Consider the following 56,063-nt stretch of genomic DNA (forward strand, 5'->3'; position numbering starts at 1 on the left):
CCCCAAGCACGTCGAAGGTGCCCGGGCACGACTCAAACGCATGGTCAGCCGCGGAATCCTGATCGAGAACGAACCCGGAATATTCACTCTCGCCACGAAACGGACCTAATCTTTCCTACCGCCCTCTCAGGTGCTCAGGTGCTCAGGTGCTCAGGTGCTCAGGTGCTCAGGTGCTCAGGTGCTCAGGTGCTCAGGTATTCAGGCGCCGGGCCGCAAAAGAGACGGGCCCGGTGCCGAACCCGCGCGGGACACGTCAGGCGGGGGTGAGGAAGTCGAGCAGGATCTGGCGGCTGGTCTGGGCCACGACACTGCCGTAGGCGTCGTCGAAGGCGTGGACACCGAACGCGAGGGTCTGGACCTCGACGGCGACGCCGTCTCGGGCCAGGGCGGCGCCGAAATCGGTGATGGTCGACGTGGCGATGCCGCGGTCCCGGTCGCCGACGACGAGCAGGGTGGGCATGAGGCCGGGCTGCACATGGGCCGAGGGCGACACCTCGCGGTAGCGGCCGGGCTGTTGGGAAGGCGTGCCGCCGGTGAACCAGGTGGCCGCTTCACGGCTGCCGTCGACGTCGGAGGCCCACATCTGGGTGACGTCGACGCCGGGGTAGAAGCCGACCACCGAGGCCGGCGGCGCGGGCGCCGGCCCGCACGATGACGTGATCGTCCGGTCGAAGAGGCGGTAGGCGGCGTTCAAGGCCAGCGCTCCACCGGCCGACATGCCGCCGAGCGAGATCCGGTCCGGGTCGACGTGATGGCGGGCGGCGTTGTCGTGCGCCCAGCCGAGCGCGCACACCAGATCCTGAGGGGCCTTGTCCCAGGTCGGCGTGGTGGCGGTGGCCAGCCGGTAGTCGACGGCGTATGCCGCGACGCCGTGATCGGCCAGCCAGCGTGCCGTACCCCGCAGGTCGCTCTTGTCGAAGGTGCGGAAACCGCCGGCGTGGGCGAGCACGATGGCGGGCGTCGTGACGCCGGGCGCGGCCTTCGGAAGGTAGGCGTCGACCGTCAGCGGCTGCCCGGCCGGGCTGGCATAGACCGTGGACTCGTCCGGGGTGGCACCGGGATAGCCCAGCTCGGTGAACACCTCCGTGACGGAGATGTCGGCGCCGGCGCGGGCGGCGTCGCGGATCTGGAGCCCGGCGACGGCCAGTGCGGCCGCCGCGCAGGCCGCGGTGATCGCGGTCAGGGCGCGTCCCCACCGCACCAGTCCGGCACGCCAGGCGAGCAGTGCCAGCGCCGTTGCGGCGAGGGCGAGAAGGGCGACGTGGAACGGGAACTGCCCGGCGAGAACGGGGCCGATGACTCCGGCTTTGGGCACCGCCGGGAACCAGGCGCCGACCATGATCGCGGTGACCAGGAAGGTCAGGAACGAGGCGATGACGGCGACGATCGCCCGAGCCGCCCGCAGTGGCCATCTGACCGGCCTGCCGGGGCTTGCGGACGCGGTGGCGGGCGTGTGGACGTCGGTGCTCATGGATGGCTCTCCTAGCGAAGGCCGCGAGGCCGAAGGCGGCGAGGGATGAGCCCGACGCTAGGGGCGGAGTCTGCTGGTCGGCATCGTGCCGCGGAGCCACGTGGGAAAGTAGCTCTCAGGTATCACCCGGATGCGGCGGCGCTGCGAAGCCGCCGCAGGCGTCACAGGTCGATGCGGCCGGGGGTGACGAGTCCCGTCTCGTAGGCGAAGACGGCCGCCTGGGTGCGGTCACGGAGCTGGAGCTTGGTCAGGATGCGGCCGACGTGGGTCTTGACGGTCTGCTCGGCCAGGACGAGGTGTTCGGCGATCTCGGCGTTGGACAGGCCCTGGGCGATCAGGGTGAGGACCTCGTTCTCCCGGTCGGTGAGCCGGTCGGCGCGAACCGGCGCGGGCGCTCGCCGGGGACCGGCGAGGCGGGCGAACTCGGCGATCAGGCGCCTGGTCACGCCGGGGGAGAGCAGGGCGTCACCGGCGTACGCGACCCGGATCGCCTCGGCGAGCTGGACTCCGGAGGCGTCCTTGAGCAGGAATCCGCTGGCCCCGGCGCGCAGCGCCTCGTAGACGTACTCGTCGAGGTCGAATGTCGTCAGCACCAGGACGCGGGTGGCGAGGCCGGGGTCGGCGGTGATCCGGCGAGTGGCCTCGATGCCGTTGAGCCGGGGCATCCGGATGTCCATCACGATCACGTCGGGGCGCAGCTCGGCGGCGCGGGCGACCGCGTCGAGCCCGTCGACGGCGGTGCCGACCACGTCGATGTCGGGCTGGGCGTTGAGCAGGATCGAGAAGGCCTCACGGATCATGGCCTGGTCGTCGGCGATCATCACGCGGACGGTCACTTCGGGTCCTCCTGGTCGGGTAACAGGGCGGCGACCTCGTATCCGCCGGCCTGGGTGGGACCGGCCGACAGTTCCCCTCCCAGCATCGCGGCGCGTTCCCGCATGCCGAGCACGCCGTGACCGGCTCCGTCGGTGTGCCGGACCGGGTGCGGCGAGGGGCCGTTGACGACGCGGATCCGCAGCGCGGCAGCAGAGTAGACGATCTCGACGGCCACACGGGAACCCGGGGCGTGGCGCAGCGCGTTGCTCAACGCCTCCTGCACGATCCGGAAGGCCGACAACTCCACGCTCGGCGACAGCCGGCGGCGTGGCCCGTTGACGGTCGCGGTCACGTCCAGCCCGGCCGCGCGGACCTGGGTGAACACGTCGTCGAGCTGGTCCAGGCCGGGTTGCGGGCGGTCCGGAGCCGGGCCGCCGTCGCGCAGCACCCCCAGTACCCGCCGCAACTCGGTCAGGGCCTCGAGGGCGCTGCCCCGGATGCTGCCGAACGCGGCGACCAGTTCCTCCGGCGGCGACGTGACCCGGTGCGGGGCGGCGTCGGCCTGGATCGCGACGAGGGACATGTGATGGGCGACGACGTCATGCAGTTCCCGCGCGATCCGGGCGCGTTCCTCCAGCAGCATCCGTTGGGACCGTTCCCGGGCCGTCAGCTCCTGCTGTCCGGCCAGGCGCTCCCGGGCCCGGCGCCGGCTCCTCAGGGCGCCGCCGACGACCGCCGCCAGCGCGAACATGACGAGGGCGGTCTCGACGACCTCCCATGACCCGATCCGGCTGCCGGCCAGTTTCAGCCCCACGGCCGCGAGGCCACTGACCACCGCGGCGACGGCCGCGACCGCCGGCGGATTGCGCAGGGCGACGAGCAGGAGCACCCCGGCGTGTACGACCCACGCCCACGACTGGTTGGACGGGGTGGGCGGATGGAGCGCCGGAATGGCGGCGAGTATGACCGTCGACAGCCACCACGCGGCCACCGGCCATCGCAACGCCACCACCAGCGTGACCGCGTGAAGGCCGGCGAGCAGCGTCGCCTGCTGGTCGGCGCCGGTCAGGCCGAGCAGGCCCGCGGACAGCACGACGAGCAGGTGCGGCAGCCACCGTGCCGGCCGTGGTCCGGTCATCGGCGGCAGCGGCTGCGGTGCGGCCGAGACGAGGCCGCGAACCTGATCGATGGGGAGCACGGGCCCATCCTGACAGGCGGCGGCTCCTTGACGACGCCGGAGATAACCGTTATCCATATAGCTAACGGTTAGGGGGTGCTATGCGGCAGGAAGTGGTGCTGGCGCTGTTGGCCAAGGAGCCTTCGCACGGTTACGAGTTGCGCGCCCGCCTGCGTGAGGCGCTCGGGCCGCTGGGCGAGGCGATGAACGCCGGCCAGATCTACGTGACGCTGACCCGGCTGGAGAAGGCCGGCCTGCTGGCGGTGGAGACCTCGGCCGATGGCGGTGACCGGCCGGATCGCAAGGTCTACGCGCTGACCGCCGACGGCCAGCAGCGGGTGGCCGAGTGGATCGCCGAGGTGGCCTGGCCACGGCCCGACCTGGCCGAGTTCCACCTCAAGCTGGTCGCGGCCGCCTCGGCCGGGCTGGCCGACCCGCTCACCGTCGTCGACACCCAGCGCCGCGAGCTGCTGCGTCGGCTGCACGACGCCCAGCGGGCCGCTATCGCCGCGACGGCACAGGAGGGTGCCGCCCTGCTGCTGGAAGGCGTCGTGCTCCGGCTCCAGGCCGACCTGCGATGGCTGGAGGCGTGCGAAAGACATTGGACCCGTCGAAGGAGTGGATCGTGAGCGACACCGCTGGCATGCCCGTGCTCCGAGCGCGTGACCTGCGCAAGGAGTACGGCAGGGGAGAGGGCCGGCTGTTCGCCGTCGACGGCGTCGATCTCGACGTGGCCGCGGGCGAGACGGTCGCGGTGATGGGTCCGAGCGGCTGCGGGAAGTCCACGCTGCTGCACCTGCTCGGTGGCCTCGACCGGCCCTCCGGCGGTGAGGTGTGGCTGGCCGGCGACCGCATCGACGACCTCAGCGAGCGGGCTCTGGCCCGGCTGCGGCGAACCGCCATCGGCTTCGTCTTCCAGTCCTTCCACCTGATGGAGGAACTGACCGCCGTCGAGAACGTCGAACTCTCCGCCCTTCTGGCCGGGCGTTCCCCGCGGACGGCCCGGCGCAAGGCGGAGGAGTTGCTGGAGCGGGTGGGGCTCGCCGACCGGGCCCGGTTCCTGCCCTCGGCGCTCTCCGGCGGCCAGCGGCAGCGGGTCGCGGTGGCGCGGGCCCTCATCAACGAGCCGGCGGTCGTGCTGGCCGACGAGCCGACCGGAAACCTGGACAGCGCCGCCACCCTGGACGTGCTCCGGCTCTTCGAAGACCTGCACGCGGCCGGCCAGACGTTGATGATCGTCACGCACGACGCGCGGATCGCGGCCACCGCCGACCGGCTGATGACCATGCGTGACGGTGTGCTCGTGGACGAGACCAGGCTGACCGGCGGGACCACCGGCCGGCTCGGCGCGCTCGTCGGGCTGGAGGACTGAGCACGATGGGACGCGTCCTTCTCATCGGCCGGCTCGCCGTGCGTGATCTGCGGCGGCGCCCGGTCGAGGCGGCACTGCTGCTGCTCGCGGTCCTGGCCGCGACGACCACCCTGACACTCGGGCTGGTGCTGCGCAACGCGGCCGGAGACCCGTACCAGAACACTCGCGAAGCGACGAGCGGACCGGATGTCGTCGTGAGCGCCGGCACCGCCGCGGGTCTGCCGGATCTGGAACGGATCGCCGGCGCGGCCGGCGTGAGCGGGCACAGCGGACCGTTCCCGGTCGCCGCCGCGAAGATCGAGGCCGGTGGCCGCGTGTCGGACGTGCAGGCGGTCGGCCGCGACACCGGCGCCGCGGCGATCGACCAGCCCGCCCTGGTGAGCGGCGGCTGGGTCCGTGACGGCGGCGTGGTTCTGGAGGCCGCCTTCGCCGCGGCCTTCGGCGTCACGGTGGGTGACCGGGTGACGGTGAACGGCCGGTCGTTCGACGTCGCCGGGGTGGCGGTGACGGCGTCGATGGCGCCCTATCCGGGATCGTCGTGTCTGGTCGCCACCGGCTGCGCGAGCGGCCCGGTCACCGACGACGACCTGCCGCCGGGCGTGCTGCGCACCCCCGGCCTGGTCTGGCTCACCGGGGCGGACGTGCGGAGCCTGGCGCCGGACACCCTCGCGTACCTGATGAGTTTGAAGCTCGCCGCGCCCGGTGAGGCCGCCGCGTTCGTGGCGGCGAACGACGAGGGATCAACGATCGCCCCGGGAGGCCCGCTCCCGCCCCGCATCCAGCCGTGGCAGGAGATCCAGGCCGACGCGACCGAGGTGGCCGGCGACTCCCAGATCCTTCTCATGATCGGAGCCTGGCTGCTCGGCCTGCTCGCCGTCGCCAGCCTGTCGGTGCTGGTCGGCGGCCGGATGGCCGATCAGACCCGGCGCGTCGGGCTGCTCAAGGCGGTCGGCGGCACCCCGGGCCTGGTCGCCGTGGTGCTGCTCGCCGAATACCTTCTGGTGGCCGTCGTCGCGGCGGCCGCGGGCCTGGCCATCGGGGCGCTGTCCGCCCCGCTGCTCACCGACGCCGGGGCCGGGCTGCTCGGCAGCGCCGGCACGCCGGGCTTGACCTTCACCACCATCGGTACGGTGACAGCCGCCGCCCTCGCCGTCGCGGCGCTCGCGACCACGGCGCCGGCGCTGCGGGCCGCCCGGTCGAGCACCGTCGGCGCGCTGTCCGACCCGGCCCGCCCGCCCCGGCGCTCCGGCTGGCTGATCGCGGTGTCGGCGCGTCTGCCCGTACCCCTGCTGCTGGCCTTGAGGGTCGCGGCCCGCCGCCCGCGGCGATTCGTGCTGGCGGTGACCGGTGTCGCGGTGACGGTGAGCGGCGTCTACGTCGTCATGATCCTGGACGCCTTCCTCAGCGGGCCGTCCTCCACCGGTTACGGAGCCGCCCAGAACGACCTGCTGCGCCGGGTGCTGCTCACCTGGACGGTCATCCTGCTCCTCCTGGCGGCGGTCAACGCGGTGGTGATCACCTGGGCGACGGTGCTCGACAACCGGCACACGTCGGCGCTGGCCCGGGCGCTGGGGGCGACGCCGCGGGAGATGACCGTGGCGCTGGCCGCCGCGCAGGCGATCCCCGCTCTGCTCGGCGCCGTCCTCGGCGTCTTCCCGGCCGGGTTCGCGCTGTTCGAGACGATCATGGCGGTCACCGGCGGCGACGGCGACCGTGCGACCGTACCGCCGCTGTGGCAACTGTCCGCCGTGGTCCTGGCGACCGTGCTGGTGGTGTCCGCCCTGACCGCGATCCCCGCCCACTTCGGCACCCGCCGCCCGGTCACCGAAGCGCTCCGCGCCGTCTGACAGCGCTGTCCGATTCGTGCGGGATGGAGCGGGAACTCCCGCTCCATCGTCGTGGCCACCAACGTGAGCGGCGGGTTCTTCAACCTTTCGCTCCTCGATTACGTCTAACGATCATGAAGATCAGACGGCGTCGCCACACCGACGAGACGTTCATCGAGTTCGTGGCGGCGCGCTCAGGCCGGCTGATCGCACACGCGGAGCTTCTTTGCGGCCACCATGAGCAGGCGCGTGACATCGTGCAGACCGTGCTGATCCGCGCCTACCAGCGCTGGCGGCACATCGAGCAGGACGACCCGTACGGCTACCTGCACCGGGCGGTGACCAACGCGGTCACCGACTGGTGGCGAACCGCGCACCAGCGTCACGAACAACCGGTCGACGTGGTGCCCGACCAGCCGGCCACCTCCGAGAACACCTTCGAGGACCGCGGTGCGCTGCTCGCCGCCCTCGAACACCTCACCAGACGGGAACGCACCATCGTCGTGTTGCGCTACCTGGACGAACGCTCCGAGCGGGAGACGGCCGAAGCGCTCGGCGTCAGTCTCGGCACGGTCAAGTCCACCTGTTCGCGAGCGTTGCGCAAGCTGCGAGTCACCCTCGGCGACGAGACGTCGCACCAGCATCACACCGCCGCCAGCCAGACCACCTCCCGACGGAGCAACTGATGCCGACCCAGGAACATCTGAGGACCGCTATGAACGAGATGGCTCGTTCGACCGATGCGTTGTCGCCCACAGTGGTGCTGCACGCCGCCCGGCGCCGTCAGACCCACCGCCGCCTCCTGGCCGCCGTGGTGACCGCGGCAGCGGTCACGGCGGTGTCGATCGGGGTCGCCGTGGCCACTCCGAGCCGCCCGCCCGACGGGCCGGCCCCCGCGGACACCGGTGATGCCGGGCAGGCGCTGCGAGATTCGGTGGCCGCGCTGCGCGGCGGCAACTACACCTTCACCCGCACCGGCACCTCCTCGATCGCCGACATCCAGCGTGCCGCGGTTCACCTGCCGGACAGCGTGCTGCTGCAACACGCCAGCAGCTTCGTGATGGTGCGCGCCGGCTCCGACACCTATCTGCGCTACCTGCTCAACGGGGGACCCGAGTTGCGCGCGCAATACCGGCAGTACTACAAGGAGAACCTCAAAGCCGCCGACGTACGGAAGATCGACGAGGTCTACAGCCATCTCGACGGCGAACACTGGGTGCGCGCCGACGAGAAGAAGCTGACGGAGGCCGCCGCCGTCGACGAGCAGAGCGGGCTGGACTACATGGCGCAGATGCCCACGACCGAGCAGCCCGACGCCACCGGGGCCGGCTCCCTGATCGCCGCGGTGACGAGCGCCGAGCGTGCCGGCAATGTGATCACGGGCACGCTGGACGCCACCAAGCCGGATCCGCTGCTGGAACTGATGTTCAGTGACCCGACCTATCTGTACGGTGTCGGCGCCAAGTCGATGCCGTACCGGGCGACCCTCGACGATCAGGGCCGGCTCACCGAGTTCACCGTCACGATGCCCGATCATCGGATGGCCTCGCAGCCGGCGGACCCGGTCCAGCCGGAGCCGCCGCTGGTCATCCGGATCTCCGAGTACGGCCGGACCGAAGCGCAGAGTCCTCCGGCGCAGATCAGCGGGGAGCTCTCCTCCCTCGCCTACGAGCTGCTCGCCAGGGACACCGACTGAGCTTGTCCGCCTCCGGCGCCGGTGGGCAGAGGCCGCGCAGGGCCCGGAGCGGGTGGCTCCGGGCCTTGCGGTGTCTCCGTGCGAACGACTGCTCAGCATGCCCGGCCGCCGCCGTTGACCAGCTCGTGAAAGCTCTCCTCGCGCTCGGATCTCGCCGAGCTTCTGTCGTGTCGCCACGGTATTGGTGTGGGACGGCGGGTTTTCAAGAACGGGCATTGCGGACGCGTTGGCCGGACAGGCGTCCGATAGCCGGGGGTGGCGGGGTGGCCTGGCAGGATGTCCGGTGTGACGTACCAGGTGCGGCCGCTCGGGCCGGCTGATCAGCAACTCGCGTGGGACCTCGGAAGCCTCACGTTCGGGTACCACGAGCAGCCCATGCCGGAGGGTTGGGCCTCCGATTCCCCCGGCCGGCGCACGCTCGGTGTCTTCGACTCGGCCGGGCGGATGGTCGCCAAGGCGGTGGACCGTGAGCAGGGCCAGTGGTTCGGCGGCCGGGTCGTGCCGGCCAGCGGTGTCGCCGGCGTGGCGACCGCGGCCGAGCTGCGCGGTCGTGGCCTGGGCCGGCTCGTGCTGACGCGGCTGCTGCAGGGCGCCCGGGAACGAGGGGCGGTGATCAGCACGCTGTTCGACACCGCCCCGGCACCGTACCGGGCACTGGGCTGGGAAGAGGTCGGCGAGCTGATCTACTACACGGCGCAGACCCGGGTGCTGGCCGAGATCCGTCCCGATCTCAAGATCATGCTGCGGCCGGCGACAGAGGCAGACATCCGCGCGGCCGGCGAGATCTACCGCGAGGTGGCGCGGACCGGCACAGGCATGATGGAGCGCTCCGGGCCGGCCTTCGAGGCGACCCCAGCGCAGCTGCTGGCCGACTGCCACGGGTTCACCGTCGCCGTTGACGACACCGGCAGCATCGTCGGGTACGCCAGGTGGGACCGCGGCCCCGGCTACGACGCGAGCGGCAAGCTCACCGTGGACGATCTGATCGGGCTGACGCCTGAGGCGACGCGTACGTTGCTGGCGATGCTCGGCGGCTGGGCCAGCGTCGCGCCGACCGTCCTGATCCGGCTGGGCACCGCCGACCCGGTCTGGTCGCTGCTGGCACGGGGCGACGCCAAGCCCGAGTCCACGCAGCCGTGGATGCTGCGCGTCATCGACGCGTCCGGTGCGGTCGCTGCGCGCGGCTGGCCGCGGCACCTGACCGGCGAGGTCGACCTGGAGCTGACCGACGACGTTTGCCCGTGGCACCAGGGTCGCCACCGGCTGGTGCTCTCCGGCGGGAACGGCCGGCTGGAGCCGGGCGGCGCGGGCACTGTCCGGCTGACACCGCGCGGTCTGGCCTCCTGGTACGCGGGCGCGGCGACACCGCAGCAGCTGCGCCGCAGCGGTTTCCTGACCGGTGGGGATACCGACACCGACGAGTTGCTGCGCACCGCGACCGCCGGTCCGGCGCCGACACTGCACGACTACTTCTGAGGATTGACCTTCGCATACGGACGGCCACCGCATCCCGTCACCGCGGCCGTCCGTGGCAGGCGCGGCGATCGTGCAGAATGCCCGGGTGATCATCGATGTGCGCGCCGGGAGAGAAGGCGATCTGCCGGCTTTGCTGGAGATCTACAACCATCACGTCCGAACCGGTCATGCCACTTTCGATGAAGTTGAGGTGAGCCTCGACGACCGGCAGGCCTGGTGGGCGACGTATGCGCCGGTCGGCTCACATCGACTTATCGTGGCTGCCGGAGACGAACGGGTGGCCGGGTACGCCACGAGCAGCCCGTACCGGGCGCATCCTGCGTTCCAGCACACAGTGGAAACCAGCGTCTACCTCGCTCCCGATGCGATCGGCCAAGGGATTGGCGGGCGGCTCTACGACACGCTGCTGGCCGAACTGGTCGACACCGACGCTCACCATGTCGTGGCTGCCGTGGCGCTGCCCAATGACGCGTCCGTGGCACTGCATCTCTCCCGGAGGTTCACTGTTGTGGGCACTTTCACCGACTACGCGATCAAGCGCGGTAGGCGCATCAGTTCCACCTGGTTTGAGCGCCCGGTGCGCATGCGGGACGAATGCCCATAGTTCTCGTCCTACCCGGCTCTTGCCTGGTTTCACTTCATGCCGCAGACAACGCTCGGTCTCCTCGCCAGCCGCCCGGGCTCGCCACCGACACTCACCGCAGTCACCCCGGGTGATGCCCTGAGCTGTTCCGCAGGGATGCCAGTCGGGCTGCGAGGGGGGTAACGGCAAGCTGAGCCGCGCGTGCGGCGGTGCGGGTCCGTGTGCGATGCTCTCGCTCCACCGATGAAAGGGGCATCGCACCGTGCAGTTCGCCGAGGCCGTGGACCGCCATCTCGCCGCCGTCACCGGGCGCGATCTGGCGGGCTATCAGGCCACACTCCACCCGGACGTGTCTTTGATCATGCTGGACGGCCGACTCCTCACCGGCCGCGACGCCGTACTCGATCTGCACCGCGCCTGGTTCGGCGATCCTGACTGGAGCTGGAGCCTGACGCCACTGTGGAGCACCGTCGCCGGGGACACCGGAGTCGCCGTGTTCGCGGTGGAGTACCGGGACCTCGATGCTGACGGGCGCCCGTACGAGCTGGCGTACTCGCTCGGTCTGACCTTCGTCCGGGTGGATGCCGCCTGGCTGCTTTTGCACGACCAGAACACCCGGACCAGCTGAAGCTCCCCCCGCAGGCCTCAGCTTGCGGGAGGGGCCGGCTTCAGACGCTTCCGCTCGACGATGCTCGTCGCCGTCACCACGCTCAGCGGCGGCACGTCCTTCGCGACGACGGCGCCCGCCCCGACGACCGACCCGTGGCCGATCGTCACTCCAGGGGTGACCGTGACCGCCGCGCCGATCCACACGTCATCCTCGATGACGATGGGCGCGTGCGTGATGAAGTCGTACCGTTCGTCGAGCTCGACGGGGTGCCCGGCGGTGCTCAGCGTCACCCGGGGGCCGATCAGGACGCGGTCACCGATGGTGATGCCCCCGTAGTCGAGGAAGAAGCATCCCTGATTGATGAACACCCGCTCTCCGAACGACGCTCCCAGCCCGTAGTCGCAGTGGAACGGCGGCAGGATGGAGAGGGAATCCGGGACCGGCCCACCGAAGATCTCGGTGAGCATCGTCCTGCGGGCGTCGAGGTCGTCGAACGGCAGCATGTTGAGGCGCGAGGTCAAACCCATCACGATGGGTACGCGCTCCGCGAAGGCACGTGACTCGGGTGTCCGCGTTCGCAGGCGTTGCTCGTGGCGCACGAGCCGATGCTGGCACGGTGACGCGGTGACTCGTGACGACCCCCTCCCGCGGTGACATGGGGCGGCGTCACATCGACGGGCCGGCCTGGAGTCGGGTGCGCAGCCACCCGGGGCTGAGGATCGTGTCGAAGGCGATCTCGGCCGCGCCGCGCAGCGGGCCGATCTCACCGACCGTCCCGGCCAGGATGCGGGGCGGGTCGGCGCGCCTGAACCGCATGAGGGCCTCGGCGCAGGCCTGTTCGATCAGGCCGCGCCGCAGGCGGATCAGGTCGATCCCCAGTCCGGAGAGGGTGACCGCCTCGGGGTCGAGGGCGTTGGCCAGCGCGCCGAGTCCTCGCCCGAGGGCGGTGGCGTTGTCGTCGACGGCCCGGCACGCCTCGGGCTCGCCGGCCTCGGCGCGGGCCAGGATCTCGCGCCCCCGAGCCCGCCCGGCCCCGTAACCGGGGTTCTGCCCGAAGCGCCGCAGCAGCGCGTTGGCGCCGACGTCCAGGCTCCAGCAACCCTGGACGCCGCACATGCACCGCAGGCTTGAGCCGGTGAGCGGCATGTGCCCGAACTCGCCGGCGATGTTGTTGGCGCCGCGCTGGGAGTCCCCGCCCAGCAGCAGGGTGCCGCCGATGTCGAAGTCGATGTGGAAGTGCAGGGCGGTCCCGGTCCCGCGTAGGGCGCCGCGGCGGGCCTCGGCGAGGCCGGCGAGCCTGCCGTCGTTGTCGACCACGGTCGGCCACTCGTCGCCGATGTGCTCGCCGAGGTCCACATCGTCCCATCCCAGGTGCGAGATGTGCAGGCGGCGGCCGTCCCGGACCGGCCCGGCGATGGCGATGCCGAGCGAGGCGAGCCGGTCGGTGGCGTGCCGCCGGGTGGCTCCGCGGATCTCGTCGAACACCATCGGCGTCCGGTCGTGCTCGCCGGTCTCCAACTCGGTCAGCCGCCCGCCCAGCTCGATTCTCGCCAGGGTCCAGGAGTCCTCGCGGATGTCGGCGGCGAAGGCGACCGGCCCGTCGGGGTGCGCGAGCAGCAGGGTCGTGGGTCGGCCGCGGCCCGTGGTCTCGGCGGGCACCTCGTGCAGCAGCCCGGCCGCCTCCAGTTCGCCGACGAGCGCGGCGGCGGTGTTGCGGCCGATGCCCAGCAGCCGGGCCGCGCCGGCGCGGGTGAGCGGCTCGTCGGCGTCGTGGACGAGCCGCAGGAGCCGGGTCTGGTTGTGGACCCGGAGGTCGGCGCTGGTCTTCATCTGCTGCGGCATGGCAGGCATTATTCCGTCGCCGTCGCGCCCCGGCCCGTTTATGTCTTCGGCGAGGACAAAATTTGACGGTCAGCTCGCGGCGCTTTAAGTTCGAGGCGAGAACAAAATGCCGTACCGAGGAGGGGCATGTATCCCGACACCACCACCCTGCGCCGCGCCCGCGTCGGGGTCTTCGGCACTTTCGCGACCTCAGGTTTCGTCATGGGCGCCTGGGCGGCCGCTCTGCCCTCCGTCGGCAACCGGCTCGACCTCGGCGAGGCCCGCCTCGGCACGCTGCTCCTGCTGATCCAGATCGTCGGGCTGGCCACCATGCTCGTCGCGGGGAGAATCGCCGACCGGATCACCAGCCGCGCCCTGCTGCGCTGGACCGGCCCGGCCACCCAACTGGTCCTCGTCGCCCCCGCACTCGCGCCGGACTATGAGGCCCTCCTGCTCTGCGGCGCGCTCTACGGCGTCGGTGTCGGCTTCGTCGAGGTGGGCCTCAACGCCCACTCCGTCGAGCTCGAGCGCTACTACCGGCGGCCCATCATCTCGTCCTTCCACGGTTTCTGGAGCCTCGGCGGCGCCGCCGCGGGCGCGCTCACCTCGCTCGGCCTCACTCTCGGGCTGGGGAACCAGGCCATGCTGGTGATCGCCGCGCTGGCCTGTGCCGTGGTGTTCGCCGCCTTCACCCGTCCGCTACTACCGCCACCAGGCCGGACGCGCGGTGGCGACGCCGCCACGCCGGCCGGCACGGCCCGCATCGGCGTGATCGTGCTCGGCGCGATGTTCGTCCTCGGCCTCGGTGGCCACCTCATCGAGTCCGGCGCGGTCGACTGGGCCAATCTGCACGCCGCCCGCGTCCTGAAGGCCGACGAGGCGCTCGCGCCGCTGTCGTACACGGTGTTCGCCTGCGCGATGACGGTCTTCCGCCTGCTGGGCGACCCGATCCGCGCCAGGCTCGGCCCCGGCCGCACACTGCTGAGCGCGGGTGCCCTGGCCGCCGCCGGCTACGGCCTCATCCTCGTCTCGGCGGCGGCCGGCGGGCTTCCCCTCGCGTGGGCCGGCTGGATCCTCGCCGGCTCCGGGATCGCGGTGATCGTCCCCGTGCTGTTCAGCGCCATCGGGGAGGCCGGCGGCCCGCCCTCCACCATCGCCCTGATCTCGATCTCCGGCTCCGCCGGCCTGCTGCTCGGCCCGGCCGCGATCGGCTACCTCGCCGAAGCCACCAACCTGACGATCGGCCTGCTGGTCCCGGTCGCCCTGGCGGTCTTCATCGCCCTGGCCGGACCGGCCACCATGCGCCGCCTCCTCGCCAGCCGGGCGCCCGAGAAGGCCGAGCCCGGCGCGCCGGTCCTGAACAGGCGCTAGCCGCGTATGAACGCCCAGACCCGGCCGAACCGGTGCCGGCGCAGATCGCTCTCCCTGATCCAGAACTGCAGATGCCCCTCGTCGCCGATCCAGCCGTCGAGCGGGCCCACGCCAGGAACGTCGATCAGCAGGCGGTAGCCGTCGTCGTGGTCCTTGCACGGCAGCAGCGTGCGCAGCGGCTCCGGCTCGGTGGCGATGCCGAACATCGTGGGCAGGTCGTGCACCGGCCCGTAGTCCTCGATCACGCCCCAGTTCGAGAACACCGTCTCCAGGACCCGGCGGCGCGCCGTCTCCAGGTCGCCGGGGAAGGTCCACTGCACCTCGGCGTCGACCGGGACCGCGTCCCGGAAATACTCGTCGCCCAGATCCTCGGGCCGTGCCAGCCGCTTCCGGCCGGGCCTCCTGATGTGGCGGACCTGCCAGGCGTTGCGTTCCCCGTCCGCCCGATCGTCGCCGCCGGTCTCCAGGTCGTGGAAGAACTGCAGCACTCCGGGGACCTTCACGTCCAGGCCGCAGACGTCGGGCACTGCGGCCTGGACCAGATGGGCGAGCGGGATGTCGTCGTCGCGCCGGGGCCACCCGGTGTGCCGGCCCTTCGACGGTTCCCCGGCGATCCAGGTGTCCGGGTGCGCGTCGGGGCCGGGGACCGGCCGCAGCAGGACCCCCGGTTCGGCGGTGACCGGCTCGCCGGCCAGGTCGACCAACGGGTGCCGCAGCCAGCGGTCCAGATCCTTGCGCTCGGGCGGCCGCGGCATCCACGGGTGGATCCAGTAGCGAGCGTCCCGGCGAACGAACGGGTCCTCGTCGCGCTCGGCGATCGCCCGGATCCGGGCCACGTCCGCCGGATCCGCGACGGCCGCCTCGGCGCTCCGGTTGAGCCGGTCCACCAGGGCGTTCCACTTCCGGTGGCCGGGGCTGGTGGTCCAGTCCCGGCGCCATCCGGCGAGCGTGCGCCAGCCGTCGAGCAACTCCGCTACCCGGTCCACCCCGGGTATTTTACGGCTTATGTACGGAACGGGCCGGTGATGCAGTAGGTGATGCCGCCCGAGGCCGACCCGGTGGTGCCCCGCTGGGAGGAGAAGTAGAGACGGTCGCCGGCCGGGGTGAACGCCGGACCGCACAGCTCCGACGAGCCCTGCCCGCTGACCCGCAGGAACACCGAGATCTTGTCGTCCGGCGTGATCATGCAGATGTCCATGCTGGCGCCGTCCTCGGCGACGTAGAGATCGCCGTACGAGGACCCGGTCACGTTGTCGACCCCGGTCAGCGGGGCCGATCCGGACGAGACGAGGTTGTCGTCGTACGCCAGCTCGAAGGTGTTGGTGAGCAGGTTGACCTGCCACACCCGGTTGTCACCCTTGGTGGTGAACCAGACGGTGTCGTTGGCGTAGTGGCAGCCCTCGCCGCCGTTGAACGATTTCGACCCGGCGACCTGGCTGCGGGTCGCGGTGGGGGAGCCGTCCGGGTCGGGCACGTTCTGCCACGTGAACGACCCGGAGGTGCCCGATCCGGCGACGAACACCTGCAGCGTGCCGGAGGACAGGTCGCCCCAGGTGGTGGGCACGAACCGGTAGAAGCGGCCATTGGTCTCGTCCTCGGTCAGGTAGATCACCTTGCGGACCGGGTCGGCGGCGGCGGCCTCGTGCTTGAACCGGCCCATCGCGGGACGCGCCACGGCGGCGCCCCCGAGGGGGTAGGTCTCCCAGACCCGGCCGCGGCTGATCTCCTCGCAGCTCAGCCAGGTGTTCCACGGGGTCTTGCCGCCCGCGCAGTTCAGGTTGGTGCCGGACAGGATGCGAGAGGCGCCGACGATCGCGCCGGCCGAGTCGAACAGGATCCGTGAGGCGCCGCCGCCGGCCGACGCGCTGACCTCGGAGTTGGAGACGTAGACCCAGCCGCTGCCGTTGGGGATGACCGCGCCGCCGTCGGGCGCGTCGTGCCAGACGTACGAGGTGCCGGGCACGGTCTGCCGGGAGCGGGCGATCACCGTGCTGGTGAACCCGGCCGGGAGCCGGATGCCGTTCGCGTCGGCGGCCTGGAGCGCGCCGTAGGGTCCGGGCGCGTTCTGGGCTGGGGCGGCATACGCCGCCGACCATGCGGTGAAGGGCAGGGCCAGGCCCCCGGCGCCGGCCACGGTGGTGCGCAGCAGAGTCCGACGATCCACAGTGTTCCTCCTCGGGTGGGGTCCACGGGACCGTACCCACGCAGTGCGGACGGTCTCTTAACAGCAGGCATCGAATCGTAGTCCATCAATCTCCGGTGGGACAGCGCCCGATTCGGCAGCTTTTGAGGCTCGGTGCCCGGACCGCCGTCTCCATTAGCTCCGACCTCGTTGTGGCGCGATATTCCGTGGCTCAGGATTCCCGTGGAGAGAGAACGTTTCACAGTGGGGATAGGGAAACGGGAAAGACTGTTCCGAAGTTGTTCGGAATCGCCGCCGCCGTCGGTCTCAGTGCCGCCGGAATCACGCTGATCCCGCATGCCGACGCGGCCACCGTATCGTTCGCGAAAGGGCCGGCGCCGAGCAACGGCAGCATCGAGGCGGTGCGCGGCCCCTCCGCCGTCACGGAGACCAGCGTGTCCGCGGCAGCGGTGTCCGGCTTCGGTGGCGGCGACATCCACCGGCGTCACGGTGGCCGAGTACCGCGGCACCCGCGGCGGCTTCACCGTGTGAGCAGCGCCCGCAGAGCCGGCTCCGCCGACTCGAAGTCGATCGGCCCGCTACCCAACAGCGGGCCGTACAGCGCTCCCTCCAGGGTGCGCACGTAGAGGGCGGCCCGGCGGCGCAGATCGTCGAGATCGCCCTCGATGCCGGACTCCAGGAAGATCTTCAGCTGGGCGTCGGCCGCCCGGCCGGTCACGTCGCCGGCGGCCGTGAGCAGCACCCGGGCCGCCGTCTGCGGCTCCGCGGCACTGAACCGGCGCAGTTGCTCGGCCGACCCGTGCAACTCCGCGAAGATCCGGGACACCGCGATCACCCGGTCCGGGCCGGTGCCGGTGGCCTCGCCGGACGCTTCCGCGATCAGCATCTCGCCGATCGTCCAGAACACGTCGCCGAGCAGCGCGTCCCGGCTGCCGACCGCGCGATAGAGCGTGGCCCGGCTGATCGCCAGCTCCCCGGCGAGCGCATCCATGTCTATCGTCGAATTCCGCAGATAATGCTGTACCGCACCCCGGAGGAGCACGTCGGGCGCAATGACACGCCGAGCAGTAGGAATGGCGATTCCTTTCCCGATGGAAAGTGAATGCTAACCATCGGGGTGCGTTTCAAACAGCCGGAAAGTTCAACCGATCCGGGGATTCCGGCCCGGACGGGTGAGGATCACCGGTCCAAACGCTTCCGCAGGGCGGCCGATATCCCGGTGGCGGCGTCCAGTTGTTTCGGCGTGAGTGCCTCGACGAACAGTTCCCGGACGGCCGTCAGGTGCGGCACGGTCGCCCCGTGGAACGCCGCCGACCCGGGCTCCTCCAGGACCACCTCGGCGCCGCGGCTGTCCCCGGCGAAGTCCTCCCGCCGGATCAGGCCACGCCGCTCCATCCGGCCGAGATGATGCGAGAGCCGGCTGCGTTCCCACCCGATCGTCGCGGCCAGGTCGCTCGGCCGCAGGCGGCCGTCCGGGGCCTCGCTCAGCGCGAGCAGCACCGCGTAGTCGCCGGGGAGAGGCCGGACTCGGCCTGCAGCCGTGCGGACAGCGCCCCCGCAGCGCTTCGGTGGTCTCGATGAACGCCCGCCACGTGCGTAGTGGCTCCGAGGTGGGAAGTCTCCTGGGCATGATCCGCGGCCCTTCCGGCTCGACGTGTCGATCAGGTCGTAGTTGATACGTCAATCTCCGCAAGAGCGGCACAAGCCCCGATAAACGTTCGAAGAGTCGGTAACCGTGTAATCATCCCCAAGTCGCGGGAAACAGGAATTAGGAGGTCAGGTGGCCAGGTCCAGGAATCGCCGTGCACCGCTGTGGGCGCGACTCGGTGCCGCCGCCGGGTGCCTCCTGCTGGTCCCCGCCGCGGGCACGGTCGCCGCCATCGCGGCGGTCGAGGCCACCTCGGAGCGGGCCGGCCTTGACGGGCCGCTCAACATCCTGCTGGTCGGCATCGACCCCCGGGGCACACACGTGACGCCTCTCGCCGACGCGATCATCGTCGCGCACATCCCGGCGGACCGGCAGGGCGCCTACCTGTTCTCGCTCCCCAGGGACCTGGTGGTGCGCATCCCCGCGTTCGCGAAAAACGGCACCCCCGCCCAGCGGGCGAAGATCAACGCCGCGATGGCGCTGGGCAGCCGGATCGGCCCGGACCGGTACGACCCCGCCCAGGGCCTCGAACTGCTCGCCCGGACGGTCGGCGACGTCACCGGGATCAAGGAGTTCGACGCCGGCGCGGTCATCAACTTCGGCGGGTTCAAACGGATGGTCGCCACGCTCGGCGGGGTCCGGATGGTCATCGACCAGGACGTCGTCTCCGAGCATCTCCAACCCGACGGCAGCCCCCGCGAGGTGTCGCCCGAGTGCCGGGAGAGCCGGAAGTGCCTGCGGCCCTACACCGGCGCGCAGAAGACCTACCGGACGAGCGCCGAGCCGGTGCGCCTGCGATCCTGGGAGGCGCTGGACTACCTGCGCCAGCGCTACGGGCTGCCGCGCAGCGACTACGACCGTCAGCGCCACCAGCGGCAGTTCCTCCAGGCGGTCGTGCGGCAGATCAGCCGGGACGGCGCGCTTCGGCCGGCCAGGCTGATGAAGGTGCTGACCACCGTCGGTGACTCCCTGGTCGTCGACGGCGGCGGCCACGACATCACCGACTGGATCATCGAGCTGAAGGACCTCCACGCCGGCTCGGTGACCGCGGTCGACCTGCCCGGCGAGCCGGTGTTCGAGGGCGGGAAATATCTGGGCGAGCAGTTCACCAGCGGCGCCGCCGCCTTCTTCGCCGCGGTCAGGAAGGACCGGGCGGGCCGGTTCCTGCTCGACCACCCCGGCTTCGCCGACCTCGATCCCGCTCTGGCCGGCCCGCCTCGCCGGCCCTGATCGGGCTGCTGTTCTGCTCGGATCAGGTCAGGAGCCGTGGTTCCGGCGGCGCCGGGCGACGACCACGCCGACCGCCGCGGCGGCGACGGCCAGCGTCAGCCCGGCCACGACCGCCCCGGTGGGAATCCGCTTCTCCGGGGCGGCGCTGCCGCGGGCGGTCTCCGATACGGACAACGAGGACGTGTACGCCTCCGACGAGACGGCCGGCGTCGGCGCCGGGGCCTCCGGCAGCGGGTATCGCAGCAGGGCGATGTCGGCGGCGGTCTCGGTCACCTCGGAGACGGTCAGCAACGCCGTGCCGTCGGCCGTGTAGGTGATCGACTCGCCCTGCGGCTCGTCCGGCAGGGCCACCGTCCGTGGCGTGCCCCCGGTGATCGCCCGCACCACGCCGTCCGCGGTCGTGCCGTCCGCGGGCACGTCGAACTCGAACGCGTCCGCATAGGTCCGCAGCAGCACCCGCCGCCCGTCCGGGCTGACCGCGCCGCCGGTGACCACGAGCCGCCCACGGAACCCGAACGGATTGCCCGTCCCGCTGAGCGGGATCCGGAACGCCCCGGCCCGCCGCAGTGGTGTCGTCCGCCCCTCCTGCAACGGGCCGTCCGGCACGTACACCCCGGCCGTCAGCGGATCCTTGGTGACCACGACCGGCGTCCCGTTCCCCGCCACCAGCAGCGCCTCCGCGTCGTGCGGCCCGTCCGGGTAGGACATCCGGAACAGCTTCGGCGCCCGCGCCCCCGGCGCCAGCCGCCACACCCCGACGTTGTCCCGGTTCTGCCCGTTGTCCCCGATGTCACCCACCCACAGCGTGCCGTCCGCGGCCCGCGCCAGGTCCTCGGTGTCGCGCGGACTCGCCGGGTACGGCACCGCGCGAACCACCTTGCAGCTGCGGTTCAGGAAGAAGATCCGCCGGCCGGACTCCTCGTCGGCGCCGTCGTTCACCACCACGTAGCCGCTGCCGTCGGCGACCAGCCCGGAGATCTCCACCAGCCGCTTGTCGGTCACCCGGCAGACCGCCTCCGGCGCCTGCTTGACCGGCACGGGTACGGCTCCCGCCGGAACCGCGATCGCGGTGAGCGTCGCGACCAGCCCTGCCGACAGCGCCGTCATGCGTCTCTCCCGGGTCTCGTGGAACACGTCCGTCCCACCCTGCCACGGCGCCGCCAGCGGGCAGTGCCGTCTCACGGCGAGCAGCGCGGCGCGCCGTGGGACGCGGGGCCGTCCCGGCACAGGACGGTGCTCGGCGTCAGTCCGCCGTCACGGTGACGACGACGTTGCCGGTCTTGCGGCCGCTGTCGACGTGCCGGTGCGCCTCGGCCAGAGAGGCCAGCGGATAGGTGCGGTCGATCACCACCCGGAGCTCGCCCCGGTCCAGCAGGTCACGCAGCTCGGCCAGGGCCTCGTGCTTGCGCACCGACATGCCGGTCCGGACGCGCGGCCCGCCGGTCAGGGCCGTCCGGAGCTCCAGAACGTTGTTGATCAGGCCGGTGGTCGGCAGATAGACGCCGTGCGGCGCCAGGACCGGACGGCACGCGGCGTACGTGCTGCGCGTCACCGTGTCGAAGACGACGTCGTAGCGTTCACCGCTGCCGGTGAAGTCCTCGGCGGTGTAGTCGAAGACGCGGGCCGCGCCCAGCGACTCGGCGAGCCGCACGTTGCGGCCGCTGCACACGCCGTGCACGATCGCGCCGGCCCGCGCCGCCATCTGGACGGCGTAGGTGCCGATGCTGCCGGACGCCCCGATGACCAGGACCTTCTGGCCCGGCCCGACCCGGGTGAGGCGGTGCAGGAAGTGCCACGCGGTGGTGAACCCGTCGACGGCGGCCGCGGCCTCGGCGTACGGGACGTGCTCCGGCAGGATGGTCAGCGAGGCCCGCTCGGAGAGACACAGATATTCGGCGTTCGCCCCGAGCGTGAACCCGGTGAACCCGAACACCCGGTCGCCGGCCCGGATCCGGCGTGCGTCCGGGCCTGTCGAGACCACATCGCCGGCGAACTCCAGGCCGAGCACCCGCACTCCCTTGCGGGGCCGGACCGGTCCCAGGATCACCCGCCCCCACCGGGGCATGCCCTGCCGCATCCCGGACTCGGCGGAGGTGACCGTGGTGGCATGTACCCGGACCAGCACCTGGTCGCCCCGGGGTGACGGCGTGGGCAGGTCGGCCGGCCGAAGGACCTCGGGCGGGCCGTACGCGTCGTAGACCATCGCTCGCATACCGGGAGCCTGCGCCATCCCCGCTGTGAGCACGCTGAGGTCTCCCGATCATCCGATGCGCTCGCGGCCTTTCGGCGATGAGCGCCACCGAGGCGACCTCGGCATCCGTGGTCGCGCGGCGGGTCACGGGTTGATGATCGCCGCGCCGACCGGTCCGGCCGCGTGCGGACCACCGCTCGTTATGCTGACGCGGCAGCAAGGAGGCGGCAGCGTGAGGAGCGGGTTGTTGGTGCGCACGACCGTACAGGACGTCGCGCGTGCGGCCGGCGTCTCGGTGTCGACGGTGTCCCGCGCGCTGACCGGCGGCAGTGTCAGCCCCACCACCCGTGAGGCGGTGGTGGCGGTCGCCCACCGGCTCGGCTACCAGCCCAACCGGGCCGCCCGCGGGCTCATCACCGGGCGTACCGGAAATCTGGGCCTGATCGTTCCCGACCTGCGGAACCCGTTCTTCGCCGACGTGGCGAAAGGCGTCACGGCACGGGCCCGCGCGGTCGACTGCGGCGTGTTCATCAGCGACACCGACGAGGACCCGGTCGCCGAGCTGGAGGCGATCGCGACGCTGCGGCACAACACCGACGGCATTCTGCTCTGCTCGCCCCGGGCGAAGGACGCCGAACTGCTCGCGGCCGCCGACCCGCAGAACACGGTCCTGCTGCACCGGCGGGTGCCCGGACTGTCGTCGGTGGTGGCGGACATCGTCGACGGCACCCGGCAGGCGATCGAGCACCTGCGGGCGCTCGGGCACCGGCGCATCGCGTACGTCTCCGGCCCGGAGGACTCGTGGGCGGCCCGGCAGCGGCTCACCGGGCTGGAGTCCCTCGCCGGCGACGGCCTGGAGATCCTGTCGACCGGGTCGGTCGCGCCGACCTTCGACGGCGGGGTGCTGGCCGGTGACCTGGTACTGGCCGGGCCGGCGACCGCGGTCCTCGCCTACAACGACCTGGTCGCCATGGGCCTGCTGCACCGGCTCGCGGCCCGCGGGGCGGTCGTGCCGGAGCGGATGAGCGTGGTCGGCTACGACGACATCAGCCTCGCCGGGATGAGCCACCCGCCGCTGACCAGCGTGGCCGTGCCCAAGGACCGGGCCGGGGCGATCGCCCTGGACCTGCTGCTCGGCCGGGCCGGCAGCATGACGGCCGCGCAGGGCGCCGAGGTCATCCTGCCGACCACGCTGGTGGTGCGCGCGTCGTCCGGGGTGCCTAGGTGACGGCTCCGAGCTGCCAGGGGATGAACTCGTCGCGGCCCAGGTCGAGGTCCTCACTGCGGGTCGGCTGACCCGACGCGACCGCCAGGACGGCCTCGAAGATCTGCTCGCCGGCCTCGGTCAGGGTCAGCGAGCCGGTGACGATGCCGCCGGTGTCGAGGTCCATGTCCTCGCGCATCCGCTGGTAGGTCTCCGAGTTCGTGGCCACCTTCAGCACCGGCGCCGGCTTGCCGCCGAGCACCGAGCCCCGCCCGGTGGTGAAGACGACGACGGTGGCCCCGCCCGCGACCAGCCCGGTCACCGACACCGGGTCGTAGCCCGGGGTGTCCATGAACGTGAACCCCGGCTCGGTGATCTTCTCGGCGTACTCGTACACCGCGGTCAGCGGCGCCGAGCCGCCCTTGGCCACCGCGCCCAGCGACTTCTCCAGGATCGTGGTCAGCCCGCCGGCCTTGTTGCCGGGGGAGGGGTTGTTGTCGAGGGTGCCGCCGCCGGCCTCCACGTAGCGGTGCCACCAGGCGATCCGGTCGAGCAGCCGCTGCCCGACCTCCTTGCTCACGGCCCGCCGGGTGAGCAGGTGTTCGGCGCCGAACACCTCCGGCGTCTCGGCCAGCACGGTGGTCGCGCCCTGCGCCACCAGCAGGTCGGAGGCGTGCCCGAGGGCCGGGTTGGCGGTGATGCCGGAGTATCCGTCCGAGCCGCCGCAGTTCAGCCCGACGACCAGCTTCGAGGCCGGCACGGTCTCGCGGCGGCGCTCGTTCAGCCGCTCCAGCAGGGTGCGGACCACGACGGTCCCGGCGCGCACGGTCGCACGGACCCCACCGGAGTCCTGGATGGTCAGCCGCTCGACGATCGTGTCCGACGACGCCGGCAGCCCGTCGAGCAGCGTGTCGACCCCGATCATCTCGCAGCCCAGCCCCAGCACCAGGATCGCGCCAATGTTCGGGTGACTGGCGTAGCCGCGCAGCGTGCGCAGCAACATCTGCCCACCCTCGCTGGCCGGCACCATGCCGCAGCCGGAGTCGTGGGCGAGCGCGACCACCCCGTCCACGTTCGGATAGGCGTCCATGAACGGCCCGCGGAACTGGTCGGCGATCATCCGGGCCGTCGACGCCGAGCAGTTGACCGAGGTCACGATGCCGACGAAGTTACGTGTCCCGACCGAGCCGTCGGCCCGCTTGAACCCCTGGAACGTCCGGATCGCCCCGGCCGGCGCGATCTCGGCGAGAGCGGTGCCGAACTCGTACTCGTGATCGACCGCGGCCATCCCGAGATTGTGGGCGTGCACGTGTTCCCCGGCCGGCACCGCGACGGTGGTCCGCCCGATGACCTGCCCGTACTTGTGGATCGGCGTCCCCTCCGCCAGGTTCCGCACCGCGATCTTGTGCCCGCGCGGCACGGTCGTGACCACGGTCAGCTCACGCCCGTCGTGCCGCAGCGTGAGCCCGGCCCCCAGCTCCCGGGTCGCGACGGCGACGTCATCGTGCTCGCGCAGCAGCAGAGCCACCTCGCGCAGGTCAGGTTGCGGCATGAGGATCCCTTGACGATTTGTGGGAACGTTTGCAATGCCCATCCTGACACGCTGCCACGCCGCCGGTCGAGGCCCGCACTTCCACCAGCCCGCCCCCGCCCCCGACCTCCACCGCCCTCTGCCGCAGCCCGCAGCCCGTATCCCCGCCCAGTCCCCTCTGGCCCCTTACCGAGCCCGTGCAAGGCCTTCTGCAGGATGGTCGTGAATGCTGCCTCGATCCGGTCGGGACCGCGCTCACGACCGGTTAGCGGAAGTTCGTTTACCCGCCGTACGCCGGGGATGGACACTCCCCGGCAACCTTGATGCGGTGGCTACCGATCTGGGTGGCGGGCGCGTCAAGATCGTTCGGCTGGTGGGGGCTTGGATTCTCGTGCCTGTGATTGGGCAATGGTGGTCGGCTCTTGTGACACCCGCTGTGGGTGTCGGGTACACCCGCAGCGGGTGTCGTGTTTGAGGCAGAGGTACGTCGTGTCGTGACCTCGATGCCTTGTGCCATCCGCGGCCGGCGCAATGACCACGGCAGCGCCCGCCCGCCGGCCGAGGGCTGCAGGTTGGGGCTCCGAGTTAGGGGTGCGGGCTGGGGCTGCCGATTGCGCGTTGGAATGGCTGCGGGCTGGAGACCGGGAGCCGGGCGCCGAGGGTCGGGGGCGCGGGCGGAGGGCTGCGGGTCGATGGTCGGGGCCGGGGCGGGGCCGTGCGGGGTACTGAGGGCTGGGACGGGGCCGGGGGGCTGGGGGTCGGGCCGGGCCGGGATGGGGGTCTGGGGCCGGGGTGAGGGCCGGGGTTCGGGGGTGTGCGCGTACGAAATGTGGGAAAGCGGTGTGGCGGTCCTTGCCGGCCGGGTCTGTCATCCTTAACTTCATGCAAATGAAAATCGCTTTCACTGGCAAGGGTGGCAGTGGGAAGAGCACCCTCGCGGCGCTGTTCGTGCAACACCTGCGGGCGGTCGGGCACCGGGTGCTGGCCGTCGACGCCGACGTCAACGTGCACCTCGCGCCGCTGCTCGGGGTTGCCGCGCACGCCGGGGACGCGCTGTCGCACCCGGAGAACGCGCGGCGGGTCCGCACCCACCTGCTTGGCGACAATCCGCGGATCGCCGGGGTGGAACACTTCGTGGCGACGACGCCGCCGGGGCCGGGCTCGCGGCTGATCACGCTGGACGCCGGTGACCCGGTGCTGGCCGGGCACGCGACCGCCCTCGACGAGCGGACCCACGTCATGCACGTCGGCACGTACGAGCCGGAGAACATCGGGGCCGGCTGCTACCACGGGCACCTGGCGATCCTGGAGAACCTGCTGTCGCACCTCGATCCGGCCGACGACGGCTGGGTGGTGTGCGACATGGTCGCGGGCACCGACGCGTTCGCGAACTCGCTGCACGCCCAGTTCGACGTGATCGTGGTGGTGGCCGAACCGACGCCGGAGTCGGTCTCGGTGGCCCGGCGATACCGCGAGCTGGCCACGGCGGCCGGTGTCGCGGACGCGGTGGCGGTCGTCGGCAACAAGGTCGCCGACCGGATGGATCTCGATTATCTGGAGCGGGAGCTGGGGGTTTCCCCGATCGCGGTGCTGGGCATGCAGGCCGGGCTGCGCCGGGCGCGGCAGGCGGGCTCACCGCCCCGCCCGGAGGACCTGGACGACGCCTCCCCGCTGACGCGCATCGCTGAGCGGGCGGCGGTCCGGTCACTGCCACCCGAGCATCGGGAGGCATTGATGCGTACGCTCCACCTGCGCCTGGCCGCCAAGGGCTGGGTCCGCGCCGCCCACGGTGACGTGACGGCCCAACTGGGCCCCGTGCCGGTCTGAGGCGGCCCGGGAGCCGGGACGTCCTGTTTGCCGGCAGGCGTCCCGGCTCCTACCCGACCACCGGGCTCCCCTCGGCCCGGCGAGGTTCGAGATCGTGCCGCCGGTCGGCGAATCCGACGTCCACCGGCGACTGGACTGCCGAGGTCCGCGACCTGATCGTGTTCACACCCGGAGGTGTCATCGGGTTCCTCGCCCGGCGTACCCCCTGGCGTGCGTTCAGCCCGCCGCGAGCCCGGGCCCGTCCCGAGCATTAACATGTGCCGCGATCTCTTCAGCGGCTGAGACGAGGCGACATGCGGTGGTTCCGGTTCGGGTCGGGTAGGCGTCAGGCCGAGCGGGACCCCGTCCGCCAGCAGCAGATCCTGCGTGAGCTGCGGGAGCGGTTCGGCGGCCACGTCCCGTCCGGGTTCGCCGCGCAGGCCGCCGAGGCGGTCCAGTTGCTCGACGGCGACGACGGCCTGCTCGCCGCGGCGGCGGTGCTGCGCGAGTTCGCCGACGCGGCCTTCGCGGCGACGGCGGCGCAGGGTGTCCAGGTGGATCGCCGCGACTACCGCTGGACCTGGCAGGCCGCCGGGCCTCGGCTGCGGTCACCGCTGGCCCCGGTGCCGGGTGGCTCGTTCCATCCGTACGTCCACGTCGCCGCGGCCGTGACCGTCGTCGGCGCCCGGCCCGGACCGCTGGCGAAGCTGACCGCCCCCGAGCCGGTGCTGACGCACGTGCTGGAGATCCTCGACCTGGTCACGGCCGGCTGGGAGTACGGGCGGGTGGTGCCGGACGCCGACGCCGCCACCCTGGCCACCGGGCTGATCGCGACCGCCCGGGACCTCCGGGCCGCGATGCCGGACGCGCCGCCGCTGCCGCCGGGAATCCGCGATCAGATGCGCCGCAACAACACCGTCGACGTGTGGGACCCGGCGGGGAACCGGATCCTCGGCGCCCTCAACCCGGGCAAGGCGATGCGTGAGGCCCTGCTCGCCTGAGTGACCTCGTCCGGGCTTTGCTCGCCCTCTCCGCCACGGCCTGCGGGTCACGTTGCCGCGTTCGATGTGGTCAGGATCTCGGCCACTCGGTGTGGGGACAGCAGAACGAGGGGTGACTGATTGTCTCTTCAGGCGAGGTCGGGGAATCAAATAATTCGTACGGTTGCATCCGTTTAGCACCTTTGATGGAGAGCCGATGCGACTTCCCCTTCCCCTTCCCCTTCCCGTTCGCTCCTCACGTGTCGTGGCGGCGCTCGCCGTCGGCCTGCCGGCCACGGTGGCGGCCCTTGCCGCGCCCGCGGCCGCCGCGGCCGCCGCGTCCGTGGCTCCGTACTCACTGACCTCGTCGGTGAGTCCCGCGCCGCTCGTGCCGGAAAGCTGCGCGACCGACCCGGCCTGTGTGGTGGCGCCCGTGCCGCGCGGCGGCACCAGCGACGATGCCGCCGCCCTGCAGCAGGCGATCGCCACCGCCGCCGGCCGGACCGTGCCCGCCGTCGTCGCCGCCGACGGGTCCGTGACGACCCCCGCGACGACGGCCACCGTGCTGCTGTCGGCCGGCACCTACCGGCTCACCAAGGGCCTGGTGCTGCCACCGAACGTCAACCTGCGCGGCGCCGGTATCGGCGCGACCACGCTGCTCCTGGACCCCACCCTCAACTGGCGGAACTTCAGCTACAGCTTCCTGATCCGGGCCGCCGACACCAAGCAGGCCGGCAGCACGAACCTCGTCTCCGACCTCACCGTCAACGGCAACTGCCGGACCGGCGCGGGCGCGTTCGACGACGCTGTCCTGCCCGGCTCGCCGGCCCAGATCTGTGACTTCCGCACGGCGCTCGGCGCGCACGCCAACACCGGCGGCGGCATCTCCGCGGGCGATCGCTGGACCGTACGGCAGGTGCGGTTCACCAACTTCGAGTACTTCAAGTTGTGGATCAACGGCACCACCGGCGTCCAGGCTCTCGACAACCGCTTCGACAACCGTGGCGGGGCGGAGTCCGACGGCGAGGACAACATCGGCGGAGGTGGCCGAAACGCCGACACGGTCATCCAGCACAACCAGTTCGACGCGACCATCAACGGCAACGCCTTCGACTTCACCAACGCCATCCGGACCACCGTGCGCGACAACGTCGTGCTCACCACCCCGGCGGTGGCGGCCGCGCGTGGCGTCAGCGAGTACGGCAACCTCTACTTCGAGGGTGTGGTCGGCGCGACCGCGACCGGCAACCACCTCGAGGGCGCGCACATCGTGCTCAAGTCGAACTCCGACTACTCGCACACCGGCAACAACAAGGACGTCACCGAACCGCGCGACAGCCTGGTGGCCGGCAACACGATCCTGGACTCGGCGACCGTGGGCGTCGCCGTCGCCTACGACGACTACCTCGACGCGGACGGCACCGCCGGCACGCCGGGCGGCTGGAACGACAGCAGCACCGTGACCACGGATCACATCGTCCGGCCCGGCGGCAACAACATTGTCCGGGACAACGTGATCGAACGGTCGCGGCAGAGCGGCATCCTCGTGTACGGAAGCACAGCCGCCAAGAACGCCGCGGACACCGTCTCGGGCAACCGGATCGTGAACGCCGGCTTCGGCGGGTCCACCACCTACAACACCGGCGCCGGGTGGTTCGACACCGCCGGCATCGGGTTGTCGGTCGGCAGCCACGACGCCATCCACGGCAACACCGTCGTGGACGACCAGGCCACCCCGACCACCTGGTACGGCGTGCACGTCGGCGCCCGCAAGGCCGCGTCCCGGCCGACCTTCCTGACGCTCACCGGCCCGAACGGCGTGACCAACACGGCCACCGGTGTCATCGGAGCGCCGGTGCGCACGGCCGCGCAAGCGCCCGAGGCCCCGACCGCCCTCACCGCCGGCGGAAACCGGCTGACCTGGGAGGAGTCGTACGCGAGCGGCAACCCGATCGGCGGGTACCTGGTCCTTCGCAACGGTGTGCCGGTCACGAGCCTGCCGGTCGGCAGCGCCACGATTCCGGACAACCTGCTCGACGCGGACGCGGCCAGCCTGGAGTCCGCCGCGGCCGGCACCGCCGGATGGACCGTGAGCGGCGCCGCCAGCAGTGTCTCGCGCAGTGACACGGCCGGCGCGGTCGGCACCGCCTCGCTGCGACTCACCGCGCTCAGCGCCGGGCAGATCAGCGCGTACAGCCGCAAGGTTCCGGCGGCCGTCGGAACCACGTACACCTCGGTCGCGAGTTTCCAGGCCGCCGGCGCCGGCCGCCGGGTCCGCGCGGGTCTCGCCTTCACCGACGCCACCGGCAAGGTCACCCGCCTCGGCAGCGCGAACGTCGCGACGGTCGACACCGCCACCGGCTGGATGACCAGCTCCTACTCGGCCGCCGCGCCGGCGGGCGCGGTCACCGTCCAGTCGTTCCTGATGGTGGAGAACGCCGCGGTCGGCGAGTCCCACCTGCTCGACCGGCTCGGCCTGGTCGCCGGCACGGCTACCGAGCAGTGGACCGCCCCGGACGCGCTGTCCGGCCGCTACCAGGTCGTCGCCACCCGTACCGGGAACGGCGAGTTCTCCGCCGTCACGGCGGTGACCGCGCCCTGACCCGCTGACCGTCGCCACCGTGGGGCGGCCGGGCGCGCGAACGGCCGGCCCGCCGGGCTGCCCCCCCCACGGTCCCCCCGGGGGGCCGGTGTCCCCCGACCCCGGCCGCCCCGCCGTGCCGGGGCCGGGATCCCGCCCGGGCTCCTCAGGCCAGGCGCAGTCTGCGCCCGGCCACACCGATCCGGAGACGCTGGCCCCACGACAGTTCCAGCGCGTCGGACTCCAGGCCGTCGGCGAACACCACCAGACGCTCCGACTCGCTGGTCAGCTCCAGTTCGGCGCCGGGCATGAGGAGGCCGGACGTTCTCGTGACGCCGGTCGCGGGGGAGGGCCACGCCTCACGGACGAACCAGCACAGCGCCGGATCGCCGGGCTTCGGCAGCGGCGGGGCGCCGGCCCGGTCGCGGGCGATCGACGCGCACCAGCCGGTCGCCCCGGTGCCGGTGCCGACGATGAGCCCGGACGACGACTGTTGTTCCCGGGCGCCGTCGGGCGTGGTGAGCACGTATCGTGCCGACTGGTGGCCGGCGTGCCCGACGTAGACCTCGTTCAGCCCGTACAGCTCCTGGCCGTCGTCGAGCCGCGCCACCACCATGGTCCGTTCCTGACTGCCCTGCAGCGGGTTCCGCAGACGTGCCGCGACCGCACCGGCCCGGTGCCGGGACAGCACGCCGGGGTTGCGGCCCGGCTCCGGGTCGACGCCGATCACCGGCTGGCCGTCCAGGTATTTCGCCACGTTCGCCACCAGGCCGTCCTGACCGACGGCCACCACCACGTCCTCCGGCGCGAAGAGGAATCGCGGCAGATCGGCCCGCTCCACGTGACCGCGTCGCCAGTCGGCCGGGACGGCCGCGCCCACCTCGGTGAGCGCGGCTTTCAGAGCCTCGTGACGGGCGGACACCTCGTCCAGGTCGCGGCCGCGCTGGCGCAGGAAGTACGCGGCCGCGCCGAGCGTGCCGTGCCGGGCGAGCAACTCGTCGAGTTCGCTGCGCCGCGACACGATCACCACGCGCGGGGCCAGTGTGCTCACGATCCGAGCCGCCCGACCAGTTTGGTCAGCACGTCCGGGGTGATGGTGAGCTCGTTGACCGCCGGGAGGTTGCCGGCCAACTCCTTCAGCGCCAGCGCCTGCAGGACCGCCGGTGGCAGGTCCTGGTAGGCGGCAAGGCGCGCGGCCTCGGCCTCCGCCTCGGCCAGGCCGACGATCCTGGTGCCGGCGGCGCGGGCCTCGTCGCGCACCCTCGTCGCCTCGGCCTCGCTGGCGGCGGTCCGGTTGGCGCGGGCAGCGGCGGCGATGCTGGCCACCTCCTTGCGGTCCACCTCGGCTTTCGCCGCGACGAGCTGGGTCTCGGCGTCGAGCTCGGCTTCCCGGCGGTTGTTGGCGCCGTGCTGTTCGACGAGCTCCTGCTGGCGGCGAGCCAATTCGATCTTGCTCTGCAGCTCGTTCTCGGCGATCTGCCGCTCCTGCTGGACGGCGTGGGCGCGGCGGGCGTACGTCGCCTTGTCGGCGTCCTGCTGCACCTGCTCGCGGGTCGGTGTCTGCAGTGCCCGCTCCAGGTCGGGCTCCGGGCGGATCGCCACAACCCGGGCGCTGACCACCGACACGCCGGTCTCGGTGAGCCGCGGGTCGGTGGCGAGCGCGTCGGCGACCGACTGCCGGACCGGCGCGATGCCGGTGGTCAGCGCCTCGGCCAGCGGCAGCCGGGCCAGCACGTCGAGGGCCGGCTGCTGGGCGAGCTCGGCGAGCAGCGTGGCCACCTGGTCGAGCGGCTGGCCGCGCCACTTGCCCTGGTAGGGGTCGATGGAGAAGTCGAGCCGGCCGGCGGCGGCCGCCGGGTCGCTGAACCGGTAGGTGACCGTCGCCTGCACGGTCACGTCGGCGAAGTCCTCGGTGCGGGCGTGGAACAGCAGGGGCAGTTCCCGGTCGTCGACCGGCACCTCGGAGAGGACCGCGGTCAACGGCCGGTACCAGAACGAGAGCCCGGTGCCGGCCCGTTTGGTCTTTCCGTTGACCGTGTGGCTGACCCAGCTGGTCGGGGCGCCCCGCAGGTGGCGCAGGTGGAGGCGGCGGGTCACGTCGGCCATCGGTGGTTCCTTCCCGGAACGTTGTCGTCACAATGACGATAAAGCCCGGCCGCTATTATCGTCAACATGACGCGAAGCGTGGTGTCGGTCACCGTGGACCTGGTCCTGCTGACCATCCGCCAGGGCGCGCTCCAGGCCCTGCTGGTCAGGCGGGGCATCCCGCCGTTCCAGGGCCGGTGGGCGCTGCCCGGCGGATTCGTTCTCCCCGACGAGGATCTCGCGGAGGCCGCCGCCCGGGAGTTGCGTGAGGAGACCGGTGTCGACCCGACGGCCGGGCACTTCGAGCAACTCGCCACCTACGGCGCGCCCGGCCGGGACCCGCGCGGCCGGGTCGTGACGGTCGCCTACCTGGCGCTGCTCCCGGACCTGCCGTCCCCAGTGGCCGGCAGTGACGCCGCCGGCGCCGACTGGCGCCCGGTCGACGACATCGAGCCGGGCGAACTGGCCTTCGACCACGACCGGATCCTGGGCGACGGCATCGAGCGGGCCCGCGCCAAACTGGAGTACACCCCCCTGGCCACCGCGTTCTGCCCGGCCGAGTTCACCGTCGCCGACCTCCGGACGGTGTACGAGACGGTGTGGCGGACCCGCCTCGATCCGCGCAATTTCCACCGCAAGGTGACCGGCGCCGACGGTTTCGTCGAGCCCACCGGCGGCACCGTGATCCGCGACCGTGGCCGCCCGGCCCAATTGTTCCGCCGGGGCCCCGCCACCCTGCTGCACCCGCCGCTGCTGCGCCAGTCCTCCCCGCCGGGCTCCTGAGGGCTTCGGTCAGCCGAGATCCTCGTCGGTGAGATCGGTCCACCGCCAGGCCATGACGGCCGCCGGGATCATGCCGGCGACCAGCATCGCGGTCACCATCACCTGGATCCAGTTGTCCCCGGGGATCAGCGCGGCCCCGCCGCTCCTGGTCATCAGGGCGTCGGCGACCGCGACGATCATGAGCAGGGCGAACAGGCCGATGGTCAGGGCGTGGGCGCGGCGATGGGCGGCGTTGCGCTCCCCGATCTCGCGCTCGTCGAGCAGCCGGTCGGGTGCGGTGTCGAGCAGCCGGCTCGCCCGGCGCAGCAGCAGGAGGCTCGCCAGGGCGAGCGCGGCGGTGGCTCCCAGCAGGGCGGTGCCCACGGCGTCGTCCGGCCGGGTGGCGGTCAGGAGGCCGCAGGCGAGCACGGTCAGGGGCGGCCCGGCGGCGATGGCGCGACGGGTGGAGCGATGGGCCAGCCACCGCGGCAGGGGCGCGTGGCGCTGGGCCTGAATGCGGGCGTCCATCTCGGTGCGCAGCTCGAGAACGCGTTCGGCGGTGGTGGGTGGCTTGTTCATCGGGAGTCTCCTGGCTCGGTGCCGTAAAGCTGGGTGGACATCGGGGTGAGGGGAGTCAGCGCGAACACCGCCTCGACGGGCAGGCTGAAGAAGTCGCAGATCCGCAGGGCCACCTCGAGGGAGGGGCCGTAGTCGCCGCGCTCGATGAAGCCGATGGTCTGCGGGTTGACCCCGACCGCGCCCGCCAGCTCGGCGCGGGACACGCCACGCTCAGCCCGCAGGATCGCCAGCCGGTTGTGCACGGCCGATCCACGACGCTCACCCTTGTTTCCCGTCACAGCCACGATGTTATGTATACGCAATGATTCGCGCAACCCTGGCAACGATCCGGGTGGTTCGGGAACTGCATATGACCCTGGACTCCGGTCCGGCGCCCACGTGAACGCGTCGCGCGGGCCGGGCGCCACCTCGACGGTTTCCGCTGGCGAGTCCGTATTCCCGGCGGCTCAGTCCTGGTCTGCGCGAACCGATGGGACCTGATGACAAGGTCATCAACGAGCCGCCGGGAGCCCGCATGCTTCGTCTCACCGATCTGAGCGTGGCCAAACGGCTCTCCTCGATCGTGGTGACCGGAGTGCTCGTGGCCGGCGCGCTGACCGCGATCGGGCTCTGGTCCCAGGAGCAGTTGTCCGTCAAGCAGGAGAGCCTGAACAACTTCACCGTCACCAAGGCCGCGCTCAACCACCTGGACACCCGGGAGGCCGAGCTGAAGGTCGACGCCTACCGGGCGGCCCACGGCGACGACGTGACCGGCGACGCCGCCGACGACGTCGTGTCGGCCAACGAGGCCCTCGCGGCAGCCGTGGCGCACGACCTGGGCACCCTCGACGAGTCGATCAAGGAGCTGGCCGGCAGCGTCGAGGCGTTCAACGTCTTCGTCGAGGACTTCGTCGCCGACGCGCTGGCCGACCCCCGCAGCGTGGACGCGCGGTACGACGAGATCGCCGAGCAGAACGGGATCGTCGACGACGAGATCAGTGCCATCCACGAGCAGTTGGACGCCCGGATCGTCGAGCAGCAGGCGGCCATGGAGTCCACGAAGTCGTCGGCGATGTGGTGGATGCTCACCGTCGCCGGGGGCGGCCTCCTGCTGCTGATCGCCCTGTCCGTACCCCTGGTCAGGTCGATCCTGACGCCGGTCCGGCGGGTGGCCTCGGTGGTGGGGGCGCTTGCTCAGGGTGATCTGACCCAGCGCACCGGCATCACCGCCAAGGACGAGCTCGGCGTCATGGCGGCGGAGCTGGACGCGGCAATGGACGTCATCCGCACGACGATGCAGCGGATGACGGCGAACGCCGACACCCTGGCCGGCGCCGCCACCGAACTCGCCGCGACCAGCCAGGAGATCGCCGGCGCGGCACACCAGACCGACGAGCAGACCACGGCCGCGTCCAGCGAGGCCGCGGAGATCTCGCGCAACGTGCAGACCGTCGCCGCCGGCAGCGAGGAAATGGGGGTCTCGATCCGGGAAATCTCCGAGAACACCAACCGGGCCGCGCAGATCGCCGGGGAGGCCGTCTCCGAGGCGGCCCTGGCCACCCAGCGCATCGAGCAGCTCGGGGCCTCGTCCGTGGAGATCGGCAACGTGGTCAAGCTGATCACCCAGATCGCCGAGCAGACCAACCTGCTGGCCCTCAACGCGACGATCGAGGCCGCCCGGGCCGGCGAGATGGGCAAGGGCTTCGCGGTGGTGGCCAGCGAGGTCAAGGATCTGGCACAGGAGACGGCCCGCGCGACCGACGACATCACCAGCCGGGTGACGGCCATCCAGCAGGAGACCGGCGGGCTCGTCGAGGTGATCAGCCGGGTGAGCGAGGTGATCGCCCGGATCAACGACTACCAGACCACGATCGCCAGCGCGGTCGAGGAGCAGACCGCGACCACCGCCGAGATGAGCCGCAGCATCAGCGAGGTCGCGGCGGGCAGCGGCCGGATCGCGGTGAGCATCTCCGAGGTGGCACGGGCCAGTTCCGTCTCGGTCGAGGGGACGAGCCAGACGAATGTGGCGAGTTCCGAGGTCGCCCGTACCGCGGAGGAGTTGCGCGCGCTGGTCGGCTCGTTCCGGCTGAGCTGACGGCCTCCGGGAGCCGGCCGTGGTGGCGGTCGGTGACTGTCAGGAGCCCTTCTCGTCGCTCGGTGTTGACATTGAATGGTGGTTCACGTTGACTTCCTGACGATCGAACCGCACGATCGCACCGCCCTGGCGGGCCTTGAAACCCGGTCGCCTCTGTGGGAGCGTGCGCAGGAAGGTAACGGGTGTCGTCATGTCGCTCACCGCAGCCGAGATCGGCAGCATCGTGTTCCGGGAGTCGCCGGAGGGCTCGCCGGGCTACGACGACGGTGATGTCGACGAGTTCGTGGCCGGGGTCGCCGAGGAGGTCCGCCGTCTGGAGGCGGAGAACCAGGCCCTCGCCGAGCACCTCCAGGAGTCCGACCCGGCCGGCTGGCTGCGCCGGCTGGAGCGGGAGTGCGCCCTGGCCCAGGAGCGTGCGGCCGCTCTGAGCGCCGAGTTGGAGCAGGCCCGTTTCGTGGCCCCCCGGCTCCTGGAGTTCGCACAGCGCACCGCCGACGGGCACGTGGCCGAGGCGCGCCGCGAGGCGTCGGAGACGCTCCGCAAGGCCGGCACCGAGGCCGATCGCCTGGTCAGTGACGCGGAACTGCGAGCCTCCACGCTCGTCGCCGACGCCCGGCACGCCCATGCCGAGCGGATCGCGGCCCTCACCGCGAAGCGCGCCGAAACCCTGGACCGGATCGAGCGTCTGAGCCGGGAGGCTCGCGAACGCCTGGCGGCGCTCTCCGCCGAGGTGGCCGACCGTCTGCGGGGCATGGACCCCCAACCGAAGTAGGCCGTCAGTCGCCGCAGTCGGTGGGGACGCCGGCGACCAACTCCTCCAGGACCCGCCGGTCGGCGGCGGGCAGGTGCCCGAAGATGTCGGGCAGCCGGGCGGCCACGTCCGCGTACAGCGCGTTGCCGACCTCCTTGCCCAGGGGCGTGCTGATCACCGTGCAGGCCCGCCGGTCGCGATCCGAAGCCACCCGCTGGACCAGGCCGCGCCGCTCGGTGCGGTCGACGAGGCCGCTGAGACCGGGTTTGGCCAGGCCGAGGAGCTGGGAGAGCTCACCCATGCCCCGCGGCTGGTCCTTGACCGTGCAGAGCAACTGGGCCTGCGCGGTGGTGAGGTCGTGATCGGCGCAGATCTGTGCGTAGCGCCGCTGGATCAGCAAGGACAGGTACACCAGGGTGTTGCCGAATCCTGGGCCGTCAGTCATGTGGGCCATCCTACCTTGCATAACTTCGCGCCGCGAACTACTTTGGTTCGTGCCACGAACTTTACTGGAGAGGCATTCCCATGGCTGACGCCTTCGACTCGTACGACCTCGCCGGCGCCAAGCTGGCCAACCGCATCGTGATGGCGCCGATGACCCGCAGCCGTGCCCACGGTCCCGGCAATACCGTCACCGACCTGACGGCCGAGTACTACACCCAGCGGGCGAGCGCCGGCCTGATCATCACCGAGGGCATCCAGCCGTCGGTGGTCGGCCAGGGCTACACCTTCACCCCCGGTCTGCACTCCGAGGAGCAGGTCGCCGCCTGGCGCAAGGTCACCGACGCGGTGCACGCCGCCGGTGGCGTGATCTTCGCGCAACTCATGCACAGCGGCCGGATCGGCCACCCCAGCCTGCTGCCCGACGGCCTCGTCCCGGTCGCCCCGTCCGCGGTCCCCGCCGCCGGCCAGGTCTACACGCACGAGGGCATGCAGGACCTCGTCACCCCGAAGGAGCTGACCGAGCCCGAGATCGCCGAGACCATCGCCGACTTCGCCTCCGCCGCCCGCAACGCGATCGCGGCCGGCTTCGACGGTGTGGAGATCCACGGCGCCAACGGCTACCTGGTCCACCAGTTCCTGTCCACCAACGTCAACCGGCGCACCGACGGCTGGGGCGGCTCGGTCGAGGGCCGCATTCGGTTCGCCGTCGAGGTGGCGGCCGCGGTCGCCGACGCGATCGGCGGACACCGGGTCGGCATCCGGCTCTCCCCGGACAACCCCTACAACGACATCGCCGAGGACAACGCCGCCGAGGTCTACCCCGCGCTGGTCACCCGCCTGGCTCCGCTCGGCCTCGCCTACCTGCACCTGGTCGAGAGCCCGGACCGCGAGCTGACCCGCCGGCTGCGCGCCCTCTGGCCGGCCACGTTCGTCCTCAACCCGGCCACCTACCCGGACCTCACCGGCCCGGAGGCGCTGACCCTCATCGAGGACGGCACGGCCGACCTGGTCTCCTTCGGCGGCCTCTTCCTGGCCAACCCCGACCTGCCCGCCCGTCTCGCGGCCGGTGGCCCGTTCAACACCCCGGACCCGGCCTCGTTCTTCGGCGGCGATCACCGCGGCTACACCGACTACCCGGCGCTGGCCGGCTGACCGGTCCGGGCTCCCGCGTGGGGGCGGGAGCCCGGGTCACCCCTATCCGACCAGCGGCTTGAGGGCCGCGCCGACCCGGGCCACCACACCGGGCCGGTGGCCGTTGCGGATCAGGTTGATGGTGATCCCGTCGATGCCCGCGCCGAGGACACGCTCCCCGAGCTGCTCGGCCACCTGCTCGGCCGTACCCAGGAAGGCGCGGTTGCGGCGGTCCTCGGGAATCGTCTCGCCGATCTCCTTGGCCTCCTGCTCGGTGTCGCCGACCATGCCCATGACCAGGTAACTGGTGGCGAGCGTGGCCGGGTCGCGACCGATCTCCTCGCACCGCTGCCGCAGCACGGCGACCTTGCGCGGCAGGTCGTCGACGTCGCAGATGATGTTCATGTGGTCGGCGAACCGCGCGGCCAGCCGGAACGTCTTCTGCTCGCCCGAGCCACCCAGCATGATCGGGATGTTCGGGCGCAGCCGCGGGTTGTTGATGGCCCCACGAGCCGTGTACCACTTGCCGTCGAGCGACGCGGGCTCGCCCTTGAGCATCGGCGCGATGATCGTCAGCGCCTCCTCGAGACGCTCGAACCGCTGCCCGAAGGTGCCGAACTCGAAGCCGAAGTCGTGGTGCTCCCGCTCGAACCACCCGGCGCCGATGCCGAGGATCGCCCGCCCCTTGGAAACCACGTCCAGCGTGGTCACCGTCTTGGCGAGAAGAGCGGGATTACGGTACGTGTTGCCGGTGACCAGAGTGGACAGCTGGACCGTGGAGGTCGCCGACGCGAGCGCGCCCAGGGTCGTGTAGGCCTCCAGCATCGCGTTCTCCGGCGCCCCGATGCCCGGGAGCTGGTAGAAGTGGTCCATCACCAGCACGGTGTCGAAGCCGGACGACTCGGCTTCGCGGGCCTGCGCGACGACCGTGTCGAAGAGGTGCTCGACTCCGACGTCCGGGTAGGTGAAGTTGGGGATCTGGTAGCCGAGCCGGATGGTCACGGTGCCTCCGTCGATGTAAGAGGGCTCTTACTTGCTAATGTAAGAGCCTACTCACATGGAGGCGACCGTGCCCACCAACCGGGCCTACCACCACGGTGACCTGCGAGCGGCGCTGATCGCGGCCAGTTTCGACCTTCTCGCCGAGTCCGGGCTCAGGCGTTTCTCGGTCGCCGCGGTGGCCCGCCGGCTCCAGGTCAGCTCGGCCGCGCCGTACCGTCACTTCGCCGACCGGAACCAACTGCTGAACGCGGTCTCCGCGGCCGCCGCCGAGGATCTCGGCGCCGCGATCAAGGCCGCCGCGGACACGGCCGGAAGCGACCCCGCCGACCGGCTCGCCGCCGCCGCCGGCGCCTACGTCCGCCATGTCACCGCGACCGGCGCGGGCTTCCACGTCATCTTCGCCGCCGAGTTGTACGCGATCGCCGACGACGCCCGCCGCGAGCACACCCGTGCCCTGATGACGACGCTGCTCGACCTGGCCGCCGCCACCGGCACCGGCTCGTACCAGGAAACGGTCCTGCTGGTCGAGGCGACGATCGCGGTGGCACACGGATACACCTCGCTGCACGCGGACGGCTTCTTCGCCCGTAAGGCCAGCACCGTCGACGACATCGCCGCCCGCGCGGTCGAAGCCGCCCGCGTCCTGGTCCCGGCGAGGCTCTAGCGTCCCGAGCCGCCGCATCGCTCGCGGCGGCCGGCCCGCCGGGTGAGTGATCACATCCGCGCCGTCACGGCGGCCCGTCCTGCTCCATACCGCCCGTCCAACGGCCCTGGCTCTCCGGCTCGCGGTCCGGATCGTCGGCCGTGACCTCGGTCGACTCGTGTTCCTCGGCGAAATCGCCGGTGTCGTCCGGATCTCCGATGGGTTCCATGCTTCCTCCCGGTCTCCTGGTGACAGATGCGGCGTCTACCCGGCGCGCGGCCCGGTAAACCGCCGCCGTCGCGGCCGCCGCCCAAATGTCATCGACCGCCGCCGTTTGAAGGACTCCTCGCCGGGGATACACCGGCCCGGACGGGGCCGGGGACGAGCGTCACGGAGGACCACATGCCCCAGCAGCAACGGTATGCGCCGGACCATTTCGACGAGACGGCGCAGCAGTACGCCCGCGACCTGCGGGAGGCCGGCGGCGCACGGGCACGCCGGTTACGCGACGACATGATCAGCGCGGCGATGCCGCTGGCCGAGCGCCTGGCCCGCCGGTACCGACGCGGCTCGGAACCGCTCGCGGACCTCGAACAGGTGGCCCGCCTGGGCCTGGTCAAGGCGGTCGACCGGTACGACCCCGAGCGAGGCTCCTTCACCGCGTACGCGATCAACACCGTGTCCGGCGAACTGAAACGGCACCTGCGGGACAGCACCTGGGTGGTGCACGTGCCACGCCGGATGCAGGAGCTCGCGCTCGCCGTCACCCAGCAGGAGACCCTGCTGACCCGGGACCTGGGCCGGCACCCCAGCGAGACCGAACTCGCCGCGGCCTGCGGGATCGACGCCGACGATCTCGGCAAGGCCCGGATCTCCGCGACCGGCTACCGGCCACTGTCGCTGAACGTGCCGGTCGGAGAGGGCGACACCCAGTTCGGCGACATGCTCGGGGACCTCGATAGCGACCTCGAGCAGGCCGCCGACCGCCTGACCGTCACCGAGCTGGTGGCGAGCCTTCCGGAACGCGAGCGGCACATCGTCGTCCAGATCTTCTACGGCGGCCGTACCCAGTCGGCTGTCGCGGCGGATCTGGGCATCTCCCAGATGCACGTCTCGCGGACCCTCGCCCGCGTCCTGGCCTGGCTGCGCGAGGGCCTGCTGACCGACCAGGTGCCGCGATGGCCGGCCGGCCACGAACCGGCCGACATCCCGTTCCAGGTGGTGACCAGATGGCTGCCGGGCGGCGAGCTGGAGATCGCGGTCGCCGGCGAGGTCGACCGCGACAACGCCGGGCACCTGCGTACGGCGCTCCTGGACCTGACCCGCCACCAGCCCGCCGGCCGGCGAGTGATCCTGCAGCTCAGCCGCGTTCCGCTGCTCGACGCCGCCGGGATCCGGGTGCTGCTCGGGGTCTACGAGTCGGCCCGCGCGCGCGGCATCGCGGTGACCGCGGCCGGACTGACCCCGTTCGTCCGGCAGATCGCCGGAGCCGCCGGCCTGACCCCGATGCTCGCCTCCGAGGAACCGGCCGGCTGACCACCCGAGAGCGCGGCCGGCTCGCTCCGCTGCCGGTCAGCTCGCTCTGCTCCGCCGGTGGGCGATCCATCCGCAGGCCGCGAGCCCGGAGGCGACGGCCGCGTCGACGAGGGCGACACTCCGCCAGCGCGGCGACACGGCGGCGAGCCCGACATCGGTGGCCGCGTGCAGCGTGTCCACCGCCGCGCTTGCCGCCGCGACGGCTGCCGACGGCCGGGCGGTGGTCACGACGGCCTGCGCCAGCTGGCGCGCGCCCAGCACGCGGGCCACCGCCAGGGCCGCCGGGCCCGCCGGCGGACGCTGTCCGATGCGCGCCAGGACCTCCGGCGCGGCGAGCAGAGCCAGACCCCATCCGGTACGGGCCAGCGCCGCCGCCCGCAGCGGTCCGGGAACCGGCCGCAGACGCAGTAGGACGTCACCCACACGCGGGCGTCGGCCGATCAGTGTGGTGAACGGGCTGCGCCGCCGCACCCGGCCGGCGTGGGAGCCGCGGACCCGGCCCTGTCCGGCCCGCGGCGCGTCGACGTTGTCCGTGCCGTCGTCCGGCAGACCGGTGCGCTGTATGCCGACGCCGACCGGCCGCAGCGACAGCACCGCGTCGGCCAACGAGGGGGAGAGCCGCTGGACCAGCATCAACGCGGCCGCCGCACCACCGACCGGGATCTCCCGCCGGGAATGGCAGGCGGCGTACACGATGGTGTCGGCCACCAGCTCCGGCGCGTACACCGGCGGCGGTGGCTTCGCCCGGGAGCCCAACCGGTTGCGAACATGGTCGAAGAACGGCGTGTCGACGGACGCCGGCAGGATGGTGGTCACGGTGATCGGCGCCCGCTCCTGCGCCAGCTCGATGCGCAGGGTGTCATGAAAGGCGCGCACCGCGAACTTGCTGGCCGTGTACGGCCCGTGCAAAGGAATCGCCCGAGCGGCCTCCAGCGAGGCGACGCCGATCAGCACACCGCCGCCGGCGCGCCGCAGAGCGGGCACGGCGGCGTGGGCGCCGTGCACCTGACCCAGGAAGTTGACGCGCATGACCCGGTCGAACTCGGCGCCGGAGATGTCCTCGATCCGGCCCCACACGCCGACGGCGGCGTTGTTGACCCACGTGTCGATGCGCCCGAACCGCTGCTCGGCCGCGTCCGCCAGGGACTGGACCGCGGCCGGGTCGGTAACGTCGACGGGAACGGCGATCGCCGTCCCGCCGGCGGCGCTGATCTGTGCGGCGAGCGCCTCCAGGGCATGCGCGCCCCGTGCCGCGCAGACCACCTTCGCGCCCCGGGAAGCGAAGGCGAGGGCGGTCGCGCGGCCTATGCCGCTGGACGCCCCGGTGATCACGACGACCTGTTCGGACACCGGCTTCGGCATGTCTGGGCTCCTCACCTCGGGCTTGGCGACCTACCCGGTTCGGCGCCGGATAAGCCGATCGACATGACCGGCGTGCCCACGACTGCCCGGACACCCGCCTCCGGCGGAGCGGCTCCGCCGGAGGCAGGCTGTCGCGATCACCGTGTGTCGCGGCGGCCCAGCGCCAGACCGAGCGCGATCATGCCGAGCCCCAGACCTAGGTGCAGCCAGTCGTCAGCCCCGTTGAGGGGTACGAAGTTGGCGGGGGTGTCCTGTCCGATGATCAGGCCGTACAGCCAGAGCAGCAGATAGACGGCCCCGCCGCCGACGAGGTAGGCGCGGGCCCCGGGCGCGCTGCGGGCGAGGCCGAGGCCCGCGGCTCCGAACAGGAGGTGGACGATGTTGTGCAGGATCGACACCTGGAAGACCCCGAACAGGTACGCCTCGGAGTCGTGCCCCGCGAACATCATGTTGTCATAGCCGGTGGTGATGCCGGGAATGAAGCCCAGCACGCCGACCAGGAGAAACGTGGCTCCGACGGCGAGTGCGGCGGTGCGTACGGGACTGCGCGTCACGGCGACGCCCCGGGCTCCGGGATTGATGGTCATGGCAGGTCCCTTCTGGTGGATGGCCCCGGTTTCCCCGCGCCCCGGGCGGTAAACGAACCGGGTTGCACCGCACCCACCATCCCGGGCGCGGCACGGCGCCCGGGCGGAACGGAATCGGGCCGCCGGGCTGGCCGGCGACCCGATTCGGTCACTTCTTTTTCTTCTTCTTGCTCTTCTTTTTGTCCTTCTTGGACTTCTTGTCTTTCTTGTCTTTCTTTGGCTTGTCGTCCTTGTCCTTCTTTGATTTCTTCGCCATGACCAGTACTCCCCTCGGCGCTGGAACCACCGGAGGTCTGAGCCCCGGAGTCACTGAACGCCGGAAGCCCGGAAGACCGGGGTTCGGGGGCGTCGACGGCTCATCGGCCTCGGCCAGAGGTCAGACCGGGACCCGGCCAGAGGTCAGACCGGGACCCTCCGGATGCGCTGCGTAAGCGATCGGTTCACTCAGCGTCGACTCTAGTCCGGTCGGGCAGGAGTTGTCCGCCGCAACCCGGCTCCCGGCTGGCGGCGGTGCCGCCTCGTGCCGAAGCCGTGGCTCAGGGCTCGGCGGGCGGATCAGGGCGGCCGTCGTCCCTACCCGGCCTTCACGCCGACAGCGTCGCCGGAGTGGGTGCCGGTCGGCTCGCCATAGCCGAGGATGCTCAGCAAATTGCCGGTGGCCTGCTGGAAAGCTTGGGCGATATCGTCGTCGAAATGGTTCTGCCAGTCGCCGGACTGGCCTTTGCGGTAGTGCGAGATCTCGCCGGCCTTCTTGCGGTCGTTCATCTTCGAGAAGCTGTACTTGTCGAGCAGCGTCTCCAGTTCCGGCAACGGGATGCCGATTCCGCAATGGCGCATCAGCGCGTCCATCTCGGCCACCTGGTTCGCGCCGGTCAGGTCCTCGTAACGGACCAGGCGGATCGTCTCCGACGGCGGCGCCTCCACCCAGGAGCGAACCGTGTTGAACATGCCCTTCTTCGTCAGATGCTCGATGAGATAGAGCATCCCGTCCTTCTTCGACCGGTCCCGCAGGGCCGCCCGGACCTCCAGCACGTCACCCATCGGCGTGTGCGAGTCACGGGTCGAGAAGTAGCTGGAGACGAGCAGGTCACGCGGGTCCCGGTAGATGAAGAAGGTGCGGTGCGCGTCCGGCTTCGGCATCTTCAGGTAACGCTTGTACGGGAAGTACAGCGACAGCCCGATCCGGTCGGGCGGGCACACCCGTGGATCCTTCCACCCGTAGTAGCGCGGGTCATAGGTGGCCAGGCCGGAGTGGCGGTAGACGATCGGGTCGCTGAACACTGATTTGACCCACTGGCTCGCGGTCTTGCGGACCGCACAGTGATAGACGTTGACGAACTCGCAACGCTCGGCGACCGGGACGGTCAGCCGCAGTCTAGCGTTGTGTGCCTCCAGCAGCGCTCGGCGTGCCATCACGCGCAGAGAATTCGGCGTGTGCTGCTTGGTGAACATCACCGTGCGATTGAACATCGTCAAAGTCCAATTCCTTGCCGGGCGGAACGACGCACCGTCGGCGCGCACGCCGTCGTGCGGTACAGCACTTTACAAGAACATCGACACCGTTACGAGAGTGTCTCGTGTACACCACGGCGACCGTGGCTGTGACGAGCCTTGGAACAACCTTTGTCCAGGTTCCCGGCCGTCACTACGTGAAGAGTCTCTACCAGCGCAAACGATCGTGAGGCCGACACGTGACGTGTGTCCGCGAAGCTGAACGAACTCACAGCTTCGCGAGTAATTCGAGATCATTAACAAGTTGGCAACGGTCTCCGGTCCGCGTCGCGGCCTAACGAAGATGAGATCGCGGCTAACGAAGATGAGTCAGCAGGTGTCAAAGCGCTCGAACGCCTCAATGTCGGCGCGGTCAACGGTTTCGGGGGCGACGACGCTTACATCGCCCTCACAAGTCGGCAACGGCCGTCCCTGGGGCCGGAGTCGGCGATCAACGCGAGGACTTGCTCGCCGTGCGATCAGCGTGAGGACTTGCTCAGCGGAGGACTTGCTCAGTGTGAGGACTTGCTCGGGGTAGGGACTCGCTCGGGGTGGGAACTTGCTCAGTGTGAGGACTTGCTCGGGGTAGGGACTCGCTCGGGGTGGGAACTTGCTCAGCGTGAGGACTTGCTCGGGGTCGGGACTGCTCAGGGTCAGGACTTGCTGGCGGAACTGGAGCGGACCCCGCCGTCGATGCGATGGCGCCGACTTGTCGGGGAGGAGATCCGGTGCTCGGCGGCGGGTCGGCCGGCGAGGCGGCATGCCCCGGCGCTCTCCAGGACGCCGATGAGGGGCAAGCGGGCGTCGATGGTTGCCCGGCCGAGCGTGCGGCTTGACGCGGCGCGGCACTTCTCCCCGACGACTGTTTCGGACTTGCGGCCGCTACGTTAGGCTGACCTCTAAGCCAGCGGGCCGAAAAGGTTTTCATAAACGTCACGCGGGAGAAATTCTTGTCACGGGCCACTCTTCGCGACGTCGCCAAGCTCGCCGGGGTTTCGGTCGCCACCGCCTCGAAGGCGCTCAACGGCCAGCCGCAGGTTCGTGCCCAGACCAGGGAGCGCGTGGTCCGGGCAGCCGAGCAGCTCTCGTTCTCGCCCAACACGCTGGCGCAGGGCCTGATCACCCAGCGTAGCGGTACGGTCGGGTTGTTGACGTCCGATTTGGAGGGCCGATTCTCGATTCCGATTCTGATGGGTGCGGAGGACGCGTTCGGTTCGGATCAGACGTCGGTGTTCCTGTGTGATGCGCGGGGTGACGCCATCCGTGAGAAGCACCATCTGCGGGCGTTGTTGTCGCGGCGGGTCGATGGTCTGATCGTGGTGGGTGCCCGGCCGGATACGCGGTTGTCGTTGGGGGAGTTGCCGGTGCCGGTGGTGTATGCATATGCGCCGTCGGATGATCCGGCTGATCTGTCGTTGGTGACCGACAATGTCGGTGGTGGGCGGTTGGCGATCGATCATCTGATCAGATGCGGTCGTCGGCGGATCGCGCATATCACGGGGGATCCGGGGTACAGCGCGGCGCAGGATCGTGCGCGGGGTGCTGTGGAGCGTCTGGCGGAGGATGGTCTGGGGCTTGCCGGTGGTGAGGTGTGGTTCGGTATGTGGTCGGAGGCGTGGGGTCGTGGTGCGACGCGGATGCTGTTGGAGCGCACGCCTGAGGTGGACGCGATCTTCGCTGGCTCCGACGAGATAGCCCGTGGCGTCCTCGACGTCCTGCACGAGGAACGCATCGAGGTGCCGTCCCGCGTCGCGGTGATCGGTTTCGACAACTGGTCGGTGCTGGCCGGAAACTCCCGCCCGCCGCTGACCACTATCGACCTCAACCTGGAACACCTGGGCCGGATAGCAGCACAGCGCCTGTCCGCCGCGATGGACGGCGAGCCCGCCGCCGGCGTCGAGACCTTCCCCGTGCGCCTGATCACCCGCGAGTCCACCGCCCCGCTGCGCTGACCAGCGGCCCCCGGCGCTCGCGAGCCCGCCCACCGGTCGCCGCCAGCGGCGCACCCGGTCCGGCGGCGTACCCGGTCCGGCGGCGTACCCGGTCCGGCGGCGTACCCGGTCCGGCGGCGTACCCGGTCCGGCGGCGCACCCGGTCCAGCGGCGCACCCGGTCCAGCGGCGTGACCGTCTAGCGGCGTGACCGTTCAGCGGTGCGACCGTCCAGCGGCGCGTTCGCCAATGCGCAATGTTCGTCCCCTGTCCCCGCCGCTTCGATCTCGTGAGGTGCGGGTTAGGCCCGTTTTGCCAGGAACCGGACTCTGATCGACTGCTGTGGGGTTTGCGAGTGGCCGTTGCTGTAGGCGGGGTATAGGTCTGGTGCAGTTGCGACACCCGTTGTGGGTGTCGCCCACACCCACAACGGGTGTCGAGTTTGCTGAGGTGGTATACCGCCGGCCAGGCGCGAGGGCTACGGAAGGTGGGGGAGCGGAAGCGCGACCGGACTTCGATATCGCCCGTGGGGTGCGGATGGCGCGCTGTGCTCGCGGCCGTTCGCAAGGCTGCTGCGCAAAGTGGCCGCGCAGGGTGGCCGCGCAAGGCGGCTGCGCGGAGCCAGCGGCCAGAGGTCATGGCGTCCTTCGGCGGCGAAGCCCGTGGCGACCGGTCCATCCGACCAACGCTCATCGTGATGCTGAGGCTCATCGTATTCCTGCTGCCGGAGGTCATCAGGGGGCTGCTGGCGGTCTTGTGCCGGGTCGTTGGGCGCCGTATGGCTCTTCGGGGAGTTCGCCGGCGAGGCCAGACAATGTTGGAAGGCCGGTGCCGGAGCATGGCAGAGCGGGTGGCCCACGGTCCGGCCCGATCCGCCGGGCCTGACTTTGGGGCCCTGGGTTGGCCTGTGCCTGCCCGGTTTGACCTGGAGATCAGTCTGACACGGGCTCGGTCGGGCTTGGGTCCGGTCTGACCGGGCCCAGGTGACCCCGAGGGGCCAGCCGATCCGCTGGTGGGGTCCGTTCTGGGGCGGCGAGGTCTGGCCGGCATCAGGTGTATGGAGCGGTTGCCGTCCGGCGAGTGGGAAAGCCGTTTGGCGAAGCGAACGGATCGATGGTTCGGCTCCTCCTCCAGCTGGGACCGGCATCCTCAGCTTGCCCAGGCGGGGGACCCCCATTCTCAGGTTGCCCAGGCGGAACCACCATCCTCAGCAGGCCCAGGTGGGTCAGCTTGCTCAGTGGGCTTGACGGAGCCCGCGCTCAGCGGGCTTGACGGCGTCGGGGCTCAGTGGGCTTGGCGTTGTCAGCGGTCAGCGGGCTTGACGGCGTCGGGGCTCAGTGGGCTTGGCGTTGTCAGCGGTCAGCGGGCTTGACGGCGTCGGGGCTCAGTGGGCTTGGCGTTGTCAGCGGGCTTGACGGCGTCGGGGCTCAGTGGGCTTGGCGTTGTCAGCGGTCCGTGGGCTTGGCGGGGTCAGCGGGCTCGGCGGGTAGTTGCTGGGGCTGGAGCGGCCTGGTGGCCGGTCCCTGGAGCACGGCGCCGTCGACGCCGAACCGGGAACCGTGGCAGGGGCACTCCCAGGTCGTCTCGGCCTGGTTGAAGTTGACGATGCAGCCCAGGTGGGTGCAGCGTGCCGCCACCGCGTGGGCGGCGCCCGTCTCGTCGCGGTAGACCGCCCACTGCTCGCCGCGGACCCGCACCACGGCGCCGGTGCCGGGCTGGACGTCCGCGGGGGAGTCGGCGTGCGACGACTGTGCCCGGTCGCCCACGAAGTGGCCTACCGTTCTCGCCCCCAATTTGAGAATGGAACCGGCTTCGCGGACCGGGTTGAGCCGCCGCGGGTCGTAGAGACCCGTCCACGCCGGCTCGTCACCGGTGATCAGGGCGGCGAGCAACTGTCCCGCCATGACGCCGGTGCTCATGCCCCAGCCGCCGAAGCCGGTGGCGACGAAGACGTGGGACGTGGCGGGGTGGAAGCGGCCGATGAACGGCACGTGGTCGGTCGTGGTGTTGTCCTGTGCGGCCCAGCGGTAGACGACCTCCGCGTGCGGGAAGCGCTCGCCGGTCCAGTCGATCAGCCGCCACCACTGCTCGGTGGCGTCGCCGGTGCCGGGGCTGAAGTGCTCGCCGGTGACGATGAGCAGGCGCTGTCCCTCGCGGTACGGCGCGGTGCGTACCGAACGGGTGTTGTGTTCCGGGGTGAGGTAGACGCCGCCGGGATCCTTTTCCGCGGGGATGGTCGCGGCGATCACCAGCTCACGGCGCGGTTCGAGACGGGCGAACGTCAGGGCCCGGTCGAAGACGGGGTAGTGGGTGGCGATCACGACCCGCCGGGCGGTGATCGTCCGCCCGCCCTCGGTGGTGACCGTGCACGGGTCACCGTCGTGCAGCCCGGTGGCCCGGGTGCGCTCGAAGATCAGTCCGCCGTTCCAGGTCAGGTCGGCGGCCAGCGCCAGCAGGTAGGACCGGGGATGGAACTGGGCCTGGTTCTCGACCCGGACGGCGCCGGCGACCGGGAACGGCAGGCCGGTCTCGGTGACGAACGAGGCGGCCAGCCCGGCCTCGGCGGCGGCATCGGCCTCGGCGCGGATCCGGTCCAGCTGGTCCGGGGAGTCGGCCCAGGTGTACGCCGGAACCCGTTCCAGATCGCAGTCGGTGTTCAGCCGGGCCGCCACGTCGAAGACCCGTTCGATCGCCTGTTGCTGCGAGGCGGCGTACAGGCGTGCCGCGTCGGTGTCGAAGGACTTGCGGATCCGCTGGTAGATGAGCGTGTGCAGGGCCGACAGCTTGGCCGTGGTGTTGCCGGTGACACCGGCCGCGATCCGGTCCGCCTCCACCAGGGCGACCGTCTGCCCGGCTTCGGTCAGTTCCCACGCGGTGCAGATCCCGGCGATCCCCCCGCCGATCACGACCACGTCGACGTCCACGTCATCGGTGAGGACCGGGTAGGCCGTCGCCGATGTGGTGTCCATCCAGTAGGACTCTTCAGAACCAGGCAGCATCGGCCTGCTCTACCCGGGCCGGGCGGCGGCAAACCCCACAGGGCCATCCGGGCCGCTTTCCGTGCGACCTGTTTAGCCGCGTCCTCCAGCGGTACCCGACTCGCATCGATTGAAGGGAGTGAGTCGTGAGTCGTACCGGAAAGGCTCTGTTGATCGTCGTGCCGCTCGCGGCCGGCGCCGCGGTGGCGGTGAAGCGCCGTCGCGCCGGAACGCCGGTGTCCCGGCGCAACCACGTGGTGACGGTGTACCGGCCGCTCTCGGAGCTGGAGTCGGCGCCGTTGCCCGGCACGCTGAAGGAGATCGCGGACGAGACGGAGATCAGCATGCGCCCGGCGCCCGGCGACCGGGGCACCGAGATCGCCGTACACATCCCCGAGGGTTCGAACGTGAGCGACGGCGATGTCCGCCGCGCCCTGCGGGAGACGCGGTCGTTGCTGGAGGCGGGGGACGTGCTGCTGCCGTCCGGGCCGCCGGCCACCGAGACGACGGCGCTCAACCGGCCGTTGCAGGCGGCGACCCGCCACGGCCGTGAGGGAGGCCTGCTGTGAAGGCGTTGCAGTGGCAGGGCGTCAACAAGCTGTCCGTCGGCACCGTCCCGGACCCGGAACTGCGTAATCCCGGCGACGTGATCGTCAAGGTGACCAGAACCGTGACCTGTGGTTCCGACCTGCACCTGATCGGCGGGTACATCCCGTTCATGGAGAAGGGCGACGTGCTCGGCCACGAGTTCCTCGGCGAGGTGGTCGAGGTCGGTCCCGACGTGCGCAACCACCGAGTCGGCGACCGGGTGGTGGTCTCGTCCTTCATCTCCTGCGGCAACTGCTGGTACTGCGACCAGAAGCTGTACTCGCTCTGCGACAACGGCAACACCAACCCGGTGATCACCGAGACCCTGTGGGGGCAGGCGCCGGGCGGCTGCTTCGGCTACTCGCACGCGATGGGCGGCAACGCCGGCAGTCACGCCGAGTACATCCGGGTGCCGTTCGCCGACGTCGGCGCGTTCACCGTGCCGGAGGGGGTCAGTGACGAGCGGGCGCTGTTCGCCTCGGACTCGGCGGCCACCGGCTGGATGGGCGCCGACCTCGGCGGGGTCAAGCCGGGCGATGTGGTCGCGGTCTGGGGCGCCGGCGCGGTGGGGCAGATGGCCGCCCGCGCGGCGGTGCTGCTCGGCGCCGACCGGGTGATCGTCATCGACCGCCTGGACAACCGGTTGCGGCAGGTGGAACAGCACATCGGCGCCGAGACGATCAACTACGAGAGCACCGACGTGGCGGGGGAACTGCGGGAACGCAGCGGTGGCCGGGGACCGGACGTCTGCATCGAGGCGGTCGGCATGGAGGCGCACGCGCCCGGACCACAGTTCGGGTACGACCAGATCAAGCAGCAGCTGCGCCTGCAGACCGACCGGCCGATCGCGGTCCGGGAGGCGATTCACGCGTGCCGCAAGGGTGGTTCCGTCTTCGTGCTCGGCGTCTACGCCGGGTTCGTCGACAAGTTCCCGCTCGGCGCGCTGATGAACAAGGGCCTCACCGTACGGGGCGCGCAGATGCACGGGCAGCGGTACATCCCGATGCTGCTGGACCGGATGGCCAAGGGTGAGGTCACCACCGAGCATCTGGCGACCCACGTGATGCCGCTGGACCAGGCGCCCGAGGGCTACCGGATGTTCAAGGACAAGAAGGACGACTGCGTACGCGCCGTCTTCGTGCCCTGAGAGCGCTGGTCCGGGGTGGTGGCCCGGCGCGGCCGCCACCCCGCGACCAGGGCGAACGCCAGCAGTAGCTCGGCGATGTCACCGCCGTAGTACATGATCTCGGCCGCGCCCTGCCGCTGCGCCACGGCGACCGGCGGGCCCACCACCCCGGCGTACATGAGCTGCGACAGCACCGCGTGGAAGGCGATCGCGACCCCGAGCACCACGAGCCGCGCCGGAACGGACGGCCGCCGGGGCGCCGGGTCGGGCCCGGCGACGACCCAGGCGAACAGGTAGCCGGCCAGCAGGAAGTGCAGGTGGACGAGGGGGTGCGGAGCCACCGCGTACAGCGGGGTGAGGTACAGCAGCGCCAGCCCGCCGAGGTTGAGCGTCAGGGCCGGGAAGGGGTGGGCGACGACCCGGACCAGCCGGGTGTGCAGCAGCCGCCCGAGGGCTCGCCCGGCCGGGCGGGGCAGGCGGCGCAGCAGCAGGGTGACCGGCGCGCCGAGCACCAGGCAGAGCGGCGCGAACATCCCGATCAGCAGGTGCTGCGACATGTGCGTACGGAAGTCGCCGCCCGGCCACGGCAGCGCCTCCGGCGTGAGCCCGATGACCAGGAGCAGCCCGCCGGTGAGGAAGAACAGTGTCCGTGACCGTGGCCAGTCCCGCTCGGCGATGGCCAGCAGTTCGTACGCCACCATGACGGTGACGACGGCGAACAGCAGCAGCCCGCCGTCGGAGTGGTGCGCGTGGCTCATCGCCGCAGCAGCCGGCCGAGCCCGATGAGCGCCGCCCCGAACCCGAGAAAGCCCAGGTCCCACCACAACTGGTGGGGCCCGCCGTGCACGTGGTGGATGCCGAGCAGGTGGTGGTCGACGATGCCTTCCACCAGGTTGAACAGGCCCCAGCCGGTGAGCATCCAGCCCCACAGGACACGCGACGCCCAGACGCGGCGGCGGTCGCCGGTGATCCGGGAGTACAGCAGGGCGATGCCGGCGAGCACCGCCAGCCAGGTCACGGTGTGGAACAGCCCGTCGGCGAGGGTGTTCATCCGCAGCCCGTGCACGGTGTCGGCGGGGTAGTAGGCGATGCCGACCCGGTCGGTGTCGGTGCTGGTCAGCAGGTGGTGCCACTGGAGGATCTGGTGCAGCAGGATGCCGTCGGCGAAGCCGCCGAGCCCGGCGCCGAGCACGAGTCCGGGCAGCCGGAGTTCCCGGACGTCCCGTTCCTGCGTCACCGTGCTCATCGCGTACCCCCTCGTGTTCGACCACCGTCCATGGCGAACCCCGTCTACCCAGCGGGGGCCCGCCTAATCAGCGCGTGCCGCTTGCCCGCCGAGAGCGGCCCGCATAGGGTGGAAAGCGCTTTCCTGCCGGTGGATGAGGGGATCGGATGATCGAGCTGCTTGTGGGCGGGACCCCGGTCGCGACCTATGTGACCGATCCCGACGTCGACATCCGCCTGGCGCCACGGCCCTACCTGCACCCGGTCCGCACACTGAACGGCACGGTCGTCACCGACGAGTTCCCGGAAGATCATCCGTGGCATCTCGGTGTGTCGCTGACCATGCAGGACGTCGACGGCATCAACATCTGGGGCGGCCGCACCTACGTCCGCGACCAGGGCTACATCTGGCGCGACGACCACGGCCGGGTCGTCTCCGACGGCCGCGAGCCGATCGACGGCGGCTTCACCGAGAACCTTCGCTGGTGCGACGGCGGCGGGCGCCTGCTGCTGCGCGAGCACCGGTCGGTCACCGCCCGTCCCGCGCGTCACGGTTGGGAGCTCTCCTTCGGGTACGCGCTGAGCGCCCCCGGCGAGGCGGAGGTCGTGATCGGCAGTCCCGCCACGAACGGGCGCACCGGGGGCGCCGGCTACGGCGGCTTCTTCTGGCGGGCCACCTCCGGCGCGGCCGAGGCGTTCACCGCGTCCGGCGGCGAACCGCACGGTGCGACCGAGTCATGGCTGGCGCTGACCGTCGAGGACTCGTACACGCTGGTGTTCCGGGGTTTGGCCGGCGACGACCGCTGGTTCGCCCGGACCGGCGACTACAACGGCGTCTGCGCCGCCCTGGCCTTCGAGGACACCGTCACCGTCAAGCCGGGCGCTCCGCTGGCCCGGCAGATCCGTGTGCTGGTCGCCGACGGCTGTCTCACCCGGGACGAGGTGGCCGCGGCTCTCGCGGAGGGTTGAGCGGTCACGCGGAGGGACAGAACCTCGGCCGCCGATGGGGAATACTCGACGAAATGAGCGTTATCAATGTCCTGAGCGAGGACAAGCCGGACGGACTGGAAATGTCGATGCTGCCGGCGATCCGGGAGATCAGACAGAACGGGCCCGGACGGTTGCGACGCGCGGCGCTGAAGGCACTGGTCCATCTCGCCGGGGAGCGGTCGCTCGACCCGGGCGACCTGGCGGTGCTGCGGCGGCTCATCGCGATCAAACAGCTGCGGGACCGGCCGCAGCCGCTCGGGGCCTGCTGGGACTACTGGCTGGCGGTGCGCGGTGGCGACCAGCGGGGAATCCTGCGGGTGCTCGGCCTCGACCGGACGACGCCGGCCACGTACCCCCTCGGTCAGGTCCTGATCGATCATCTCGCCCACGGCGGCCCCGACGACGAGCTGACCTACCGGCACGTCTTCGTCTCGCCGGAGGTCAACGGGTGGACCGTGGTGTCCGGGCCGAGCTGCGATCCCGAACGGCCCGAGGTCGGGCGCTGGGTGCGGGAGCTGAGTGCGGTCTACGGCGACGCGCAGGCCTACTACCACGGTGGTCAGGGTGACGGCGACGCCTGGCTCGTCGGCGTGAGTGGCGATATCGTCCGGCGGGTCCACACCGAGGATCTGGGGAGCTCCGAGGGCGAGCCGTTGCCCGTCGAGAGGCGGATCCTGGCTGAGCTGGGGCTCACCGGGCCGCCGGAGCGCCTCGACGACGAGGGCTCCGACCAGCACGACTTCTTCTTCGAGTGCACCGCGCCGCGGGTGGCGCAGTCGCTGAGTTTCGACCCGGTGTGGACCGGCTTCCCGACGGATCCGGAGGTCCGCGGGCGGGCGGTGCTCGCCTGGCCGTCCACCGACGACGATGTCAGCGTTCTTACCGGCTGCTACGGCGTCTACCTCTGAGGACGGGCCCTGCCGTCAACGGCGGCCCGCCGCCGGTGGAGCGAGGATCACCGGAGAAGGCCGGTGGGGTGACGAGCCGCCGGGCATCGGTCCGCCGATGCCCGGCGCCCCGGCGACGGGCTCGTTGCGCGGCTGACCTCAGCCCTACCGGCTCTGTTGGAACCCTGGTCTCCACACGGCCGGCGTGACCGCGTTGCCGAGGGCCTCCGTGACCGCCGCGCTCAGCTCCGCCCGGTCGGTCGCGGCCAGCCGGAAGGCCAGCTCACGCCACGAGTCGGCCTGCGCCCATCCGCGCAGTTCGGTCGCGCGGACCAGGTCGGCGTCCAGGGTTCGGGGGAGGGTGGCGCACTCGCCCAGCCCGCCGCCGATGGTCAGCGCGATCATCGTGGCCACGCATTCGTCGCAGGTTCCGCAGTTCTGGCCGGGCGGGGCCTGCCGGCAGACCGTGAGGGTCCGCAGCGCCAGCGCCGAGTGGACCAGGAACTGGGAGATCTTCTCCACCCGGGCGACCTCGCCGCCGTCGTGCAGCAGGGCCAGGCCCTCGGTGGACCACAGCGGGTCCAGCAGCGGATGTGATCCCCACGGCGTCAGGTGCCCGTGGTCCGAGGTGGACGCGAGCAGGCAGGTGCCGAGCGCCCCTTCGAGGGCGAGGGCGACCGAGGCCAGCGCCGCGCCGTGGTGCTCGTCCCAGCCGACCACCTCCTCGGTCACCTGTCGCAGGTTCGTGTCGACGACCAGCAGCCGTTTCCCGGTCTCGCCCGCCACCGCCACGAGCCGCTCCAGCAGGTGGTCCTTCTCCGTGCTGCGGCCGTCGTCGAGGTTCACGAAGATCAGGTCGGTGATCTCCCGGTGGCCCGGTGAGTCGGTCCGGCGCAGGTCCTTGAGCAGGCTGTAGTGCGAGTCCACGCCGGCGGTGAAGAACAGCCCGACCCCGTCGGCGGGGGCCGCCCGCACGGCGACCGACGCGGGCACGATCTCCGCCGGTTTGACGTCCCACCAGCGCTGGTAGAGCTCCATCGCGTCGCGGGCGCCGCGCAGCAGCCGGCCGGACACCGGGGCGTTGACGGTCAGGGACTCGCCGAGCACCATCGCCGGCAGGGCGAAGGCCGGCACGAAGGTGTTGCCCGGGTTCGGCGGCGGGGGTGGCGGCGGGCCGCCGGCCGCGTCACGAAGCCGGAATTCCAGCAGCTCACCCTCGCTGCGGGGCCAGCGCACCATGCCCAGGACGCGGGTCTCGTACGCGCCCGTCTCCACCGCTACACGTTCCAGCATCACCCCTCGAAGTATCCGGACATGAAGCTACTAAGGGGCAAATTGGGGCGAAAGTACCCCGACGGGGGCACTCGCATGCGCTTCCCTCGATAGGGAAAGCTCGACGGCTATGGACATCGACAGGGCCTCGCTGACGTTCATCCGCTGGCTGGGACTCGCCGGATCGATCATGCTGGCGGTCGCCGGCTGGCTCGGCGGAGCGATGCCGCACGCCGACCTGGAGGCCACCCCGGCCAGCGTCGCGCGAGGCGCCTACGGGCCGATCATCATCGGACTCTGGCTGGTGGGTACGGCGGCGCAGGCCTACGCCTGGTGGTCCGGCCGCGACCGGATCACGTCGACCCGCGAGGCGGCGGCGACGGCGCTGCTCTGGATCGCGCCGTTCCTGTTCGTGCCCCCGATCGGCAGCCGGGACGTGTACTCCTACACCTGCCAGGGCGAGATGTTCCTACAGGGCCTGGACCCGTACCGCCAAGGCGTGTCCGCGCTGCCGTGCACCTGGCTGGAAACGGTCGCCCCGATCTGGCGGGACACCGTCACCCCGTACGGCCCCCTCTTCATCCTGCTCGCCGGCGCCGCGGTCGCGATCGGCGGCAGCCTCGTCGGCACCATCGTCGTCTTCCGCCTGATCACCCTCGCCGCGATCCTGGCGGTCGCCGCCTGCCTGCCGGCGCTGGCGCGCCGCTGCGGCATCCCGCCGCAGCGCGCCCTCTGGGTCGCCCTCGCCGGGCCCATCGTGGGGGCACACCTTCTCGCCGCTCCGCACAACGACGCCGTCATGATCAGCTTGCTGGTGGCCGGTCTCTTCCTGGTCGTACGGGCCCAAACCCGCCCGGCACTGCTGCTCGCCGCCGGCGCCCTGCTCGGACTCGCCGTCGCGGTCAAAGCCACCGCCGTCATCGTGATCCCGTTCGCGATCCTGGCCGCCGCCCGCCCGCTGCTGCGCTCGGCGGCTCTCGTCGGCGGCGCCGCGCTGGCGGCCCTGCTGGCGGTCACGTTCGCCAGCGGGCTCGGCTTCGGCTGGGTGCCCGCCATGCGGGGCAGCACCTCGATCGTCCAGTTCACCT

General features: G+C 71.4%; 55 protein-coding genes (1 of these 55 running past the window's edge). 27 read left to right on the forward strand and 28 right to left on the reverse strand.

The genetic code is table 11. The features are described from left to right. Positions 1–253 precede the first annotated feature (253 nt). The 3 genes from QLQ12_RS16405 to QLQ12_RS16415 all read right to left on the reverse strand — a co-directional run bounded on the left by QLQ12_RS16405 (position 254) and on the right by QLQ12_RS16415 (position 3,485). A complete protein-coding gene (locus QLQ12_RS16405) occupies positions 254–1,471 on the reverse strand; it encodes an alpha/beta hydrolase (RefSeq protein WP_282760831.1) in 1,218 nt (405 codons plus the stop codon). Between the two features lie 161 nt (positions 1,472–1,632). Continuing rightward, on the reverse strand, positions 1,633–2,292 hold the full coding sequence (locus QLQ12_RS16410; protein ID WP_282761232.1) for a response regulator: 660 nt from the start codon (positions 2,290–2,292) through the stop codon (positions 1,633–1,635). 11 nt (positions 2,293–2,303) lie between these two features. Then, positions 2,304–3,485, reverse strand: a complete 1,182-nt coding sequence (locus tag QLQ12_RS16415; RefSeq protein ID WP_282760833.1) for a sensor histidine kinase — start codon at positions 3,483–3,485, stop codon at positions 2,304–2,306. An 80-nt stretch (positions 3,486–3,565) separates the two neighbouring features. On the opposite strand from QLQ12_RS16415, the gene QLQ12_RS16420 reads away from it, so the two are divergent. From QLQ12_RS16420 to QLQ12_RS16455, 8 genes are all read left to right on the forward strand, one after another. Beyond that, positions 3,566–4,093 (forward strand): PadR family transcriptional regulator, encoded by a 528-nt coding sequence (locus tag QLQ12_RS16420; RefSeq protein ID WP_282760835.1) that lies wholly within the window; start codon positions 3,566–3,568, stop codon positions 4,091–4,093. Beyond that, complete coding sequence (locus QLQ12_RS16425; RefSeq protein ID WP_282760836.1) at positions 4,090–4,836, forward strand: ABC transporter ATP-binding protein; 747 nt, start codon at positions 4,090–4,092, stop codon at positions 4,834–4,836. Before QLQ12_RS16420 ends, QLQ12_RS16425 begins: the two co-directional genes overlap by 4 nt. A gap of 5 nt (positions 4,837–4,841) precedes the next feature. After that, positions 4,842–6,683: an FtsX-like permease family protein gene (locus QLQ12_RS16430; RefSeq protein ID WP_282760838.1), complete on the forward strand. Its 1,842-nt coding sequence runs from the start codon at positions 4,842–4,844 to the stop codon at positions 6,681–6,683. A 113-nt stretch (positions 6,684–6,796) separates the two neighbouring features. Continuing rightward, positions 6,797–7,348, forward strand: a complete 552-nt coding sequence (locus tag QLQ12_RS16435; RefSeq protein ID WP_282760840.1) for a SigE family RNA polymerase sigma factor — start codon at positions 6,797–6,799, stop codon at positions 7,346–7,348. After that, positions 7,348–8,358, forward strand: a complete 1,011-nt coding sequence (locus QLQ12_RS16440) for a hypothetical protein (protein ID WP_282760842.1) — start codon at positions 7,348–7,350, stop codon at positions 8,356–8,358. The genes QLQ12_RS16435 and QLQ12_RS16440 overlap by 1 nt, the downstream gene beginning before the upstream one ends. Before the next feature lie 285 nt (positions 8,359–8,643). Next, positions 8,644–9,834: a GNAT family N-acetyltransferase gene (locus QLQ12_RS16445; RefSeq protein WP_282760844.1), complete on the forward strand. Its 1,191-nt coding sequence runs from the start codon at positions 8,644–8,646 to the stop codon at positions 9,832–9,834. An 85-nt stretch (positions 9,835–9,919) separates the two neighbouring features. Beyond that, positions 9,920–10,438, forward strand: coding sequence for a GNAT family N-acetyltransferase (locus QLQ12_RS16450; protein ID WP_282760845.1), 519 nt, complete (start codon positions 9,920–9,922; stop codon positions 10,436–10,438). A 241-nt stretch (positions 10,439–10,679) separates the two neighbouring features. Beyond that, on the forward strand, positions 10,680–11,045 hold the full coding sequence (locus QLQ12_RS16455) for a YybH family protein (RefSeq protein ID WP_282760847.1): 366 nt from the start codon (positions 10,680–10,682) through the stop codon (positions 11,043–11,045). 17 nt (positions 11,046–11,062) lie between these two features. Here QLQ12_RS16455 and QLQ12_RS16460 read toward each other — a convergent pair whose 3' ends face one another. Next, a complete protein-coding gene (locus QLQ12_RS16460; protein ID WP_282761234.1) occupies positions 11,063–11,554 on the reverse strand; it encodes a sugar O-acetyltransferase in 492 nt (163 codons plus the stop codon). Positions 11,555–11,693: 139 nt separating this feature from the next. Continuing rightward, positions 11,694–12,869 carry an ROK family transcriptional regulator gene (locus QLQ12_RS16465; protein WP_282760848.1) on the reverse strand — a complete coding sequence of 392 codons (1,176 nt, stop codon included), beginning with the start codon at positions 12,867–12,869 and terminating at the stop codon, positions 11,694–11,696. Between the two features lie 126 nt (positions 12,870–12,995). Here QLQ12_RS16465 and QLQ12_RS16470 point away from each other — a divergent pair, with 126 nt between their 5' ends. Further along, positions 12,996–14,219, forward strand: a complete 1,224-nt coding sequence (locus tag QLQ12_RS16470; protein WP_282760849.1) for an MFS transporter — start codon at positions 12,996–12,998, stop codon at positions 14,217–14,219. On the opposite strand, the gene QLQ12_RS16475 is transcribed toward QLQ12_RS16470, so the two are convergent. The 3 genes from QLQ12_RS16475 to QLQ12_RS16485 all read right to left on the reverse strand — a co-directional run bounded on the left by QLQ12_RS16475 (position 14,216) and on the right by QLQ12_RS16485 (position 16,837). Continuing rightward, a complete protein-coding gene (locus QLQ12_RS16475; RefSeq protein WP_282760850.1) occupies positions 14,216–15,205 on the reverse strand; it encodes a DUF1963 domain-containing protein in 990 nt (329 codons plus the stop codon). The genes QLQ12_RS16470 and QLQ12_RS16475 overlap by 4 nt on opposite strands. Before the next feature lie 17 nt (positions 15,206–15,222). Beyond that, positions 15,223–16,383, reverse strand: a complete 1,161-nt coding sequence (locus tag QLQ12_RS16480; RefSeq protein ID WP_282760851.1) for an alkaline phosphatase PhoX — start codon at positions 16,381–16,383, stop codon at positions 15,223–15,225. A gap of 217 nt (positions 16,384–16,600) precedes the next feature. Next, a complete protein-coding gene (locus QLQ12_RS16485; protein WP_282760853.1) occupies positions 16,601–16,837 on the reverse strand; it encodes a hypothetical protein in 237 nt (78 codons plus the stop codon). Here QLQ12_RS16485 and QLQ12_RS47370 point away from each other — a divergent pair. Continuing rightward, entirely contained in the window at positions 16,764–16,988 is a 225-nt protein-coding gene (locus QLQ12_RS47370; protein ID WP_456049083.1) for a hypothetical protein, read from the forward strand. The genes QLQ12_RS16485 and QLQ12_RS47370 overlap by 74 nt on opposite strands. Here the strand turns inward: QLQ12_RS47370 and QLQ12_RS16490 are convergent. Both QLQ12_RS16490 and QLQ12_RS16495 read right to left on the reverse strand, forming a co-directional pair. Beyond that, positions 16,883–17,353, reverse strand: a complete 471-nt coding sequence (locus tag QLQ12_RS16490; protein WP_282760854.1) for a QsdR family transcriptional regulator — start codon at positions 17,351–17,353, stop codon at positions 16,883–16,885. The genes QLQ12_RS47370 and QLQ12_RS16490 overlap by 106 nt on opposite strands. Before the next feature lie 188 nt (positions 17,354–17,541). Then, the gene (locus QLQ12_RS16495; protein ID WP_282760855.1) at positions 17,542–17,862 is read right to left on the reverse strand and encodes a MarR family winged helix-turn-helix transcriptional regulator; all 321 of its coding nucleotides are present in this window, start codon (positions 17,860–17,862) and stop codon (positions 17,542–17,544) included. Between the two features lie 280 nt (positions 17,863–18,142). On the opposite strand from QLQ12_RS16495, the gene QLQ12_RS16500 reads away from it, so the two are divergent. Further along, positions 18,143–19,240, forward strand: a complete 1,098-nt coding sequence (locus QLQ12_RS16500; RefSeq protein WP_282760857.1) for an LCP family protein — start codon at positions 18,143–18,145, stop codon at positions 19,238–19,240. 27 nt (positions 19,241–19,267) lie between these two features. On the opposite strand, the gene QLQ12_RS16505 is transcribed toward QLQ12_RS16500, so the two are convergent. Continuing rightward, entirely contained in the window at positions 19,268–20,347 is a 1,080-nt protein-coding gene (locus QLQ12_RS16505; RefSeq protein ID WP_282760858.1) for a hypothetical protein, read from the reverse strand. Positions 20,348–20,483: 136 nt separating this feature from the next. Next, positions 20,484–21,452, reverse strand: a complete 969-nt coding sequence (locus QLQ12_RS16510) for an NAD(P)-dependent alcohol dehydrogenase (RefSeq protein ID WP_282760860.1) — start codon at positions 21,450–21,452, stop codon at positions 20,484–20,486. Positions 21,453–21,681: 229 nt separating this feature from the next. On the opposite strand from QLQ12_RS16510, the gene QLQ12_RS16515 reads away from it, so the two are divergent. Next, positions 21,682–22,659, forward strand: a complete 978-nt coding sequence (locus tag QLQ12_RS16515) for a LacI family DNA-binding transcriptional regulator (protein WP_282760862.1) — start codon at positions 21,682–21,684, stop codon at positions 22,657–22,659. Here QLQ12_RS16515 and QLQ12_RS16520 read toward each other — a convergent pair. Then, positions 22,652–24,187, reverse strand: coding sequence for a UxaA family hydrolase (locus tag QLQ12_RS16520; protein ID WP_282760864.1), 1,536 nt, complete (start codon positions 24,185–24,187; stop codon positions 22,652–22,654). The genes QLQ12_RS16515 and QLQ12_RS16520 overlap by 8 nt on opposite strands. Before the next feature lie 867 nt (positions 24,188–25,054). Here QLQ12_RS16520 and QLQ12_RS16525 point away from each other — a divergent pair. From QLQ12_RS16525 to QLQ12_RS16535, 3 genes are all read left to right on the forward strand, one after another. Continuing rightward, positions 25,055–25,993, forward strand: coding sequence for a nucleotide-binding protein (locus tag QLQ12_RS16525; RefSeq protein ID WP_282760865.1), 939 nt, complete (start codon positions 25,055–25,057; stop codon positions 25,991–25,993). A gap of 293 nt (positions 25,994–26,286) precedes the next feature. Then, the gene (locus QLQ12_RS16530; RefSeq protein WP_282760867.1) at positions 26,287–26,973 is read left to right on the forward strand and encodes a hypothetical protein; all 687 of its coding nucleotides are present in this window, start codon (positions 26,287–26,289) and stop codon (positions 26,971–26,973) included. A 196-nt stretch (positions 26,974–27,169) separates the two neighbouring features. Beyond that, entirely contained in the window at positions 27,170–29,554 is a 2,385-nt protein-coding gene (locus QLQ12_RS16535) for a glycosyl hydrolase family 28-related protein (RefSeq protein ID WP_282760869.1), read from the forward strand. Positions 29,555–29,699: 145 nt separating this feature from the next. Here QLQ12_RS16535 and QLQ12_RS16540 read toward each other — a convergent pair whose 3' ends face one another. Beyond that, on the reverse strand, positions 29,700–30,584 hold the full coding sequence (locus QLQ12_RS16540) for an NAD(+)/NADH kinase (protein ID WP_282760871.1): 885 nt from the start codon (positions 30,582–30,584) through the stop codon (positions 29,700–29,702). Next, positions 30,581–31,639 carry an SPFH domain-containing protein gene (locus QLQ12_RS16545; RefSeq protein ID WP_282760873.1) on the reverse strand — a complete coding sequence of 353 codons (1,059 nt, stop codon included), beginning with the start codon at positions 31,637–31,639 and terminating at the stop codon, positions 30,581–30,583. The genes QLQ12_RS16540 and QLQ12_RS16545 overlap by 4 nt, the downstream gene beginning before the upstream one ends. Positions 31,640–31,705: 66 nt before the next feature. On the opposite strand from QLQ12_RS16545, the gene QLQ12_RS16550 reads away from it, so the two are divergent. Continuing rightward, positions 31,706–32,401, forward strand: a complete 696-nt coding sequence (locus QLQ12_RS16550) for an NUDIX hydrolase (protein ID WP_282760874.1) — start codon at positions 31,706–31,708, stop codon at positions 32,399–32,401. 9 nt (positions 32,402–32,410) lie between these two features. On the opposite strand, the gene QLQ12_RS16555 is transcribed toward QLQ12_RS16550, so the two are convergent. Beyond that, complete coding sequence (locus QLQ12_RS16555) at positions 32,411–32,959, reverse strand: hypothetical protein (protein WP_282760876.1); 549 nt, start codon at positions 32,957–32,959, stop codon at positions 32,411–32,413. Then, on the reverse strand, positions 32,956–33,237 hold the full coding sequence (locus tag QLQ12_RS16560) for a helix-turn-helix transcriptional regulator (protein ID WP_282760877.1): 282 nt from the start codon (positions 33,235–33,237) through the stop codon (positions 32,956–32,958). Before QLQ12_RS16560 ends, QLQ12_RS16555 begins: the two co-directional genes overlap by 4 nt. A gap of 236 nt (positions 33,238–33,473) precedes the next feature. On the opposite strand from QLQ12_RS16560, the gene QLQ12_RS16565 reads away from it, so the two are divergent. Both QLQ12_RS16565 and QLQ12_RS16570 read left to right on the forward strand, forming a co-directional pair. Next, a complete protein-coding gene (locus QLQ12_RS16565; RefSeq protein WP_282760879.1) occupies positions 33,474–35,033 on the forward strand; it encodes a methyl-accepting chemotaxis protein in 1,560 nt (519 codons plus the stop codon). Between the two features lie 190 nt (positions 35,034–35,223). Then, the gene (locus QLQ12_RS16570) at positions 35,224–35,805 is read left to right on the forward strand and encodes a DivIVA domain-containing protein (RefSeq protein ID WP_282760881.1); all 582 of its coding nucleotides are present in this window, start codon (positions 35,224–35,226) and stop codon (positions 35,803–35,805) included. Between the two features lie 4 nt (positions 35,806–35,809). Here QLQ12_RS16570 and QLQ12_RS16575 read toward each other — a convergent pair whose 3' ends face one another. Beyond that, positions 35,810–36,229, reverse strand: coding sequence for a MarR family winged helix-turn-helix transcriptional regulator (locus QLQ12_RS16575; RefSeq protein ID WP_282760883.1), 420 nt, complete (start codon positions 36,227–36,229; stop codon positions 35,810–35,812). An 80-nt stretch (positions 36,230–36,309) separates the two neighbouring features. Here QLQ12_RS16575 and QLQ12_RS16580 point away from each other — a divergent pair, with 80 nt between their 5' ends. Then, entirely contained in the window at positions 36,310–37,380 is a 1,071-nt protein-coding gene (locus QLQ12_RS16580) for an alkene reductase (RefSeq protein WP_282760886.1), read from the forward strand. 42 nt (positions 37,381–37,422) lie between these two features. Here the strand turns inward: QLQ12_RS16580 and QLQ12_RS16585 are convergent, their stop codons facing one another. Beyond that, on the reverse strand, positions 37,423–38,361 hold the full coding sequence (locus tag QLQ12_RS16585) for an LLM class F420-dependent oxidoreductase (RefSeq protein ID WP_282760888.1): 939 nt from the start codon (positions 38,359–38,361) through the stop codon (positions 37,423–37,425). 55 nt (positions 38,362–38,416) lie between these two features. Here QLQ12_RS16585 and QLQ12_RS16590 point away from each other — a divergent pair, with 55 nt between their 5' ends. Further along, a complete protein-coding gene (locus tag QLQ12_RS16590) occupies positions 38,417–39,025 on the forward strand; it encodes a TetR/AcrR family transcriptional regulator (RefSeq protein ID WP_282760890.1) in 609 nt (202 codons plus the stop codon). 64 nt (positions 39,026–39,089) lie between these two features. Here the strand turns inward: QLQ12_RS16590 and QLQ12_RS16595 are convergent, their stop codons facing one another. Further along, positions 39,090–39,233: a hypothetical protein gene (locus QLQ12_RS16595; RefSeq protein ID WP_282760892.1), complete on the reverse strand. Its 144-nt coding sequence runs from the start codon at positions 39,231–39,233 to the stop codon at positions 39,090–39,092. A gap of 173 nt (positions 39,234–39,406) precedes the next feature. On the opposite strand from QLQ12_RS16595, the gene QLQ12_RS16600 reads away from it, so the two are divergent. Further along, on the forward strand, positions 39,407–40,540 hold the full coding sequence (locus QLQ12_RS16600; protein ID WP_282760894.1) for a sigma-70 family RNA polymerase sigma factor: 1,134 nt from the start codon (positions 39,407–39,409) through the stop codon (positions 40,538–40,540). Positions 40,541–40,576: 36 nt separating this feature from the next. Here QLQ12_RS16600 and QLQ12_RS16605 read toward each other — a convergent pair whose 3' ends face one another. The 4 genes from QLQ12_RS16605 to QLQ12_RS16620 form a co-directional block, all read right to left on the reverse strand. Continuing rightward, positions 40,577–41,902 carry an SDR family oxidoreductase gene (locus QLQ12_RS16605; RefSeq protein WP_282760896.1) on the reverse strand — a complete coding sequence of 442 codons (1,326 nt, stop codon included), beginning with the start codon at positions 41,900–41,902 and terminating at the stop codon, positions 40,577–40,579. A 137-nt stretch (positions 41,903–42,039) separates the two neighbouring features. Next, entirely contained in the window at positions 42,040–42,489 is a 450-nt protein-coding gene (locus QLQ12_RS16610) for a DUF4383 domain-containing protein (protein WP_282760898.1), read from the reverse strand. Positions 42,490–42,637: 148 nt separating this feature from the next. Next, on the reverse strand, positions 42,638–42,799 hold the full coding sequence (locus QLQ12_RS16615; protein ID WP_282760899.1) for a hypothetical protein: 162 nt from the start codon (positions 42,797–42,799) through the stop codon (positions 42,638–42,640). Between the two features lie 263 nt (positions 42,800–43,062). Next, complete coding sequence (locus QLQ12_RS16620; RefSeq protein WP_282761235.1) at positions 43,063–43,959, reverse strand: sulfotransferase domain-containing protein; 897 nt, start codon at positions 43,957–43,959, stop codon at positions 43,063–43,065. 971 nt (positions 43,960–44,930) lie between these two features. Here QLQ12_RS16620 and QLQ12_RS16625 point away from each other — a divergent pair. Then, positions 44,931–45,932, forward strand: a complete 1,002-nt coding sequence (locus tag QLQ12_RS16625; protein WP_282760902.1) for a LacI family DNA-binding transcriptional regulator — start codon at positions 44,931–44,933, stop codon at positions 45,930–45,932. A 1,423-nt stretch (positions 45,933–47,355) separates the two neighbouring features. On the opposite strand, the gene QLQ12_RS16630 is transcribed toward QLQ12_RS16625, so the two are convergent. Beyond that, positions 47,356–48,909, reverse strand: coding sequence for an FAD-dependent oxidoreductase (locus tag QLQ12_RS16630; protein WP_282760903.1), 1,554 nt, complete (start codon positions 48,907–48,909; stop codon positions 47,356–47,358). A 125-nt stretch (positions 48,910–49,034) separates the two neighbouring features. Here QLQ12_RS16630 and QLQ12_RS16635 point away from each other — a divergent pair, with 125 nt between their 5' ends. Together QLQ12_RS16635 and QLQ12_RS16640 are read left to right on the forward strand one after the other, a co-directional pair. Then, the gene (locus QLQ12_RS16635) at positions 49,035–49,457 is read left to right on the forward strand and encodes a hypothetical protein (RefSeq protein WP_282760905.1); all 423 of its coding nucleotides are present in this window, start codon (positions 49,035–49,037) and stop codon (positions 49,455–49,457) included. After that, entirely contained in the window at positions 49,454–50,623 is a 1,170-nt protein-coding gene (locus QLQ12_RS16640) for a zinc-dependent alcohol dehydrogenase (RefSeq protein WP_282760907.1), read from the forward strand. The genes QLQ12_RS16635 and QLQ12_RS16640 overlap by 4 nt, the downstream gene beginning before the upstream one ends. Here QLQ12_RS16640 and QLQ12_RS16645 read toward each other — a convergent pair. After that, positions 50,566–51,360 (reverse strand): cytochrome c oxidase assembly protein, encoded by a 795-nt coding sequence (locus QLQ12_RS16645; RefSeq protein WP_282760908.1) that lies wholly within the window; start codon positions 51,358–51,360, stop codon positions 50,566–50,568. The genes QLQ12_RS16640 and QLQ12_RS16645 overlap by 58 nt on opposite strands. Continuing rightward, complete coding sequence (locus QLQ12_RS16650; RefSeq protein ID WP_282760909.1) at positions 51,357–51,848, reverse strand: DUF2243 domain-containing protein; 492 nt, start codon at positions 51,846–51,848, stop codon at positions 51,357–51,359. Before QLQ12_RS16650 ends, QLQ12_RS16645 begins: the two co-directional genes overlap by 4 nt. 146 nt (positions 51,849–51,994) lie before the next feature. Between QLQ12_RS16650 and QLQ12_RS16655 the strand changes: the two genes are divergently transcribed. Next, a complete protein-coding gene (locus tag QLQ12_RS16655) occupies positions 51,995–52,795 on the forward strand; it encodes a DUF6807 domain-containing protein (RefSeq protein ID WP_282760910.1) in 801 nt (266 codons plus the stop codon). Between the two features lie 53 nt (positions 52,796–52,848). Next, complete coding sequence (locus tag QLQ12_RS16660; protein WP_282760911.1) at positions 52,849–53,724, forward strand: hypothetical protein; 876 nt, start codon at positions 52,849–52,851, stop codon at positions 53,722–53,724. A gap of 144 nt (positions 53,725–53,868) precedes the next feature. Here the strand turns inward: QLQ12_RS16660 and QLQ12_RS16665 are convergent, their stop codons facing one another. Continuing rightward, entirely contained in the window at positions 53,869–54,996 is a 1,128-nt protein-coding gene (locus QLQ12_RS16665; protein WP_282760912.1) for a hypothetical protein, read from the reverse strand. 109 nt (positions 54,997–55,105) lie between these two features. On the opposite strand from QLQ12_RS16665, the gene mptB reads away from it, so the two are divergent. Beyond that, positions 55,106–56,063 carry the 5' portion of a polyprenol phosphomannose-dependent alpha 1,6 mannosyltransferase MptB gene (gene mptB / locus QLQ12_RS16670; protein ID WP_282760913.1) on the forward strand. It continues 461 nt past the right edge of the window, so the window shows 958 of its 1,419 coding nt (coding positions 1–958); it begins with the start codon at positions 55,106–55,108; the stop codon falls past the right edge of the window.

Source organism: Actinoplanes sandaracinus (genome assembly GCF_030009775.1).
Taxonomy (GTDB): Bacteria; Actinomycetota; Actinomycetes; order Mycobacteriales; family Micromonosporaceae; genus Actinoplanes; species Actinoplanes sandaracinus.

Coding starts and splice junctions, on each gene's coding strand:
- QLQ12_RS16405 (WP_282760831.1), bottom strand. CDS start 1,471: ATGAGCACCGACGTCCACACGCCCGCCACCGCGTCCGCAAGCCCCGGC.
- QLQ12_RS16410 (WP_282761232.1), bottom strand. CDS start 2,292: ATGATCGCCGACGACCAGGCCATGATCCGTGAGGCCTTCTCGATCCTG.
- QLQ12_RS16420 (WP_282760835.1), top strand. CDS start 3,566: ATGCGGCAGGAAGTGGTGCTGGCGCTGTTGGCCAAGGAGCCTTCGCAC.
- QLQ12_RS16430 (WP_282760838.1), top strand. CDS start 4,842: ATGGGACGCGTCCTTCTCATCGGCCGGCTCGCCGTGCGTGATCTGCGG.
- QLQ12_RS16435 (WP_282760840.1), top strand. CDS start 6,797: ATGAAGATCAGACGGCGTCGCCACACCGACGAGACGTTCATCGAGTTC.
- QLQ12_RS16440 (WP_282760842.1), top strand. CDS start 7,348: ATGCCGACCCAGGAACATCTGAGGACCGCTATGAACGAGATGGCTCGT.
- QLQ12_RS16460 (WP_282761234.1), bottom strand. CDS start 11,554: ATGGGTTTGACCTCGCGCCTCAACATGCTGCCGTTCGACGACCTCGAC.
- QLQ12_RS16465 (WP_282760848.1), bottom strand. CDS start 12,869: ATGCCGCAGCAGATGAAGACCAGCGCCGACCTCCGGGTCCACAACCAG.
- QLQ12_RS16470 (WP_282760849.1), top strand. CDS start 12,996: ATGTATCCCGACACCACCACCCTGCGCCGCGCCCGCGTCGGGGTCTTC.
- QLQ12_RS16485 (WP_282760853.1), bottom strand. CDS start 16,837: ATGTCGCCGCCACCGAAGCCGGACACCGCTGCCGCGGACACGCTGGTC.
- QLQ12_RS16490 (WP_282760854.1), bottom strand. CDS start 17,353: ATGGATGCGCTCGCCGGGGAGCTGGCGATCAGCCGGGCCACGCTCTAT.
- QLQ12_RS16505 (WP_282760858.1), bottom strand. CDS start 20,347: ATGACGGCGCTGTCGGCAGGGCTGGTCGCGACGCTCACCGCGATCGCG.
- QLQ12_RS16510 (WP_282760860.1), bottom strand. CDS start 21,452: ATGCGAGCGATGGTCTACGACGCGTACGGCCCGCCCGAGGTCCTTCGG.
- QLQ12_RS16520 (WP_282760864.1), bottom strand. CDS start 24,187: ATGCCGCAACCTGACCTGCGCGAGGTGGCTCTGCTGCTGCGCGAGCAC.
- QLQ12_RS16525 (WP_282760865.1), top strand. CDS start 25,055: ATGAAAATCGCTTTCACTGGCAAGGGTGGCAGTGGGAAGAGCACCCTC.
- QLQ12_RS16530 (WP_282760867.1), top strand. CDS start 26,287: ATGCGGTGGTTCCGGTTCGGGTCGGGTAGGCGTCAGGCCGAGCGGGAC.
- QLQ12_RS16535 (WP_282760869.1), top strand. CDS start 27,170: ATGCGACTTCCCCTTCCCCTTCCCCTTCCCGTTCGCTCCTCACGTGTC.
- QLQ12_RS16545 (WP_282760873.1), bottom strand. CDS start 31,639: ATGGCCGACGTGACCCGCCGCCTCCACCTGCGCCACCTGCGGGGCGCC.
- QLQ12_RS16550 (WP_282760874.1), top strand. CDS start 31,706: ATGACGCGAAGCGTGGTGTCGGTCACCGTGGACCTGGTCCTGCTGACC.
- QLQ12_RS16555 (WP_282760876.1), bottom strand. CDS start 32,959: ATGAACAAGCCACCCACCACCGCCGAACGCGTTCTCGAGCTGCGCACC.
- QLQ12_RS16565 (WP_282760879.1), top strand. CDS start 33,474: ATGCTTCGTCTCACCGATCTGAGCGTGGCCAAACGGCTCTCCTCGATC.
- QLQ12_RS16570 (WP_282760881.1), top strand. CDS start 35,224: ATGTCGCTCACCGCAGCCGAGATCGGCAGCATCGTGTTCCGGGAGTCG.
- QLQ12_RS16575 (WP_282760883.1), bottom strand. CDS start 36,229: ATGACTGACGGCCCAGGATTCGGCAACACCCTGGTGTACCTGTCCTTG.
- QLQ12_RS16580 (WP_282760886.1), top strand. CDS start 36,310: ATGGCTGACGCCTTCGACTCGTACGACCTCGCCGGCGCCAAGCTGGCC.
- QLQ12_RS16590 (WP_282760890.1), top strand. CDS start 38,417: ATGGAGGCGACCGTGCCCACCAACCGGGCCTACCACCACGGTGACCTG.
- QLQ12_RS16595 (WP_282760892.1), bottom strand. CDS start 39,233: ATGGAACCCATCGGAGATCCGGACGACACCGGCGATTTCGCCGAGGAA.
- QLQ12_RS16600 (WP_282760894.1), top strand. CDS start 39,407: ATGCCCCAGCAGCAACGGTATGCGCCGGACCATTTCGACGAGACGGCG.
- QLQ12_RS16605 (WP_282760896.1), bottom strand. CDS start 41,902: ATGCCGAAGCCGGTGTCCGAACAGGTCGTCGTGATCACCGGGGCGTCC.
- QLQ12_RS16610 (WP_282760898.1), bottom strand. CDS start 42,489: ATGACCATCAATCCCGGAGCCCGGGGCGTCGCCGTGACGCGCAGTCCC.
- QLQ12_RS16620 (WP_282761235.1), bottom strand. CDS start 43,959: ATGTTCAATCGCACGGTGATGTTCACCAAGCAGCACACGCCGAATTCT.
- QLQ12_RS16630 (WP_282760903.1), bottom strand. CDS start 48,909: ATGCTGCCTGGTTCTGAAGAGTCCTACTGGATGGACACCACATCGGCG.
- QLQ12_RS16645 (WP_282760908.1), bottom strand. CDS start 51,360: ATGAGCCACGCGCACCACTCCGACGGCGGGCTGCTGCTGTTCGCCGTC.
- QLQ12_RS16650 (WP_282760909.1), bottom strand. CDS start 51,848: ATGAGCACGGTGACGCAGGAACGGGACGTCCGGGAACTCCGGCTGCCC.
- QLQ12_RS16655 (WP_282760910.1), top strand. CDS start 51,995: ATGATCGAGCTGCTTGTGGGCGGGACCCCGGTCGCGACCTATGTGACC.
- QLQ12_RS16660 (WP_282760911.1), top strand. CDS start 52,849: ATGAGCGTTATCAATGTCCTGAGCGAGGACAAGCCGGACGGACTGGAA.
- QLQ12_RS16665 (WP_282760912.1), bottom strand. CDS start 54,996: ATGCTGGAACGTGTAGCGGTGGAGACGGGCGCGTACGAGACCCGCGTC.